The organism is Achromobacter sp. 46006, from assembly GCF_059761975.1.
The window spans coordinates 1-56,404 of sequence record NZ_JCBANN010000029.1 but is presented as its reverse complement, the minus strand read 5'-3'; the positions used below and the strand labels follow the sequence as shown (position 1 = coordinate 56,404).

Annotated in this window: 49 protein-coding genes and 1 pseudogene (1 of these 50 cut by a window edge); 15 read left to right on the top strand and 35 right to left on the bottom strand. The window is 67.6% G+C overall.

Annotated elements, in window-relative coordinates; translation table 11 throughout:
- The 3 genes in view from AC6LKG_RS15415 to AC6LKG_RS15405 are tightly spaced (at most 15 nt apart) and all read left to right on the top strand, a layout consistent with a single transcriptional unit that may run on beyond the window.
- On the top strand, positions 1-165 hold the final stretch of the coding sequence (locus AC6LKG_RS15415) for a glycosyltransferase family 9 protein (protein WP_498165598.1). Its footprint begins 807 nt before the window's first position; the window shows 165 of its 972 coding nt (coding positions 808-972); its start codon lies off the left edge, out of view; it ends in the stop codon at positions 163-165.
- Positions 166-180: 15 nt separating this feature from the next.
- Positions 181-945 (top strand): YdcF family protein, encoded by a 765-nt coding sequence (locus AC6LKG_RS15410; RefSeq protein WP_498165597.1) that lies wholly within the window; start codon positions 181-183, stop codon positions 943-945.
- Positions 936-1,223, top strand: a complete 288-nt coding sequence (locus tag AC6LKG_RS15405; protein ID WP_498165595.1) for a YkgJ family cysteine cluster protein — start codon at positions 936-938, stop codon at positions 1,221-1,223. The genes AC6LKG_RS15410 and AC6LKG_RS15405 overlap by 10 nt, the downstream gene beginning before the upstream one ends.
- 58 nt (positions 1,224-1,281) lie before the next feature.
- On the opposite strand, the gene AC6LKG_RS15400 is transcribed toward AC6LKG_RS15405, so the two are convergent.
- From AC6LKG_RS15400 to dnaE, 7 genes are read right to left on the bottom strand one after another with little or no spacing between them, the layout of a single operon-like run.
- Positions 1,282-2,430, bottom strand: a complete 1,149-nt coding sequence (locus AC6LKG_RS15400) for a glycosyltransferase family 4 protein (protein WP_498165594.1) — start codon at positions 2,428-2,430, stop codon at positions 1,282-1,284.
- Positions 2,405-3,130, bottom strand: a complete 726-nt coding sequence (locus AC6LKG_RS15395) for a polysaccharide deacetylase family protein (RefSeq protein ID WP_498165593.1) — start codon at positions 3,128-3,130, stop codon at positions 2,405-2,407. Before AC6LKG_RS15395 ends, AC6LKG_RS15400 begins: the two co-directional genes overlap by 26 nt.
- Before the next feature lie 18 nt (positions 3,131-3,148).
- A complete protein-coding gene (locus AC6LKG_RS15390) occupies positions 3,149-4,264 on the bottom strand; it encodes a glycosyltransferase family 4 protein (protein WP_498165592.1) in 1,116 nt (371 codons plus the stop codon).
- Positions 4,261-5,016, bottom strand: coding sequence for a glycosyltransferase family 2 protein (locus AC6LKG_RS15385; protein WP_498165590.1), 756 nt, complete (start codon positions 5,014-5,016; stop codon positions 4,261-4,263). The genes AC6LKG_RS15390 and AC6LKG_RS15385 overlap by 4 nt, the downstream gene beginning before the upstream one ends.
- Positions 5,013-5,861, bottom strand: a complete 849-nt coding sequence (locus AC6LKG_RS15380; protein WP_498165588.1) for a polysaccharide deacetylase family protein — start codon at positions 5,859-5,861, stop codon at positions 5,013-5,015. Before AC6LKG_RS15380 ends, AC6LKG_RS15385 begins: the two co-directional genes overlap by 4 nt.
- Complete coding sequence (locus AC6LKG_RS15375; RefSeq protein WP_498165586.1) at positions 5,858-6,949, bottom strand: glycosyltransferase family 4 protein; 1,092 nt, start codon at positions 6,947-6,949, stop codon at positions 5,858-5,860. Before AC6LKG_RS15375 ends, AC6LKG_RS15380 begins: the two co-directional genes overlap by 4 nt.
- Positions 6,949-10,440 (bottom strand): DNA polymerase III subunit alpha, encoded by a 3,492-nt coding sequence (dnaE, locus tag AC6LKG_RS15370; RefSeq protein ID WP_498165585.1) that lies wholly within the window; start codon positions 10,438-10,440, stop codon positions 6,949-6,951. The genes AC6LKG_RS15375 and dnaE overlap by 1 nt, the downstream gene beginning before the upstream one ends.
- A 128-nt stretch (positions 10,441-10,568) precedes the next feature.
- Here dnaE and lpxO point away from each other — a divergent pair, with 128 nt between their 5' ends.
- Positions 10,569-11,468 (top strand): lipid A hydroxylase LpxO, encoded by a 900-nt coding sequence (gene lpxO / locus AC6LKG_RS15365; RefSeq protein ID WP_498165584.1) that lies wholly within the window; start codon positions 10,569-10,571, stop codon positions 11,466-11,468.
- 31 nt (positions 11,469-11,499) lie between these two features.
- Here lpxO and AC6LKG_RS15360 read toward each other — a convergent pair whose 3' ends face one another.
- From AC6LKG_RS15360 to hrpA, 3 genes are all read right to left on the bottom strand, one after another.
- Complete coding sequence (locus AC6LKG_RS15360; protein WP_498165583.1) at positions 11,500-12,795, bottom strand: ABC transporter ATP-binding protein; 1,296 nt, start codon at positions 12,793-12,795, stop codon at positions 11,500-11,502.
- A gap of 8 nt (positions 12,796-12,803) precedes the next feature.
- The gene (locus AC6LKG_RS15355; protein ID WP_498165581.1) at positions 12,804-14,537 is read right to left on the bottom strand and encodes an ABC transporter permease; all 1,734 of its coding nucleotides are present in this window, start codon (positions 14,535-14,537) and stop codon (positions 12,804-12,806) included.
- A 169-nt stretch (positions 14,538-14,706) separates the two neighbouring features.
- Positions 14,707-18,627, bottom strand: a complete 3,921-nt coding sequence (hrpA, locus tag AC6LKG_RS15350) for an ATP-dependent RNA helicase HrpA (protein ID WP_498165580.1) — start codon at positions 18,625-18,627, stop codon at positions 14,707-14,709.
- A 135-nt stretch (positions 18,628-18,762) separates the two neighbouring features.
- Between hrpA and argA the strand changes: the two genes are divergently transcribed.
- The 3 genes from argA to AC6LKG_RS15335 all read left to right on the top strand — a co-directional run bounded on the left by argA (position 18,763) and on the right by AC6LKG_RS15335 (position 22,594).
- The gene (argA, locus tag AC6LKG_RS15345) at positions 18,763-20,121 is read left to right on the top strand and encodes an amino-acid N-acetyltransferase (RefSeq protein WP_498165578.1); all 1,359 of its coding nucleotides are present in this window, start codon (positions 18,763-18,765) and stop codon (positions 20,119-20,121) included.
- Positions 20,122-20,241: 120 nt separating this feature from the next.
- A complete protein-coding gene (locus AC6LKG_RS15340) occupies positions 20,242-20,514 on the top strand; it encodes an oxidative damage protection protein (RefSeq protein WP_006384045.1) in 273 nt (90 codons plus the stop codon).
- Between the two features lie 124 nt (positions 20,515-20,638).
- Positions 20,639-22,594: a phosphocholine-specific phospholipase C gene (locus AC6LKG_RS15335; protein ID WP_498165576.1), complete on the top strand. Its 1,956-nt coding sequence runs from the start codon at positions 20,639-20,641 to the stop codon at positions 22,592-22,594.
- Positions 22,595-22,692: 98 nt separating this feature from the next.
- On the opposite strand, the gene phoU is transcribed toward AC6LKG_RS15335, so the two are convergent.
- The 5 genes from phoU to AC6LKG_RS15310 all read right to left on the bottom strand — a co-directional run bounded on the left by phoU (position 22,693) and on the right by AC6LKG_RS15310 (position 29,045).
- Positions 22,693-23,421 carry a phosphate signaling complex protein PhoU gene (gene phoU, locus AC6LKG_RS15330; protein WP_498165575.1) on the bottom strand — a complete coding sequence of 243 codons (729 nt, stop codon included), beginning with the start codon at positions 23,419-23,421 and terminating at the stop codon, positions 22,693-22,695.
- 163 nt (positions 23,422-23,584) lie between these two features.
- Complete coding sequence (rpiA, locus tag AC6LKG_RS15325; protein WP_498165573.1) at positions 23,585-24,265, bottom strand: ribose-5-phosphate isomerase RpiA; 681 nt, start codon at positions 24,263-24,265, stop codon at positions 23,585-23,587.
- 39 nt (positions 24,266-24,304) lie between these two features.
- A complete protein-coding gene (locus tag AC6LKG_RS15320; RefSeq protein WP_498165572.1) occupies positions 24,305-25,969 on the bottom strand; it encodes an isovaleryl-CoA dehydrogenase in 1,665 nt (554 codons plus the stop codon).
- 54 nt (positions 25,970-26,023) lie between these two features.
- Entirely contained in the window at positions 26,024-27,553 is a 1,530-nt protein-coding gene (locus tag AC6LKG_RS15315) for an amidase (protein WP_498165571.1), read from the bottom strand.
- Positions 27,554-27,662: 109 nt separating this feature from the next.
- Positions 27,663-29,045 (bottom strand): DNA recombination protein RmuC, encoded by a 1,383-nt coding sequence (locus tag AC6LKG_RS15310; RefSeq protein ID WP_498165570.1) that lies wholly within the window; start codon positions 29,043-29,045, stop codon positions 27,663-27,665.
- Between the two features lie 164 nt (positions 29,046-29,209).
- Here AC6LKG_RS15310 and AC6LKG_RS15305 point away from each other — a divergent pair, with 164 nt between their 5' ends.
- Positions 29,210-29,944: a PhoP regulatory network YrbL family protein gene (locus AC6LKG_RS15305; protein WP_498165568.1), complete on the top strand. Its 735-nt coding sequence runs from the start codon at positions 29,210-29,212 to the stop codon at positions 29,942-29,944.
- 4 nt (positions 29,945-29,948) lie between these two features.
- Here AC6LKG_RS15305 and AC6LKG_RS15300 read toward each other — a convergent pair whose 3' ends face one another.
- The 9 genes from AC6LKG_RS15300 to AC6LKG_RS15260 form a co-directional block, all read right to left on the bottom strand.
- On the bottom strand, positions 29,949-30,674 hold the full coding sequence (locus AC6LKG_RS15300) for a DNA-3-methyladenine glycosylase (RefSeq protein ID WP_498165566.1): 726 nt from the start codon (positions 30,672-30,674) through the stop codon (positions 29,949-29,951).
- A gap of 4 nt (positions 30,675-30,678) precedes the next feature.
- Positions 30,679-31,035: a Spx/MgsR family RNA polymerase-binding regulatory protein gene (locus tag AC6LKG_RS15295; protein ID WP_498165564.1), complete on the bottom strand. Its 357-nt coding sequence runs from the start codon at positions 31,033-31,035 to the stop codon at positions 30,679-30,681.
- Positions 31,032-31,841 carry an ABC transporter permease subunit gene (locus AC6LKG_RS15290; RefSeq protein WP_498165562.1) on the bottom strand — a complete coding sequence of 270 codons (810 nt, stop codon included), beginning with the start codon at positions 31,839-31,841 and terminating at the stop codon, positions 31,032-31,034. The genes AC6LKG_RS15295 and AC6LKG_RS15290 overlap by 4 nt, the downstream gene beginning before the upstream one ends.
- The gene (locus AC6LKG_RS15285; protein ID WP_498165560.1) at positions 31,838-32,758 is read right to left on the bottom strand and encodes an ABC transporter permease subunit; all 921 of its coding nucleotides are present in this window, start codon (positions 32,756-32,758) and stop codon (positions 31,838-31,840) included. Before AC6LKG_RS15285 ends, AC6LKG_RS15290 begins: the two co-directional genes overlap by 4 nt.
- A complete protein-coding gene (locus tag AC6LKG_RS15280) occupies positions 32,755-33,882 on the bottom strand; it encodes an ABC transporter ATP-binding protein (RefSeq protein WP_049072627.1) in 1,128 nt (375 codons plus the stop codon). The genes AC6LKG_RS15285 and AC6LKG_RS15280 overlap by 4 nt, the downstream gene beginning before the upstream one ends.
- 5 nt (positions 33,883-33,887) lie before the next feature.
- On the bottom strand, positions 33,888-34,991 hold the full coding sequence (locus AC6LKG_RS15275) for a polyamine ABC transporter substrate-binding protein (protein WP_498165558.1): 1,104 nt from the start codon (positions 34,989-34,991) through the stop codon (positions 33,888-33,890).
- A gap of 150 nt (positions 34,992-35,141) precedes the next feature.
- On the bottom strand, positions 35,142-35,807 hold the full coding sequence (locus AC6LKG_RS15270) for a 3-deoxy-D-manno-octulosonic acid kinase (RefSeq protein WP_498165606.1): 666 nt from the start codon (positions 35,805-35,807) through the stop codon (positions 35,142-35,144).
- 55 nt (positions 35,808-35,862) lie between these two features.
- Positions 35,863-36,288: a group II truncated hemoglobin gene (locus tag AC6LKG_RS15265; protein WP_498165556.1), complete on the bottom strand. Its 426-nt coding sequence runs from the start codon at positions 36,286-36,288 to the stop codon at positions 35,863-35,865.
- On the bottom strand, positions 36,288-38,819 hold the full coding sequence (locus AC6LKG_RS15260; protein ID WP_498165554.1) for an ABC transporter permease: 2,532 nt from the start codon (positions 38,817-38,819) through the stop codon (positions 36,288-36,290). Before AC6LKG_RS15260 ends, AC6LKG_RS15265 begins: the two co-directional genes overlap by 1 nt.
- A gap of 112 nt (positions 38,820-38,931) precedes the next feature.
- Between AC6LKG_RS15260 and AC6LKG_RS15255 the strand changes: the two genes are divergently transcribed.
- The 3 genes from AC6LKG_RS15255 (at position 38,932) to AC6LKG_RS15245 (ending at position 41,893) form a co-directional block, all read left to right on the top strand.
- Positions 38,932-39,906: a TRAP transporter substrate-binding protein gene (locus AC6LKG_RS15255; RefSeq protein WP_498165552.1), complete on the top strand. Its 975-nt coding sequence runs from the start codon at positions 38,932-38,934 to the stop codon at positions 39,904-39,906.
- 177 nt (positions 39,907-40,083) lie between these two features.
- Complete coding sequence (locus AC6LKG_RS15250) at positions 40,084-40,584, top strand: TRAP transporter small permease (RefSeq protein WP_498165551.1); 501 nt, start codon at positions 40,084-40,086, stop codon at positions 40,582-40,584.
- A gap of 31 nt (positions 40,585-40,615) precedes the next feature.
- A complete protein-coding gene (locus tag AC6LKG_RS15245) occupies positions 40,616-41,893 on the top strand; it encodes a TRAP transporter large permease (RefSeq protein ID WP_498165550.1) in 1,278 nt (425 codons plus the stop codon).
- 112 nt (positions 41,894-42,005) lie between these two features.
- Here AC6LKG_RS15245 and AC6LKG_RS15240 read toward each other — a convergent pair whose 3' ends face one another.
- Complete coding sequence (locus AC6LKG_RS15240) at positions 42,006-42,296, bottom strand: DUF3579 domain-containing protein (protein WP_006388526.1); 291 nt, start codon at positions 42,294-42,296, stop codon at positions 42,006-42,008.
- A gap of 147 nt (positions 42,297-42,443) precedes the next feature.
- On the opposite strand from AC6LKG_RS15240, the gene AC6LKG_RS15235 reads away from it, so the two are divergent.
- Together AC6LKG_RS15235 and argF are read left to right on the top strand one after the other, a co-directional pair.
- Positions 42,444-43,625, top strand: a complete 1,182-nt coding sequence (locus AC6LKG_RS15235; protein ID WP_498165549.1) for an aspartate aminotransferase family protein — start codon at positions 42,444-42,446, stop codon at positions 43,623-43,625.
- A gap of 56 nt (positions 43,626-43,681) precedes the next feature.
- Positions 43,682-44,623, top strand: a complete 942-nt coding sequence (gene argF / locus AC6LKG_RS15230) for an ornithine carbamoyltransferase (protein ID WP_498165547.1) — start codon at positions 43,682-43,684, stop codon at positions 44,621-44,623.
- Positions 44,624-44,688: 65 nt separating this feature from the next.
- Here argF and AC6LKG_RS15225 read toward each other — a convergent pair whose 3' ends face one another.
- Genes AC6LKG_RS15225 through AC6LKG_RS15205 form a run of 5 tightly spaced genes read right to left on the bottom strand, consistent with a single transcriptional unit; the run spans position 44,689 to position 48,589 of the window.
- Positions 44,689-45,576 (bottom strand): alpha/beta fold hydrolase, encoded by an 888-nt coding sequence (locus AC6LKG_RS15225; protein ID WP_498165546.1) that lies wholly within the window; start codon positions 45,574-45,576, stop codon positions 44,689-44,691.
- Positions 45,577-45,599: 23 nt separating this feature from the next.
- Positions 45,600-46,163: a hypothetical protein gene (locus AC6LKG_RS15220; RefSeq protein WP_498165544.1), complete on the bottom strand. Its 564-nt coding sequence runs from the start codon at positions 46,161-46,163 to the stop codon at positions 45,600-45,602.
- A gap of 12 nt (positions 46,164-46,175) precedes the next feature.
- Positions 46,176-46,706 (bottom strand): carboxymuconolactone decarboxylase family protein, encoded by a 531-nt coding sequence (locus AC6LKG_RS15215; RefSeq protein ID WP_498165542.1) that lies wholly within the window; start codon positions 46,704-46,706, stop codon positions 46,176-46,178.
- A gap of 2 nt (positions 46,707-46,708) precedes the next feature.
- Positions 46,709-47,665: a Bug family tripartite tricarboxylate transporter substrate binding protein gene (locus AC6LKG_RS15210; protein WP_498165540.1), complete on the bottom strand. Its 957-nt coding sequence runs from the start codon at positions 47,663-47,665 to the stop codon at positions 46,709-46,711.
- Between the two features lie 57 nt (positions 47,666-47,722).
- Entirely contained in the window at positions 47,723-48,589 is an 867-nt protein-coding gene (locus tag AC6LKG_RS15205; RefSeq protein ID WP_498165605.1) for an amidohydrolase family protein, read from the bottom strand.
- 102 nt (positions 48,590-48,691) lie between these two features.
- Between AC6LKG_RS15205 and AC6LKG_RS15200 the strand changes: the two genes are divergently transcribed.
- A complete protein-coding gene (locus tag AC6LKG_RS15200; protein ID WP_498165539.1) occupies positions 48,692-49,621 on the top strand; it encodes a LysR substrate-binding domain-containing protein in 930 nt (309 codons plus the stop codon).
- Positions 49,622-49,690: 69 nt separating this feature from the next.
- Positions 49,691-51,031, top strand: a complete 1,341-nt coding sequence (gene argG, locus AC6LKG_RS15195; protein ID WP_498165538.1) for an argininosuccinate synthase — start codon at positions 49,691-49,693, stop codon at positions 51,029-51,031.
- A 142-nt stretch (positions 51,032-51,173) separates the two neighbouring features.
- Here the strand turns inward: argG and AC6LKG_RS15190 are convergent, their stop codons facing one another.
- The 5 genes and pseudogenes from AC6LKG_RS15190 to AC6LKG_RS15170 form a co-directional block, all read right to left on the bottom strand.
- The gene (locus tag AC6LKG_RS15190; protein WP_498165537.1) at positions 51,174-53,102 is read right to left on the bottom strand and encodes a potassium transporter Kup; all 1,929 of its coding nucleotides are present in this window, start codon (positions 53,100-53,102) and stop codon (positions 51,174-51,176) included.
- Complete coding sequence (locus AC6LKG_RS15185; RefSeq protein ID WP_498165536.1) at positions 53,099-54,124, bottom strand: sensor histidine kinase; 1,026 nt, start codon at positions 54,122-54,124, stop codon at positions 53,099-53,101. The genes AC6LKG_RS15190 and AC6LKG_RS15185 overlap by 4 nt, the downstream gene beginning before the upstream one ends.
- 176 nt (positions 54,125-54,300) lie before the next feature.
- Positions 54,301-54,972 (bottom strand): response regulator transcription factor, encoded by a 672-nt coding sequence (locus tag AC6LKG_RS15180; protein WP_498165535.1) that lies wholly within the window; start codon positions 54,970-54,972, stop codon positions 54,301-54,303.
- Between the two features lie 65 nt (positions 54,973-55,037).
- Positions 55,038-55,517 carry an ExbD/TolR family protein gene (locus AC6LKG_RS15175; RefSeq protein WP_498165534.1) on the bottom strand — a complete coding sequence of 160 codons (480 nt, stop codon included), beginning with the start codon at positions 55,515-55,517 and terminating at the stop codon, positions 55,038-55,040.
- Positions 55,517-56,323, bottom strand: a pseudogene (locus tag AC6LKG_RS15170) (MotA/TolQ/ExbB proton channel family protein); the annotation flags it as partial. The pseudogene AC6LKG_RS15170 and the gene AC6LKG_RS15175, both read right to left, overlap by 1 nt.
- Positions 56,324-56,404 lie beyond the last annotated feature (81 nt).

The following is a 56,404-nucleotide window of genomic DNA, read 5'->3' as shown; positions in this document are numbered from 1 at the left end:
GCCGCGGCGGCAGGCGCCCGGGAGCTGACCTTGTTCGGCGTCACCCGTCCCGGCCGCACCGGCCCATGGTCACCCCGGGCGGTCTGCGTGGGCTCGGAGACGGCGTGGCCGTCCAACGCGCAGGTCGAGCAACAGGCCTGCCAGTTGCTCGACCACTTGCAGTAAACGGATTGTTTTGACATGACCCTTTCGAGCTACCTCACGAACCTGATCATTCCGTTCAACCTGTGCCTGACCCTGGTGGTGCTCGGCCTCGTGCTAGGCCTGTTCCGACTGCGCAAGACCGGCGGCGCGCTGATTGCCGCCGGCCTGCTGTGGGCGCTGGCGTGGTCGCTGCCGGTCACGTCGCTGTGGCTGGGCGGCGTGCTGGAAGGCCGCTATCCGCACCTGCCCCCGGCCGAATCCCCCACCGCCGACGCCATCGTGGTGCTGGGCGGCAACACCGCCAACGGCCGGGCCAACTGGTTCCTGCCCTACGACAAGGACACCGCAGTGGTGCGCGTGGACACGGCCGCACAGCTTTACCTGGCCGGTCGCGCGCCCAAGGTGGTGCTGTCCGGCGGCGCGCTCGAGGGCGACGTCAGCGAGGCCCGCGGCATGGCCCACGCCATCCGCCAGCAAGGCGTGCCGGAATCGGCGCTGATCCTGGAGAACGCCAGCCGCACCACCTACGAAAATGCGGCCCTGACCGAGGACCAGCTCAAGGCTCACGGCATCGGCAAGGTGCTGCTGGTGACCTCGGCCCTGCACATGCCGCGCGCCATGGCGGCGTTTTCCAAACAGGGCGTGGTGGCCATCGCCGCCCCCGCCCCGCCACAGATCGTGCCGCCCGCCGACGGTTCGCTGAACCGCTGGCTGCCCGACCAGCGCACTTTCGACGCCAGCCGTTCCATCATCAAGGAATACGCCGGCCTGTTCGTCTACTGGCTGCGCGGATGGGTCTGAACGTAACGGCGGCGCCGGCCTGCCGGCCCGGTTGCGGCGCCTGTTGCATCGCGCCGTCGATCACCAGGCCGATACCGGGCATGCCGGAGGGCAAGCCCGCGGGCGTCCCCTGTATCCAGTTGCTGCCGGACATGCGCTGTGCCCTCTTCGGACAGCCATCGCGGCCGGATTTCTGCGGCGGGCTGCAGGCCCAGGCCGAGATGTGCGGCACAGACCGGGAATACGCGATCCACTGGCTGGACGCGTTGGAACGGGCCACCGCGCCGACCCCGCATTGAATGCAAACGGGACCTCGCGGTCCCGTTTCTATTCTGCCGGCCCCGAGTGCGGTGCGCCTCAGCCGCGCTCGGCCAGTACCGCCTGGTACAGATCCTCGTAGCGTGCCGCGACGGTTTCCCAGCTCTGATCGCGGGCGATGGCCAGGCCGCGTTCGGACAGCGCCGCGCGCAACTCGGGTTCGTCGCCCAGCCTTTGCAGCGCCTGGGCCAGTTGGGCCCCATCGCGCGGGTCCTGAAGAATCAGCGCATCCTTGCCCGCCGACAGGTACTGGGCGAACCCGCAATAGGCAGGCGAGCTGACCACCACCGGCAGCCCGTGCGACATGGCTTCCAGCGGCGCCATGGCGTAGCTGTCGTTGAGCGTGGGGTGGGCGTAGATGTCGGCGGCCGCGAAATAGCGCGCGACGTCCGGCGTCGGGTCGACCAGCGCGACGCGGCTGGCCACGGCGCCGGCGTTACGCACCCGGTCGCGGGTGGCCTCATCGGCGCCTACCACCAGCAGGCGGTATTGCGTCGGCAGCAGCGCCAGCGCGTCGAGCAGCGCGGGCAGGCCTTTGCGCAGCGGGTTGCGCGCCACCAGCAGGCAGCCTATGGTGCCGGCGTCCCACCCGACCTGCGCCCGGGTGGCGGCGCGGGCCGCGGCGGCTTCGGGCCCGGGCAGCTTGACGCCGGGCGCGATGATGTCGACTGGCAATTGCGGGCCATAGCTGCGATGCAACTGGTCCATGATGAGGCCGGACACCGCCACCACCCGGCGCGCGGGTGCCCGGCGCACGCGGAATTTCTCGAGCAGCAGGTAAGTGGCCAGGCGCGGGCTGAGCCAGGCGAGCACTCGCTTGAGCGGCTTGACCCGCGTCAGGCGGTTGTAGCGCACCGGCGTGACGTGCATGACCTGGATTTCACCGGCCCAGCCGTTCATGTGCGAATGCACGATGTCGAAGCGGCCGCGCGTCAGGCGGTCGGCCCGCCAGGCGAAATACAACACCCGCATCCAGCTCGGCAACCAGCCGGGAAAGCGCACCGGCAGGAAGGGGAACGGCAAATCGCTGTCAAAGTCGCGCGCCACCACGGACACGTCGTGGCGCTGGCCCAGCACGCGCATCAGCTCGACGCCGTAGGCCTCGGCGCCGCCGAAGCGGTTGCCGAAGCGGTCGACCAGCAGTGCGATGCGCAGCCGCCGCTCAGCCGCGCCCGCGTTTGTCTTCATAGCGCGTCAGGCATTTCTGCAGGAAACGGAAGATGCCGGTGGAGCGTGACACCGTCACCCGCGGCAGCCCGAAAGGATCATCGCTGGCGTTGGCCAGGCCGCGCTTGGTGAGCGTGGCGTTGTCATAGCCCGCCTCGCGCGCCATGACCAGGTGTTCCGGGCCATGGTCGCCATAGGGATAGCAGAAGGCGGTGACAGGCGCGCCCAGGGCCTGCTCCAGCACGTCCTTGGACTCGACCATCTGGCGGCGGGCCTCGTCGGGCGTCATCTCGGGCAGGTGGACGTGGTCCAGGGTGTGCGATCCGACTTCGTGGCCGGACGCGGCCCATTGGCGCATTTCGTCGACCGTCATGAGCGGCGAGTGCGGGATGCCGATCTTGGCGTCCCAGACGTTGCCGCCGTCGAACTGGTTGGCCACCAGGTAGTTGGTGGCGGTGAACCCCAACTCGTCGAGCACCGGCATGGCGTTCTGGACCACGTTGCGGTAGCCGTCGTCGAAGGTCACGCCAAACACTTTGCCACGGCGCTCGCCGCGCACATAGGGCATGACGTCGCGCATCGACAGGCCGCGGTAGCCCAGGCGGCGCATCCAGCGCATCTGGCGCGCGAAATCGTCCGGATGCACCGTCAGGCCACGAAACGGCGTGCCCTTGGGATTGGGCTCGCCGATCTGGTGGTACATGAGAATTGGGATAGACATGGCGCGATTATAAGGGGCTCAATGTCCGCCCAATGTACGCTGGTAGACGTCGACCGTGGCTTGTGCGAAACGCGCCAGGTTGAAGTCGCGCTCGGCGGTCTGGCGGGCGTTCGCGCCCATGACGCGGACCTGCGCCGGGTCGTCGAGCATGAGGCGCAGGCGCGCGGTCATGGCGGCCACGTCGCGCACCGGCACGATCCAGCCGTCGACGCCGTCGGTGACGTTCTCGGGCAGGCCGCCGGCGTCGGTCACCAGCGCCGGCAGGCCCAGGCCCATGATCTCGCGGCAGGCGAACGACAGGGCCTCGCGGTACGACAGCACGAAGCCGGCATGGCACGAGGCCAGCGCCGCGCGCACGTCGTCAAGCAGGCCGGGAAAGCGCACCTGGTCGATCATGCCGAGTTCGCGCACGCGCTCGAGCTTGGCCTCGGACGGCGGGTCGCCGGCCACCAGCAACAGCACGCGCTCCCTGTCGCCCGGCGGCAGCGCCGCCACGGCGGCTACCAGGTCGAGCCAGCCCTTGTCGTAGTCGGTGCCGCCGGCGCTGCCCAGCAGCAGTTTGCCGCGCCAGTCCGGGCCGAAGAATATCTCGCGCAGCTTGTCCAGGCTGTCGGGTGGTGGAGGCGCGAAAAAGCGCGTGTCGATGCCGTGGCGGATGGTGGTGATCGGCCGCTTGCGGTAAGGCGAATCGGCCAGCAGGCGATGGATGTAGTCGCTGACCGCGATGCTGTGGTCGGTGGCCAGCGCCACCCGCAGCTTGTGGCCGAAGCTGGAAACCGGGTGGTCGTTGTGCTTGGTGAAGACGATGCGCGGGCGGCGCGCCATCGCCAGCGTGGCCAGCATGACCTGCTTGTGGTCGGCCGAACCATTGGCGTGGATGATGTCGAAGCGGCCCTGCTTGATCAGGCGGCGCAGCCGCGCCCGGTCGCCGAACCAGGATGACGGCCGCGTGGTGTAGCGCATGTCCACCACCGTGACGCCGGGAATCGCCTTGGCGTAGCGGTACAGCCGGCTGCTGGCCGGCGCGGCCACCGTAATCTGGTGCTCGGCGGCAAGCGCGCGGGCCAGGTTGATGATGTAGGTGACGTGCCCCCCGCCATTGTTGGCGTGGAAGTTGGTGTACAGGATTCTCACTTGTTCTTCTCGGCCAGGAACATCAGCTTCGAATAACGGAAGAAACTGCCCGCCGCCGCGGTCACGGCCAGCACCAGGCCATGGCGGCCGTCGAGGAAGCCGCGCCGGATCAGGTAGATACGCACGAAAGTCCAGAAGCTGTGCCCCAGCGCGCCGAAGACGCCGGTGCGCTTGCCCTTGGCGTACATCATGGCGGCGGCGTCGGACGAATAGCGGTTGATCTTGGTGACCAGCGCGTCCAGGTTGTCGTACGGATAATGCTGGAAGTAGCCTTTGAGCTGCAGCGGCGGCTGGCCGTCGGCCGGCACCACGCGTTCGTGCACGGCGGCGTCGTTGAAACGCGCCGTGCCGCGCTTGAACAGGCGCAGCACGTAGTCGGGCCACCAGCCGCTGTGGCGGATGTCGCGGCCGCAGAAATTCGACAGGCGGGCGATTTCGTAGGCGTGCGCGCGCGGAGCGGCCAGGGTGTCCTGGATTTCGCGCGCCAGTTCGGGCGTGACGCGCTCGTCGGCGTCGATCGACAGCACCCATTCGCCGCTGGCCAGATCCAGCGCGCGGTTCTTCTGCGGGCCGAAACCGGGCCAGTCGGCCGTCACCTCGACACGTGCCCCGAGCGCCCGCGCCAGTTCCACCGTGCCGTCCGTGCTGCCCGAATCCACCACGATGAACTCGTCGGCGAAGGCGACCGACTTGAGGCACTCGGCGATATTGGCCGCTTCGTTCTTGGTGATGACTATGACTGATAACTTCATCCGCGATTCCTAAGACGCTTTTTCCAGGCCTTCCAGGCGTGATAGCGCGGCCCCCAGAAGGGATCGCGCGACAGCCAGATGCGCCGGTTCAACCAGGTGCCGCCCTGGTTGCGCACCGCGAAGCGGTAGATGTGGCCGGGGTCGGCGCCGGGGGTGTTCTGGCCGAAAGGGTCGGTAGTGTACAAGTGGCGAAAGCCCGCCTGCCGGGCGGCCTCCACGTAATCGGCGTCGAAATAGCCCTGCGGCCAGCACAGATGATCGCTGACCGCGCCCAGGCGCCGCGCCAGCGTCTCGCGCGAATCGGACAGTTCCTGGGCGATATGAGCCCGCTTGGCGGCAGTGTCGGCGCCGCAGACCTTGTCCCAGCGCGTGTGAGTGTGAGTATGCGAATGGAATTCGAAGGTGCCGGCGGCGCGCATCGCCTCGATTTCGCTCCAGCGCAGCATGACATCGTCGGCGCGGCCCTCGGCGATCAGCTTCTTGCTGGCGTCATGGTCGGGCGTGGCCGGCAGCACCAGGCCCTGTCCCGCATGCGGCCGCACCGGCCCGTCGCCGATCCAGCCAGTGATGGTGAACAGCACGGCACGCATGCCGTGGCGCGCCAGCACCGGATGGGCGTGGACCCAGTTGTTGAGATAGCCATCGTCGAAGGTGATCAGCACCGAACGCTCGGGCGCCGGGGCGCCGGTCAGGTAGGCGGCGAACTGGCTGGCCGACAGCGACTGGTAGCCGGCCCGCGCCAGGCGCGCGATCTGGGCCTCGAACACGTCGGGCATGGCGTTGATCATGCCGCCGGCCGGCGTGACGTGGTGGTACATCAGCACCGGGACGTTGGGCGCGTTCATGCGCGCCGCTCCGCCAGCCAGCGGGTGTAGACCGCCTCGGTGGTCTCGGCCAGGCGGGCGGGCGAGAACACGCCCTCTTCCCAGACCATCTTGCGGCCGGCCTCGCCCATGCGCTGGCGCAGCGCGGCGTCGTCGATCAGCTTTTCGAGCGCGGCGGTGAGTGCTGCCGGGTCCCTGGGCGGCACCAGGATGCCGGTTTCGCCATCGCGGAACATCTCGGACACGCCACCGACGTCGGTGCCGATGACCGGCAGGCCGCTGGCTTGCGCTTCGACATAGACCGTGCCGGACGCTTCCTGCTGGGTCGCCAGCGCGAACAGGTCGCAGCCGGCCAGCAGGTTGGGCACGTCACGGCGCGTGCCCATCAGGTGAATGCGGTCGCCCAGGCCGCGCTCGGCCACGTAGGCCTGGGTCTGCTCGAACACCGGCGAGCCGCCGCCCACGAACACCAGGTGCAGCCTGGGCCGGGCGGCCATCAGCGGCGCGATGGCGTCGATCAGGTCCTTGTGGCCCTTGGTGGCGCGCATCACGGCGACACAGCCGACCACCAGGTCATCGGGCGCCAACCCGAGCTCTCCGCGCAAGGTCGAATGCTCGACCGGCGGCGGCAGCACGATGGGCGAGTATACGGTGGCAATGTGGCTGGCCGGCACGCCACGCGCGATCAGGTGTTCGCGCACATGGTCGCTGACGGTGGTGACGCGATGTGGCAGGCGGGTGTACGACCAGAGCGAGCCGACCTTGTTGGACAGGTGGCGGGTGCGCACGATCAGCGGCGTGCCCGCCAGGCGGCCGGCCGCCGCGGCGATCACCGTATCGCGCCGGCTGTGGGTATTGAGCACGTCGAAACGCCCTTCGCGCAGGATACGGCGGATGGCAATGACGCCCTTGACGTAATTGACCGGACCGTCCATTTCCAGCGTGTGCACGGTGAACCCGGCATCCGACAGGCGCTCGGCCAGTAGCGCGTTCGGCTGGCAGATGGCCTCGAGGTGATGGCCACGCGCGCGCATGGCGTTCATTTCCTTGAAGATGCGGCCTTCCTGGCCGCCGAAGCTGGTGGCCGCTTCCGAGTGGACGATGCGCATCAGTAGGTGACCTCCACGCCGTTCGGCTTGGTCCAGGCGTTCAGGTTCTCGAGCAGCGTGTCGGCCATGCGCACGCGCCATTCCTCGCCCAGCCGCACCGTGCAGAGGAAATTGTTCTTGGTATAGACGATGTCCACCGGCACGCCGGGAATGCCGTTCTCGGGTTCGGCGCGGAACGGATTGAGCATCTGGCGCAGGCGCGCGGCGTCGGCGCTGCCATTGAGTTTGACGCGCAGCGACTTGGCGCGCGCCTCGCGCGCCAGTTGCAGGTCATAGAGCTGCTCGGCCACGATGCGCATGCCGCCGGAATAGTCGTCGTTGCTGACCTTGCCCTGGACGATGACCAACTGGTCTTCGCGCAAACGGCTGCGGTGCTTTTCGTAGAGTTCGTTGAAAACCGAGATCTCGACCTGCGCGGTGCCGTCGTCCAGCACCGCGAACACCATCTTGCCGCGCCGGGTCATCATGACGCGCACGCTGGCCAGCACCCCGCACATCCATTGCAGATCGCGCTGCGGCTCGACCCGCGCCAGTTGCATCGGCACGATCTGGCGCACTTCGTCGCGCCAGGCGTCGAACAGGTGGCCACTGTAGTAGTAGCCCAGCGCCGATTTTTCCTCGGTCAGCTTCTTGTGCAGGTCCCACGGCGCCACCTTGGCCAGTTCGCCGGCCACCACGTCGCTGCTGTCGTCGCCGAACAGCGAGGACTGGTTGGCGCTGCGGGCGGCCTGCTCGGCCGCTTCCATGGCGGTGGGCACCGAGGCCAGCATGGCGGCGCGGTTCGGTTCGATGGTGTCGAACGCGCCGGCCTTGATCAGGGCCTCGATGGTGCGGCGGTTGACCGCGTGCTTGCTGACGCGGCGGCAGAAGTCGAACAGGTTCTGGAAGGGGCCGCCTTCCTTGCGGGCGCGCAGGATATCCTCGACCGCGCCCTGGCCGGTGCCCTTGACCGCGCCCAGGCCGTAGCGCATGGTGCGCGGCGGCTTGCCCTTTTCGGTGTACTTGTCGGCCACCGGCTCGAAGCGGTAGCCCGAGAAGTTGACGTCCGGCGGCAGCACCTCGACGCCGTTGTCCTGGGCGTCGCGGCAGAAGATCTGGACCTTGTCGGTGTCGTCCATGTCGGAGGACATGGTGGCGGCCAGGAATTCGGTCGGGTGGTAGGCCTTGAGCCAGGCGGTCTGGTACGAGATCAGCGCGTACGCGGCCGAGTGCGACTTGTTGAAGCCGTAGCCCGCGAACTTCTCCATCAGGTCGAACAGCTTGACCGCGAGGTCGGGGTCGTGGCCCTTTTCCTTGGCGCCCTTCTCGAACAGTTCGCGGTGCTTGGCCATTTCCTCGGGCTTTTTCTTGCCCATGGCGCGGCGCAGCAGGTCGGCGCCGCCCAGCGAGTAGCCGCCGATGATCTGCGAGATCAGCATCACCTGTTCCTGGTAGACGATGACCCCGTAGGTGCTCTTGAGCGTGCTTTCCAGGTCGTTGTGGAAGTAGTCCACCGCGGCGCGGCCGTGCTTGCGGTTGACGAAGTCGTCCACCATGCCCGATTCCAGCGGCCCCGGACGGTACAGGGCCAGCATGGCGATGATGTCTTCGAAGGTGTTGGGCCGCAGCTTCTTGAGCAGCTCCTTCATGCCACGCGATTCCAGCTGGAATACGGCAGTGGTGTTGGCATCGCACAGGATCTTGTAGGCAGCCGGATCGTCCAGCGCCAGCGCCATGACGTCGAAGTCGCGCTTGTCCGCGTTGAACTGGCGCACGTAGCGCACGGCCCAGTCCAGGATGGTCAGGTTGCGCAGGCCCAGGAAGTCGAACTTGACCAGGCCGGCGGCTTCGACGTCATCCTTGTCGAACTGCGAGACGGCGCTGTTTTCCTGCCCAGGCTGGCAATACAGCGGGCAGAAGTCGGTGAGCTTGCCGGGCGCGATCAGCACGCCGCCGGCGTGCATGCCGATGTTGCGGGTCAGGCCTTCGAGCGGCTTGGCCAGGTCGACCAGCGCGCGCACTTCCTCTTCCTGCTCGTAGCGGTCCTTGAAGGCCGGCTCGTCCTTCAGGGTGCGTTCGAGCGTCCACGGATCCATCGGGTTGAACGGGATCAGCTTGGACAGGCCGTCGCAGAACATGTAGGGCATGTCCAGCACCCGGCCGGCGTCGCGCACCACGGCCTTGGCGCCCAGCGTGCCGAAGGTGGCGATCTGGCTCACGGCGGCGCGGCCGTACTTTTCCTTGACGTAGTCGATGACGCGTTCGCGGTTGTCCTGGCAGAAGTCGATATCGAAGTCGGGCATCGAGACCCGCTCGGGGTTCAGGAAGCGCTCGAACAGCAAGTCGTAACGGATCGGGTCCAGGTCGGTGATGCCAAGCGCGTACGCCACCAGCGAGCCGGCGCCCGAGCCCCGGCCGGGGCCGACCGGCACGCCGTTGTTCTTGCCCCAGTTGATGAAGTCCTGCACGATCAGGAAGTAGCCCGGAAAGCCCATCTGGATGATGGTCTTGCACTCCCAGCGCAGGCGCTCGTAGTACTGCTCGCGCTTGGATTCGCGTTCGGCTTCGTCCGGGAACAGGAAAGCCATGCGCTTTTCCAGGCCCTCTTCGGACAGTTGCACCAGGTAGTCGTCCAGCGACACGCCGTCCGGCGTGGGGAAGTTGGGCAGGCGCGGCTTGCCCAGCACCAGGCTGAGGTTGCAGCGCTTGGCGATCTCGACCGTGTTGGCCAGCGCCGAGGGCACGTCGGCGAAGCGGCGCGCCATTTCCTCGGAACTGAGCAGGTACTGATCCTTGGTGAAGCGGCGCACGCGGCGCGGATTGGCCAGGATCTCGCCTTCGGCGATGCAGACGCGGGCCTCGTGCGCCTGGAATTCGTATTCGTCCAGGAACTGCACCGGGTGCGTGGCCACCACCGGCAGGCCGGCCTCGGCCGCCAGGCGCATGGCGGCCTGGGTGTAGGCTTCGTCGCCATCCATGCCGGCGCGCTGCAGCTCGATGTAGTAGCTGCCCGGAAACATATGCGCCCATTGGCGCGCCAGCGCCAGCGCCGAGACGGCGTTGCCGGCGTCCAGCGCCTGGCCGACGTCGCCGCCGCGGCCGCCCGACAACACGATCAGGCCGTCCTGGCCCTGCAGCCATTCGCGGCGGATTTCGGCGCGGCCCTTGCCCTGGTTGGTCAGGAACGCGCGCGACAGCAGTTCGCACAGGTTCAGGTAACCCTGGTGATTGCGCACCAGCAGCAGCACGCGGAACGGCTTGGCCGGGTCTTCGTCGTTGCTCAGCCAGACGTCGCACCCGGCGATGGGCTTGATGCCGGCGCCGCGCGCGCCCTTGTAGAACTTGATCAGGCCGAACAGGTTCGACAGATCGGTCAGGGCGACGGCCGGCTGGCCGTGCTTGGCGACGCGCTTGATGAGGTCGGGGATGCGCACGATGCCGTCCACCACCGAGAACTCGGAGTGGACGCGCAGGTGGACAAATGGGGACGGGTTTGTTACGGCTTCGGACATAGCGGGAATTGTACCTAGTCGGAGGGCCGAAAAGCGCCGATTGGCCGATTGCGCCAACGCCCGCCGGGCGCCCCTGTGTAACAATAGACGATTGCCCCTGATCACCCGTCGCTGGACGATATTTACGTATGAAATGGCTGATACCCGGGATCTGGCTTGCCGCCATCCTGTTCGCGCACTTCCGCGGCCGCGTCAAGCTGCCGCTGGGCCGGCAATTGCTGGACCATTCGGTGCTGCTCGCGCCGGTCAATGCCTTCATGGTGCTGACTTCGCGGGTGCCGTCGACCCCCTATCTGACCACCAGCGAGATCGCCGAACTCAAGGTGCTCGACGACAACTGGGAGACGATCCGCGACGAGGCCCTGCAGATGGCCGAGCTGCGCCGCATCAAGGCGGCCGACAGCCACAACGACATCGGTTTCAATTCGTTCTTCAAGTACGGCTGGAAGCGCTTCTACCTGAAATGGTATGACGCCCGCCACCCGTCGGCCGAGGAACTGTGCCCCAAGACGGTGGCCATCCTGAAGACGCTGCCCAAGGTCAAGGCCGCCATGTTCGCCGAGCTGCCGCCGGGCGGCAAGCTCAACCCCCACCGCGACCCGTTCGCGGGCTCGCTGCGTTACCACCTGGGGCTGGCCACGCCCAACGACGACCGCTGCCACATCATCGTCGACGGAGAATCCTATAGCTGGCGCGACGGCGAAAGCGTGGTGTTCGACGAGACCTACGTGCACGAGGCCTACAACCACACCGACCAGAACCGCATCATCCTGTTCTGTGACGTCGAGCGGCCGCTCAAGTGGGGCTGGGCCGAAGCCTTCAACCGCTGGTTCGGCCGCGTGGTGATGTCAGCGGCCAGCTCGCCCAACGATGGCGGCGACCAGACCGGCGCCATCAACAAGCTGACCCACGCGCACTGGGTCATCGACCAGAAGCGCAAGGCCTTCAAGGCCTGGAACCGCACCGCCTACAAGGCCACCAAGTACGGGTTGATCATCCTGGTGATCGCGGGCTTCATCGCCCTGTAAGCGCCTGGGCCGGCGGGCGGGCGCCCCCCCTCTAGCCGGCCTCGCGCGGCGGCAGGCTCAGCAGGCCGGTGTGGTAGTCGTAGCCATAGATATCGCCATAGCGCCCCCATTCCACCGCGATCTTCAGCACCCGCTCGGCCTCGTCGGGCTTGAGGAATTCCTCCATCGAGTCCAGGAAGTCCTTCTCCGGCAACGCGCCGGTCGGTTCCTGTTCCAGGCTGTGGCGGATGTGCGCGGCCAGCGGCACGTGCGCCAGCAACTGGCGGCCGAAGATGGCCTGCTTCTGACCCTGGTCGGCCTGCACGTAGCGCTGGCCCAGCGGCGTCAGGAAAATGTCGCCCTTGTCGATCTGCGCCAGTCCGAACAGCCCCAGCGCCTCGCACGCTGGCAGCAGGTCGTCGTCGGCGATCTCGGCCTCCTCGGCCAGCTTGGGCAGATCGGCGCGGCCATGGAATGGCGCCTCGGCCAGCACGTCCAGCACGCCCTCCATGCGTTCGACCTCGGTGTGCGGAAAGCGGTAGCCCAGGCCCTGTTGGCGCGGGGTCGGCATATCGTGCGCCGGCCGCTGCGTCATCAGGGCGTAGACCTCGTCGATCAGTGCCCTCACCTGCGGCGAATCGGGGTTGCGCGGTCGTGGCAGGCCGATCTGGACCTGGCTGCGGATGCGGCCGGGGTCGCTGGAAAAGACGATGATGCGGTCGGCCATCATGACCGCTTCCTCGATGTTGTGCGACACGATCAGGATGCCCTTGGTGGAGATACGGCTCTCGTCCCACAATTCGAGCATGTCGTCGCGCAGCGTTTCGCCCGTCAGCACGTCCAGGGCCGAGAAGGCCTCGTCCATCAGCAGCACGTCGGGGTTCATGACCAGGGCGCGGGCGATGCCGACGCGCTGGCGCATGCCGCCGGACAGTTCGCGCGGCAACGCCCCGCCGAACCCGCCCAGGCCCATCAGGTCCAGCACGGCATCGGCGCGCCTGGCACGTTCGGCCGGCGCCACGCCCTGCGCTTCCAGCCCCAGTTCGACGTTCTGCTGTGCGGTCAGCCAGGGAAACAGCGCGAACGACTGGAACACCATCGTGATGCCGGCGGCCGGGCCATACACCGGCTGGCCGCGGTACGTGACCGTGCCCTGGTCGGCATTGACCAGCCCCGCCATGATGCGCAGCAGGGTCGACTTGCCCGAGCCGGACTTGCCCAGCAGCGCCACGATCTCACCCTCGCGCAGGGTGAAATCGACCTGTTCCAGCACATTGCGCGCGGTGCCATCGGCGGCGCGGAACGACTTGCCGACGCCGTGCAGTTCGATCAGGACATTGGAATGCATGAAGACTCCTACCGGCCGCGGTCTTCGGCCAGCACATACAGTTTGCGCCAGAAAAACCGGTTCAGCAGCATGACAAAGATGCACATGACGCCGATGCCGAGCGCGATGCGGTGGAAATCGCCCTGCTCTGTCATCTGCTTGATGTAGCTGCCCAGGCCGTCGGCCACCAGCGAGGTATTGCCCCAGGATACGTACTCGGCCACGATGCTGGCGTTCCAGGACCCGCCGCTGGCGGTGATGGCGCCTGTGATGAAGCTGGGGAATACCGCCGGCAGGTAAACGCGGCGCCACAGCAGCCAGCCCTTCAGGCCCAGGTTGCCGGCGGCCAGGCGCAATTCGTTGGGGATGGTCGAGGCCCCCGCCACCACATTGAACAGGATGTACCACTGGGTGCCGAAGATGATCAGCGGGCTGAGCCAGATATTGGGGTTGAGTTTCAACGCCACCATCACGAACACCACGGCCGGAAACAGCAGGTTGACCGGAAACGCCGCCAGGAACTGCGCCACCGCCTGCACCCGCTGCGAATACCTGGGTCGCAGACCGATCCAGACCGCGATCGGCACCCAGATCAGCGAGGCCAGCCCGATCAGCACCATCACCCGGACCAGGGTGATGCCGCCCAGGCCGACCACATGCAGCACCTCGCTCCAGCCCACTTCCGCGTGCACGAACACCACCAGCTTGTAGGTGGCCAGCAAAGCGCCGGCGGCCAGCAGCGCATCCCAGACGCGCGTCCAGCGCGGGTCCGGCGGTTTGGCGCGGGCTCGGATCGAGGTGCCGTCATAGGGCACGCTGAACCAGCCCAGCGCGCGCCGCATGCGCGCCCAGAACAGGTTCGACAGAGCCTGCATCCAGCGGCTGCGACGGGTCCAGTCCAGCAGCCAGGACTGCTGCGCCACGTCCGCCTGCGATTCCTCGAAGCGGAACTTGTCGGCCCAGGCCAGCAGCGGCCGGAAGAACAACTGGTCATAGAGCAGGATGCCGGCCATCATGGCGCCGATGGCCCAGGCGATGGCGCGGCCGTTCTCGGCGTCGATGGCCACCGCGATGTAGGAGCCGATGCCGGGCAGCTTGATATCCTGGCCGGCCACCGAGATGGCCTCGGCCGCCACCAGGAAGAACCAGCCGCCGGACATGGACATCATCATGTTCCACAGCAGCCCCGGGGTGGCGTACGGCAGTTCCAGCCGCCAGAAGCGCTGCCAGCCGGAGAGCCGGAACACCCGCGCGGCCTCGTGCAGTTCGGCCGGCACGGTGCGCATCGACTGGTACAGGCTGAACGCCATGTTCCAGGCCTGGGAAGTGAAGATGGCGAAGATCGCCGCGCACTCGACCCCCAGCAGGTTACCGGGAAACAACGCAATGAAGGGCGCGATGGCGATGGCCTGGAAACCCAGGATGGGCACCGATTGCAGGATGTCCAGCATCGGGATCATGGCTTTTTCGGCGGTGCGGAACTTGGCCGCGATGGCCGCGAACACGAAGCTGAACAGCAGCGAAAAGGCCAGCGCCGTGAACATGCGCAGGATGGTGCGCAGCAGGTAGTACGGCAGGTAGATCGGATCCAGCGAGATCGGCAGCGATTCGCCGACGGCGAACGGCCGGCTCATTTGCGATGCGCCATAGGCCATGGCCGCCAGCACCCCCAGCACCAGGGGCAGCAGCGCCCAATCCCAGCGGTTGGGCGCGGAGCGGGACGACGAGGATGGGCGCGTCCGGGTGCTGAAGAGCTCGAACATGTCGGCAATGCTCCAGGGAGCGGGGTGAAGGCCCGCGCATTGGAGCATAACCAGATGACGCATCACTGAACAGAAAACGACTGAAATCTGGCGGTAATACGGGACGGCACGAGCCGTCCCGTATTACCCGGGCGAATCGGCCGTGGCCGGCCGCGTCCAGTCCCGCGAATCAGCGTTGCAGGGACTCCCAGCTTTTCATCAGGCGTTTGACCGACACCGGCATCGGTGTGCGCAATTCCTGCGCGAACAAGGCCACCCGCAGTTCCTCCAGCAGCCAGCGGAACTCGTCCAGGCGGGGGTCGGGCGCCCCTTTCAGGGCCGAGCGGGCCCGCTGGTACTGGGTCAGCAGCGGCGCCATCTCGGCCACCAGCTTGGCGTCGCGGGCCGGATCGGCGCGCAGTTTGTCGATACGCGCCACCGCCGCCTTGAGGTAGCGTGGAAAGTGCGATAACTGGGCGTACGGGGTGTCGCGGATGAACCACTTCGGCACCAGCGCCCCCAATTGCTGCTGCAGGTCGGCGTAGGCCGCGGCGTGCGGCTTGGCCTGCGGCAGCTTGCGCTGCAGGGCCGCGTATTCCGTCAGGATCGTGCCCGCCAGGCGCGCCACTTCCTGGGCCAGCAGACCCAGCCGGCCCTTGCCCTCGGCCCGGCGCGCCTCGAACTGCTGTTCATTGACAGGCCAGGGCTCGGCCAGGCAGGCCTGGCCCAGCGCGCAGTCGATGATCTGGTCGCGCAGTTCCTCCTGCGTGCCCAGTGTCATGTAGAGCATGCTGATCCTGGTCAGGTCGGCCAGGTTCTTTTCCAGGAACTTGACCTGCTCGCGCAGGCCCAGCCGGAACAGCTTGAGCAGGCCGGCGCGATGGGCCTTGCGCGCCTCGTCCGGGTCGTCGAACACGTCCAGGTCGCAATGCGCGCCGCGATCGACCAGCGCCGGGTAACCGATGACCGATTGGCCGCGGCGCTTGATCTCCATGATTTCCGGCAGCGGGCCGAAGGTCCAGGACGTCAGGTTCTCGTGCGCCAGTGCCTGCGCCACCTGGGTGTCGCTGGCGGCCAGTTGCTGGAAGGTGGCCTGGGCCTGCTTGCCGAACTCGGCCCGCAACTGCGCCAGGTTGCGGCCGGCGGCCAGCATGCGGCCGTGCTCGTCGACCACGCGGAAATTCATGAACAGGTGCGCCGGCAACGTCTCCAGCTTGAAGTCGGCGGCGGCCGGACGCACCTGCACCTGGTCCCACATGTCGGCGATCAGGGCGTCCACCAGGCCGGTCTGCGGGTCGCCCAGGCGCTCGAACCAGCGGTCGTAGAAGCCGGCGGCATAGTCGGGCAGCGGCACGCAGTGGCGGCGCAGCTTCTGCGGCAGCGACTTGAGCAGCAGGTGCACCTTTTCCTTGAGCATGCCGGGCACCAGCCATTCGCAGCGCGCCGGATCGATCTGGTTCAGGGCGAACAGCGGCACCGCCAGCGTCACGCCGTCGCGCGGCGAGCCGGGCTCGAAGTGGTAATCGAGCGCCATCGACACGCCCTGCCACTCCACCTTCTTGGGGAAGACGTCGGTGGTGACGCCGGCAGCCTCGTGCCGCATCAGTTCGTCGCGCGTCAGCAGCAGCCTGGCGGCTTCGGCCTTGTCGAGGCCGTTGACCCATTTTTCAAGCGTCGCGGTCTGCGAGATGTCGGCCGGCAGCTGGCGGTCGTAGAAGGCGTAGATCAGCTCGTCGTCGACCAGAATGTCGGGGCGGCGGGTCTGGTGTTCCAGCTTTTCGATGCCGGCGATCAGCTTGCGGTTGTGGGCCACGAAGGCCAGCCGCGTGTCGATCTCGCCCGGCACCAGTGCCTGGCGAATGAACAGTTCGCGCGCCTCGCGCGGATGCACCCGGCCGTACTGGATGCGGCGGCCGCTGTAGATGGTCAGGCCGTATAGCGTAGCGCGTTCGTTGGCCACCACCTGGCCGGCCTTCTTCTCCCAGCGCGGGTCGGACCAGTTCTTGCGGATCAGGTGGGCGCCGACCTTTTCCAGCCAGACCGGGTCGATGCGCGCGACGCAGCGCGCGTACAGCCGGGTGGTCTCGACCAGCTCGGCGGCGACGATCCAGCGGCCGGCCTTCTTCACCAGGCGCGAGCCCGGATGGATGTGGAAGCGGATCTCGCGGGCGCCCTGGTAATGGCCGCCCTCGTCGCTCTTGAAGCCGATGTTGCCCAACAGGCCCGACAGCAGCGCCATGTGCAACTGCTCGTAGGTGGCCTCGACCTGGTTGACGCGCCAGCCCTGCTCGCCGACCAGGGCGGCCAACTGGGTGTGGACGTCGTGCCATTCGCGCAGTCGGATGGGCGACAGGAAGTTCTGCCGCAGCAGGCCCACCAGCTTGCGCTGCGAGGCCTTGTGCTGCACCTGCTCGCCGTACCAGCGCCACAGCTTGAGGAAGGAAATGAATTCGGACTTGTCGTCGGCGAACTTGGCGTGCGCGGCCTCGGCCGCCTCGCGCTCCTGCATGGGGCGGTCGCGCGCGTCCTGCACCGACAGCGCCGAGGCGATGATCAGCATTTCCGCCAGGCACTGGTGCTCGCGCGCGGCCAGGATCATGCGGCCGATGCGCGGGTCCACCGGCAGCTTGGCCAGTTCGTGGCCGGTGCGGGTCAGGACGAACGAGGCGCCGGTGCGGCTGGCGTCGTCGCCGTCGTCGGCCGCGGCCAGCTCGATCGCGCCCAGCTCCTGCAGCAGGTGGTAGCCGTCGGCCACCGCGCGCCCGGGCGGGGCCTCGACGAACGGGAACTGCTCGATGTCGTCCAGCTTGAGCGACTTCATCCGCAGGATCACGGACGCCAGCGAGGAACGCAGCACTTCGGGGTCGGTGAAGGCGGCGCGGGCGTTGAAGTCGGCCTCGTCGTAGAGGCGGATGCAAAGGCCCGGGCCGACGCGGCCGCAACGGCCGGCGCGCTGGTTGGCCGAGGCGCGGCTGACCGGCTCGATGCGCAGTTGCTCGACCTTGTTGCGCCAGGAATAGCGCTTGACGCGCGCCAGGCCGCTGTCGACCACGAAGCGGATGCCGGGCACCGTCAGCGAGGTTTCCGCCACGTTGGTGGCCAGCACGATGCGGCGCGCGTTGCCGCGCGGATGGAAGATCTGTTCCTGCTCGGCCTGCGACAGGCGCGCGTACAGCGGCAGCACCTCGGTGCCGGCCGGGTGGCGCTTGCGCAGCGCCTCGGCCGATTCGCGGATCTCGCGCTCGCCGGGCAGGAACACCAGCACGTCGCCGGGGCCGTGGCGGGCGCACTCGTCGACCGCGTCGACGATGGCGTCGATCAGGTCGCGCTCCTCGTCGCCCGACATGCGTTCGCGCTCGCGGCCCGGCTTGACGGGCGCGGCCTCTTCCTCGGCCTCCTCGCGCACCGGGCGGTAACGCACCTCGACCGGGTACAGCCGGCCCGAGACCTCGATCACCGGCGCCGGCTTGTCCTCGGACGCGGCGAAATGGCGGGCGAAGCGCTCGGCGTCGATGGTGGCCGAGGTGATGATGACCTTCAGATCGGGGCGGCGCGGCAGCAACTGCTTGAGATAACCAAGCAGGAAGTCGATGTTCAGGCTGCGTTCGTGCGCCTCGTCGATGATGATGGTGTCGTAGCGGCGCAGCAGCGGGTCGCGCTGCGACTCGGCCAGCAGGATGCCGTCGGTCATCAGCTTGATCGACGCGTTCGGGCCGGTGCGGTCGTTGAATCGCACCTGGTAACCCACCACCTCGCCCATCGGCGTATTCAGTTCCTCGGCGATGCGCTTGGCCACCGAGGTGGCGGCCAGCCGCCGCGGCTGCGTGTGGCCGATCATCTTCTGGCGGCCGCGGCCCAGTTCCAGGCAGATCTTGGGCAACTGGGTGGTCTTGCCCGAGCCGGTCTCGCCGCTGACGATGACCACCTGATGACCGGCAATGGCGCGCGCGATCTCCTGGCGCCGCGCACTGACGGGCAGGTCTTCGGGGTAGGTCACGACGGGGATGGGCCGTTCGGGGCGGGGCGCCGGGGCGCCGGCGCGCGGTTTGCCGGGGGCCCGGGTCGGCCCGTCGGCCGGCAGGGGCGGCCGCGGGCGGGAGGATTCTGGCATGTACGATTTGTCCGGTTAGCCGCCTATTATATAAACGCCCCGCGGCCATATAATTTCGCCACGCCGTCGCGCGACGGCGCGTTGACGCGGCCCGGCGCCGCGTTGTTGCCACTCTCAGGAATTGCCCCGCCCATCATGCCCGACCTGGAACCAGACACTGTCTCCGCCCTTGAAGCCCCCGAATTCGCCCCAGCCCAGTTCGTCCGATGGTTCCGAGATGTCGCCCCCTATGTGCACGCGTTCCGCGGCAAGACCTTCGTGGTGGCGTTCGGCGGTGAATTGGTACAGGCCGGGGCGCTGAACGCGCTGGTGCAGGATCTGTCGCTGCTGTCCTCGCTGGGCGTGCGGCTGGTGCTGGTGCATGGCTCGCGCCCCCAGGTAAACGAACAACTGCGCCTGAAGGGTTTCACCCAGCAGTTCGACCGCGGCCTGGCCCCGACAGACGCCGCCGCGCTCGAATGCGCCAAGGAGGCCGCCGGCGAGATCCGCCTGGACATCGAGGCCGCGTTCAGCCAGGGCCTGCCGAACACGCCGATGTCGCACGCGCACATCCGCGTCATTTCGGGCAACTTCGTCACCGCGCGCCCCACCGGCGTGCTGGACGGAGTGGACTACAAGCACACCGGCCAGGTGCGCAAGATTGACGTCGACGCGCTCAAATTCGCGATCGAAAAAGGCTCGTCGGTGGTGCTGCTGTCCCCGCTGGGCTTCTCGCCCACGGGCGATGCCTTCAACCTGGCCATGGAAGACCTGGCCACCAGCGTGGCCGTGGCGCTGCGCGCCGAAAAGCTGATCTTCCTGTCCAGCGGCCAGGGCGTGCTGAACGACGACGGCTCGGTCGATACCGAACTGGCGCGGGTGGATGCCGACGCGCTGCTGGCCGCCGGGTCGCTCGACGAGGAGACCGGCGCCTACCTGCAATATGCCTCGCTGGCGGTCAAGCGCGGCGTGGCCCGCGCCCACCTGGTGCCGTTCGCGCTGGATGGCAGCGTGCTGCTGGAGATCTTCACCCACGATGGCGTCGGCACCATGGTGGTGGAAGACACGCTGGACGATCTGCGCCCCGCCACCCTGGACGACGTCGGCGCCATCCTCAGCCTGATCGAACCGCTGGAAGCCGACGGCACGCTGGTGCCGCGCCCGCGCAGCGTGATCGAGCGTGATGTCGAGAATTTCACCGTGCTGGAACACGATGGCGTGATCTACGGCTGCGCCACGCTGCACAACTTCCCCGGCGAAAACATGGCCGAGATGGCCTGCCTGATCGTGCACCCCGAATGGCAGGGTTCGGGCGAAGGCGAGATTCTGCTGCGCCATATGGAATCGCGTGCCCGTGCCTCTGGCGCCAAACGCCTGTTCGTCCTGACCACGCGCACTTCGCACTGGTTCATGAAGCGCGGCTTCGTGCCGGGCGGCATCACCGACCTGCCGCGCGAAAAGCAGAACAACTACAACCGCTCGCGCAACAGCCTGGTATTCATCAAGAAGCTATAGGCCGGCGGCCGGCCCTGCCGCGCCACCGCCCCCTACCCGCAGTGCCCGCAGGGGCTTGGCGGCCTTCCGGCGCCAAGCCCGCTAAAATGACGCATTACCCATTCTTTCCGGCAGCGAACCATGGCCCGTACCGTCAACTGTGTGAAATTGAAGCGTGAAGCCGAAGGGCTGGATTTTCCGCCCTACCCCGGCGAACTCGGCACCCGCATCTGGCAAAGCATTTCCAAGGAAGCTTGGGAAGAGTGGAAGCAGGTGCAGACCCGCCTGGTCAACGAAAACCGCCTGAACCTGGCCGACGCCCGCGCCCGCAAGTACCTGCAGCAGCAAATGGAACGCTTCCTGTTCGAGGACGGCAGCGTCGAAGCCCAGGGCTACGTTCCGCCCTCGGCCTGATCCGCCGCGGCGCGCGGCACGCCTGTGAAGCCCCTCGCCCGCGAGGGGCTTCGCGCTTTCCGGCGGGGCCCGTGCGCCGCGCCCGACTTAAGATTCCGCTATTGCTGGCCGTATTGACGCTGTCATGACAGAAGAACCGAGTTCCGTCTCGTCCACCGACTTTCCCGGAACCATCCGGCGCGCGCTCGCGATCGCCCCCGACCGCAAGCAGGGCACGCTGGACGATGTGCGGCATGTCGTCATCCTGATGCAGGAAAATCGGTCCTTCGACCATTATTTCGGCGCCCTGCCAGGGGTGCGCGGCTTCGCCGATCCACACTGCGTGCCCACCTCGGACGGCGATGTGCTGACCCAGCGCGATGGCAAAACGCGGGTCCGTCCCTATGCGCTGCAAGACGAGTACGCCAGCCATGTCCCGGTGGGCTACATCACGCCACACACCTGGGACGATGCCCAGCGCGCCTGGAACGATGGCCGCATGGACCAGTGGCTGGTGGCCAAGCGCCGCCTGGGCATGGGCGCCTACCGCCCCGCCGAGCTGCCCTTCCAGACGGCGCTGGCCAATGCCTTCACGCTGTGCGAGGCCTATCACTGCTCGATCCAGGCGGGCACCAATCCGAACCGGCTGTTCCTGTGGACCGGCACCAACGACCCGCTCGGACGCGCCGGCGGCCCGGCCCTGGTCAACACCCATGACCGCCTCGGCCCGGCCGACCAGGGTTATGGCTGGACCACCTACCCCGAGCGCCTGCAGGCCGCTGGCATCGACTGGCGCATCTACCAGGACATGGCGGACAACTTCCATGACAATCCGCTCGCCGGCTTTCGCCAGTACCGCCGCCAGCATGGCGCCGGCCACGCCGACGCGCCGCTGCGCGACCGCGCCCTGTCGACCCACACCCTGGACGACCTGGCCCGCGACGTCGACCAGGGCACGCTGCCGCAAGTGTCATGGATCATCGCCCCCGCCGCCGATTCCGAACACCCGGAGGTCTCGTCGCCAAGACAGGGCGGCGCCTATACCGAGCGCGTGCTGGAAATCCTGACCCGCAATCCCTCCGTCTGGAGCGGCTGCGTGTTCCTGGTCACCTATGACGAGAACGACTGCTTCTTCGACCACATGCCCCCACCGGCGCCGCCTGCCCGCGATGCTGCCGGTCGGCCGGGCGGCCTGTCGACCGTGGAGCTGGACGGTGAGTACCACGACACCCGCCACGGCCCCAGCGCCGCCACCCCGGATGATCCGCCCGCCCTGCATGGACGCGGCTTCGGCCTGGGCCCGCGCGTGCCGATGCTGGTGGTCTCGCCCTGGAGCCGCGGCGGCTGGGTCAATTCGCAGGTGTTCGACCACACCTCGGTGATCCGTTTCCTCGAAGCCCGCTTCGGCGTCGTCGAGCCCAACATCAGCGCCTGGCGCCGCGCCGTGGCCGGCGACCTGACTTCCGCCTTCGACTTCGCCGGCGATCGCACCGTGCGGCACGCCGACAGCGTGCGCCACGCCTGCGCCCTGCCCTATGCCCTGGAAGCGGTGGGCCGCATGAGCGCCGACGGCGAACACTACCGCCTCACCTTCCGCAACCCCGGTTCGGTAGGCGCGGTGCTGCATGTGTACGACCGCTTGGCGCTGGACCGCGCGCCGCGCCGCTACACCATCGGCGCGGGCGCGCGGCTGGACGACGGCTGGCGACTGGATGGCGAAGGCGCCTATGACCTGTGGTTGCTGGGTCCGGATGGCTTTCACCGCCAGTTCCGTGGCGACAGGCGCGACGCCGGCCTGCTCGAAACGCAGTTGGTGCCGGTCAGCTCGGGCCTGCGCCTGCGCCTCATCAACCACGGCGATGCGCACCTGTCAGTGCAGATCGAATCGCGCATGGGCGATGGCTGGCGCGCCATGGTGCACGTGCAGGCCGGCGGCGCGCTGGAATTGAAATACGCTGGCTGCGAGGACTGGTACGACCTGGATATCAGCGCGCAGGACCTGCCCGCTTTCGGCCGGCGCCTGGCGGGCCGCATCGGCGCCGGCAAGGCGGGCGTGCCGGACCCCCGGCTGTGCCAGGGCGCCGGCCTGCCGCCGCGCTGACGCCGCCCGGCTCCGAAAACCCCGGGCGCTGCGGCGTCCCGGGATGTCCTGCTGCGCCAGGCCAGGCGCAAACGCCGGCGGTCAGGCCGCCGCGAGGCTCACTCGTCCTGCGAGTCAGGCGTGTCTTCTTCACCGCGCGCCAGGCGCTCGGTGTTCTTGACGCCAGTGTGGCGCACATCGGCACCCTTGACCATGTAGATCACGCGCTCGGACATGTTCTTGGCGTGATCGCCGATGCGCTCGAGCGCGCGGGCGATGAAGATCATGTCGATGGCACGCGAAATGGTGCGCGGGTCTTCGATCATGTAGGTGATCAGGTGGCGCAGCGCCCCCTTCCATTCCTTGTCCACTTCCTTGTCGCTGCGCACCACGGCGGCGGCCAGGATCGGGTCGAGACGGGCGAAGGCATCCAGGGCCTGATGCAGCATGGTGCGCACGTTCGCGGCCATGTGACGCAGCTCGATCACCGGAATGTGGCGCAGTTCCGATTCATGGATGCGGCGCGCCACGGTGGCCACTTTCTCGGCCTCGTCGCCCGAGCGCTCCATGTCGGTCAGCATCTTCGACACCGCCATCAGCATGCGCAGGTCGATGGCAGTGGGCTGGTGGCGCGCCAGGATGCGGCTGATGCTCTCGTCGATCTCCACTTCGTGGCGATTGACTTCCTTTTCGCGCTCGCGCACCTTTTCAACCAGCGTCAGGTCGCCGCTGGCCAGGGCGTCAATGGCCTCCTGGATCATGGCCTCGACCACGCCGCCCATTTGCAAGAACTGCGAACGGACGCTTTCCAGGTCAGCGTCGAACTGCTTGTTTGTGTGCTCCGTCATCCGGGCTCCCTGCGTGGTTGGTCTCATTGCATTGCCCCGATATGAAAGCGTTTCAATCAAGAATGGGCCTGCACAACCCGCAAGGTTATGACCCAAGTGTGACAGGATTATGAATCGCGGCCGGGGGGCCCGCAAGCGCGCGCGCCCCGGCGCCAGCCCGCACTCAGGCGCGGCGATCCAGGCGGCGGATGCCGTTCTGGGTGGCCAGCAGCGCCACGTCGGCGCCGGCGATGGCGAACAGGCCGCAAGTGACCACGCCCGCCAGGTTGTTGACGCGGGCTTCCAGACCCGGCGCGTCGGTGATCGACAGGCCCGACACGTCCAGGATGATATTGCCGTTGTCCGTCACGAAACCGTCGCGCAGGCGCGGCTGGCCGCCCAGCGCCACCATGGCGCGGGCTACCGACTCGCGCGCCATCGGGATGACCTCGATCGGCAGCGGGAACTTGCCCATGACCTCGACCAGCTTGGACTCATCGGCGATGCAGACGAAGCGGTCGGCCACAGAGGCCACGATCTTCTCTCGCGTGAGCGCGCCGCCGCCGCCCTTGATCATGTGCAGGTTGGCGTCGATCTCGTCGGCGCCGTCGACGTAGATCGGCATCGACGCCACGTCGTTCAGATCCAGCACCTTCAGGCCGTGACCGGCCAGGCGCGCCGCGCTGCGCTCGGAACTGGCGACGGTGCCGCCTAGACGCCCCTTGAAACGCGCCAGGCCGTCGATGAAGAGATCGGCCGTGGAACCGGTGCCGACGCCGATGATGACATCGGGTCCGGCAACCTGTTCAACCAGTTCCAGGGCCGCGTCGGCGGCTTGTTGCTTGAGTTCTTGTTGCGAGAGCATGGGGAAAATGCGCAAAAAAGGTGAGTGAAGCCAGGAAATTTAGCACGCGGCCGCTGCGGGCCAGGCCCGCGCCAGCAGCGCCGCCACATCGGTGCCGGCCGCCAGCTCGCCGAACACCCCGCCCGCCCCGTCCAACCGGCTGCCGACGAAGCCCCGCGCCACGGGCTCGGGGGCATGCCGGATCAACAACGCCGCCTGCCACAGCCGCGCCAGCCCGCAGGCGATGCGGCGTGCCTGGAACTCGGCCTGGGCCGGCTCGGCCAACCACGCGCGCCACTGCGCCAGCGCCGCGTCGAACTCGCGATGCTGGCCGCAGGCGGGCGCGAACTCGCTTTCCAACGCCGGCAGCGCCTCGGGCTCGCGCTGCAGGGCCCGCAGCACATCCAGCGCCATGACGTTGCCCGACCCCTCCCAGATGGAATTGACCGGCGTTTCCCGATACAGGCGCGGCATCGGCCCTTCTTCGACATAGCCGTTGCCTCCCCAGACCTCCATGCATTCGGCCACCGCCGCGATCGCGCGCTTGCAGACCCACAGCTTGGCCGCCGGCGTGCCGACCCGTGCCAGCGCGCGCGCGGCGGGGTCGGCGCGCTCATCCACCGCCCGCGCCAGGCGCAGCGCCAGCGCCTGGGCGCTCTCGGCCTCCAGCGCCAGGTCGGCCAGCACATTGCGCATCAGCGGCTGAGCCAGCAGGGGCTTGCCGAAGGCGTGGCGGTGGCCGGCATGGTGCAGCGACTGCACCAGCGCCTGGCGCAGCAGCGCGGCGCTGCCCAGCACGCAATCGAGCCGGGTGGTGGCCGCCATTTCCAGGAGTACCGCCAGGCCGCGGCCGGGTTCGCCCACCATCACGCCCCAGGCATCCTCGAACTCGACTTCCGCGCTGGCGTTGCTGTGATTGCCGAGCTTGTCTTTCAAGCGGCGGATGCGCACGGCATTGCGCGGCCCGCCGGGAATCCAGCGCGGCACGAAGAAGCAACTGAGTCCCTCGTCGGTCTGCGCCAGCACCAGGTGGGCGTCGGCCTGCGGCACCGAGAAGAACCATTTGTGGCCCACCAGTTGATAAGCGCAGCCACGGCCGGCCGCCCCCAGCGGCGTGGCGCGGGTGGTGACCGCGCGCAGGTCGGAACCGCCCTGCTTCTCGGTCAGGCCCATGCCGATCAGCGCGCCGCGCTTGCCGGACAGCGGCGCGTCGGCCCCGTCGAACTCGCGTGAAGACAAGGCCGGCAACCAGTCGCCGGTGTAGTCGATCACGCCTGCCGGCTCGCGTTGCAGCAAGGGCACGGCCGCAAAGGTCATGGTGGTCGGGCACAGCGTGCCCGCCTCGACCTGGCCCTGCATCAGGTAGGCCGCAGCGCGCGCCACCTGCGCGCCCGGCACCGGCTGGACCCAGGCGCGGCTGTGCAGCCCGCGCGCCACAATGCCGCTCATCAGCAATTGCCAGGCGGGATGGAATTCCACATGGTCGATGCGATGGCCGCCACGGTCATACGCAAGCAGCCGTGGCGGGTAGCGGTTGGCATCGGCGCCGGCGGCCAAGGTCTGGGCCCGGCCGAGCCAGGCGCCATGCGCGGCCAGATCGCCGGTCCAGGCGCCGGCACCCTCGCGCCCGACGCCCTCGCGCAACGCCGGATCGGTATCGTAGAGGGAATAATCCTCCAGGGGCGGGACCTGGTTGAGCACGGTGTGAGTCACGAACGACGACATGCTGGCTCCTTCCTCGTTGATGCGCCGCTGGCATCGGCGCGCCCGCCCATGGGCCTATCTGGCGATGGGCGCCACCCGCTGCCAGGGCCGCAGGGCCTCGACCTGGGCGGCCAGTTCCAGCAACCAGGCTTCGCTGCCCAGCGGGCCCATGACCTGGATGCCGATCGGCAAGCCGTCGGCCGACAGGCCAAACGGAATGGAAATGGCCGGCATGCCCGTCAGGTTGGCCAGCGGCGCGAACGGCGAATAGCCGATCACGCCCTTCTTACCCAGGCGATAGGCCAGGTAGTCGGCGTTGTCCATCGCATAGCGGCCGATGGGGGCAGGCGGTTGCGCCAGCACCGGCGACAGGAACAGGTCGTGGCCCTGCGTGCCTTCGCGATGCAGGAAGCGGCCGATGCGGCGCGTGATCTCGTGGCAGGTGTCGACGCAGGCCACGTACTGCGCGCCGGAAATGGCGCGGGCGTACTCGCGCGCTCCCAGCGTGGTCGGCTGCAATTCGTCCGCGGCAAGACGACGATTGCGCGCGCCGACGAAGCTGTCGATGGCATTGGCGGCGGCGCTGGCGATCAGCGGCAGCATCGGCGACAGCACTTCCTCGGAACCCACCGGCGGCGCGGCCACCACCAGTTCGTGGCCCAGGCCGGCGAACAGGCGCGCGGCCTCGTCGACCGCCGCCGCGACCTCGGGATGAATGGCTTCGCCTTCGTAGGTGGTGTTGATATAGGCAATGCGGCGGCGCGGCGACGAGCGCGGATCGGCCGCCACCCGCGCCACGATGTCGCGATAGGATTCGACCGGCCTGGCCGGCGCCGCATAGGGCGCGCCAACGTCGGCGCCGGCGCTGATATCCAGCGCCGCGGCGCAATCGCGCACCGACAGCGTCATCATGTGTTCGGTGGCCAGGCCGCCCCAGCCTTCGCCCTTGAGCGGGCCCAGCGGCATCATGCCGCGCGAGGGCTTCAGGCCCAGCACGCCGCAGCACGAGGCCGGAATGCGGATCGAGCCGCCGCCGTCGCTGCCGTGGGCGATGCGCACCATGCCGCTGGCCAGCGCCGCCCCGGCGCCGCCGCTGGAACCGCCGGCGCTGTAGCCAGCCTTCCAGGGGTTCTGGGTCGGCGCGCCGTAGACGGGCGACTCGCTGGTGGGGCTCAGGCCGAGTTCGGCGCTGGTGCTGCGGCCGAACGGAATCAGGCCGGCGCGGCGGTAGCGCTTGACGATCTCGGCGTCGACGCTCCAGTCGACCTGGCCGTACAGCACCGAGCCCATGGCACTAGGCAAGCCAAGCGCGGCGGTGCCAAGGTCCTTTAGCAGCGTCGGCACGCCCAGGAACGGCCGCTCGCGCAGCAGCGCCAGGCGCTGTTCGGTCGACAACGCCGCCAGCGCATCGTCCTGCGCGCGCGCCAACTCCAGGCCGAGTTCGGCGCGCACGCCACAGGCCGCGTTGATCGACGGATTGCGCGCCGCCACCCGTTCCAGTGCCTGTTCCATGGCGGCCAGCGCCGTCGTGGCTCCCTGGGCGATGTCGGCGCCCAGCGCCATCGCGTCGAAGGAAGAGGAATCAACTCGGTCAGCCGTGGCCATGCTTGCGATGCTCCTGGTATCGACGGCGGAATGCCGCAAGTATGAGGATATCGGCAGAGCGGCCGGGTCACAAGCGGGCCGCGGCGGGCGCCAGCCGCGGCCGTGCCGGTCAGGTAGCGGAACCCGGCTCGGCGGCTGTCTGCGCGCCGCCGGAATCGTCGCCACCCGCCTCGGCCTCGCCGCCCAGCAGCCGCCGCGCCTCGGCCTCGGGCAGCGCCTCCACGCTTTTCAGGTTGCGCAGCATGGCGCGCGTGCGCACCTCGGTCTGGCCGATCTTGCTGCTGGCGGTGTCCAGCGTCTTCTTGACACCGGCGAGCGCGTCACCGAACTTGCCGAACTCAGTCTTGACCGCGCGCAGCACCTGCCAGACCTCGGACGAGCGCTGCTCGATGGCCAGCGTGCGGAATCCCATCTGCAGGCTGTTGAGCAAGGCCGCCAGGTTGCTGGGGCCTGCCACGTTGATGCGCAGGTCATGCAGGCGGTCCAGCAGCCCGGGACGCCGCAGCACTTCCGCGTACAGACTCTCGGTAGGCAGGAACATGATGGCGAAATCGGTTGTGTGCGGCGGCGCGACGTACTTGCCGGCGATCGAGCGGGCCTGCAATTCCACCGCCTTGCCCAGCGCCGCACCGGCCGCCTTCACCCCTTCGGCATCGGCCGCGTCCTGCGCATCCATCAGGCGCTCGTACTCTTCCTTGGGAAACTTGGCGTCGATCGGCAGCCAGACCGGCGCGCCCCCCTCGCCCCGCCCGGGCAGGCGGATGGCGAACTCGACCACCGCATCGCTGCCCGGAACCGGCTTGATATTGCTGGCGTATTGGTCAGGCGTCATGTTGTCTTCGATCAGCCGCGCCAGTTGCACCTCGCCCCAGGTGCCGCGCGACTTGACGTTGGTCAGCACGCGCTTGAGATCGCCCACGCCGGCCGCCAACACCTGCATCTCGCCCAGCCCCTTGTGCACCGCCTCGAGTCGCTCGGACACCTGCTTGAACGACTCGCCCAGGCGCTGTTCGAGGGTGGCGTGCAGCTTCTCATCGACCGTGCGGCGCATGTCGTCGAGCTTGGCACTGTTGTCATTCTGCAACGCTTGCAGGCGCTGGTCGACCGTCGCGCGCACCTCCATCAGGCGTCGCTCGCTGATCTGGATCAGGCCCTGCAACTGGTCGCCGAAGCCGGCCGCAAAGCGCGCCAGCGACTCGGCCGATTCGGCCCGCGCCGCCTGTGCGTCGCGAGTCAGGGCGGCGCGCAGTTCGCCCTGCGACTGGGCCAGTTCCTGACGCAGGCCGCGAGTGGATTCGGCAACTTCGGCGCGCAGGCCGCGCTGGCTCTCGGCCATCTCGGCGCGCAAGGCGCGCTCGGTGCGCTCGAGTCCATCGAGCAGGGCATCCAGGCGTTCATCGCGGCCGGGCCGCGACGACCACGCCAACAGGCACGCCAGGCAGGCCAGCACCGCGCCAGCGGCGGCGATCCACAGCAGAACCTCGTTCGACAAAACCGATCCTCGACGAATAACGCGCCCACGCCGGGCACGCGAAATTATAGGACTGCGTTCCGACCCCTGTATCGATCCGAAACGACTTCCCGGACCCCAACCAAAAACAAAAGCAAGCAACGGCATTAAACTGTTAACGACTTATATAAAAACCTTAAAAACAGTTGAATACGGCTGATTTTCCTTCGCTCTGTCCACCTCCCGTCGCCTTCGGCACCGTCTTCGGTCCCTTGAATCTGAATGACGAGACGCCGGTCGCCATCGGCGGCGATCGCCATATCTTCCAGCACCCCCATGCCCCAGCCCTGCTGGTGAAGGTCATGGACATGCAGGCACGCGCGGTCTACCTGGAAGCGCGCCCGTTCAAGCGCTGGTACAAGCAATACCAGCGCGAAAGCGCCTACCGCGTCTACCTGAACGAAATCACCGAATACGTCACCACCACCACGCGCCCCTCCGGGGTCTGGCAGGTGCCGATGGCGCGCATCCTGGGCGTGGCGCAGACCACGCTGGGCCTGGGCCTGCTGGTCGAGAAGATCACCGACGAGGCCGGCAACATCGCGCCCACCGTCGCCGATCTGGCGCGCCAGGGCAAGATGGACGACACCCTGTCGGCGCAACTGGACGAATTCATCGAAGACCTGGCCGACGCCCACGTGGTGCTGCACGACCTGTCGGCCGCCAACATCGCCTGTGGCCAGAACGCCGATGGCAAGTCGGGACTGTTCCTGATCGACGGTTTCGGCGTGCTGCCGCTGGTCCCGGTATACGCCTGGAGCAAGCGGCTGAACCGCCGGCGCATCCAGCGCAAATACAGCGAAATGCGCGCCGCCATGGCGCGGCGCACCCGCGAGGCGGCACTCAAGGCCGGCCGTGCCGACGGCGGTCCGCCGGCCTGACGCCTCAAGGCACCCGCCGCAGCGGCGCCCCCTGCTGATCGACCCAATGGTAATCGCGCCCCGCCTGCTGGCCGCGGCGCAGGGGATTGCGCGTGCACCACGCGGCATACGCCGGGTCGACGTAGCGGTACTCGAGGTGTTCGTCGCGCCCGGGCGGAATGCCCAGGCGGGCGGTGCTGATCAAGGCTTGCGGCGACTCGCCCACGTCTTCCACGAAAAGCGCCCGTGGATCAAAGCGGCGCGCATCCCAGTCCGGCACCTTCAGCCCCAGCGCGCGGCACAACAGCGTCTGGCCGGCGCACAACCGGGCCGGCGGCCGCGGCCGCCCCTGGGTATCGGGATTCAGAGCCTGCATGCGGGCCAGCGCCTCGGGGCCGGACAGCGCGTCGATCCAGGGGTAGCCTGATTTGATCAGCACGGCGTTGCCGGGGCCGCCCGCGCTGAAATTGAGCGAATCGCCGCCGCGGGCATAGTACATATAGACCACGCCGCCATCCATGAACAGGGCGCGGCGCTTGTGGGTGTAGCCGAGCGAGGCGTGGCTGCCCTTCTCTTCCAGGTAGTAGGCCTCGGTCTCGATGATGCGCGCCGACAGCCACAGGCCGTCGACCCGGTGGCGCACCACCTTGCCCAGCAGTTCGCGCGCCAGCTGGCGCGCATCGCGATTGAAAAAGGCATCGGGCAACGCCTTGCCGGCGCCGCGCGATGCCTTGTCGGCCCTGGCCGCCACGGGATCAGGCGAAGCGTTCGCCGTAGCGCTTTTCGCTGAAACCGACGCCGACCTCGCCGTCCGGCGTCACCGCCACCGGGCGGCGCACCAGCGCCGGGAACTCGGCGATCAGCTTGGTCCACTGGGCGTCGGTGCTGGCCGTCTTGCGCTCGTCCGGCAGATTGCGCCAGGTCATCGAGGCGCGGTTGACCAGCTTTTCCCAGCCGCCGAGCTGGCCGGCCCATTCCTTCAGGGTGGCGGCCGGCACCGGGTGGTCGCGGTAGTCGATGAACTGGTGGTCGACGCCGTGCGCGGTCAGCCACTCGCGCGCCTTGACGCAAGTGCTGCACTTGGCCAGGCCATACAGGGTGGTTTGCTTCATTTGGGTTCGGACTCCTTGCGCCGTTGCATGCGGTTGGCCAGGATGACGCAGGTGCCCACCGCCAGGATGAACAGCGTCGCCAACGCATTGATCTCGGGTTTCAGGCCCAGCCGCACGCGCGAGAAGACTTCCATCGGCAGCGTGCTGGAGCTGGGGCCGGACAGGAACGACGCCAGCACCACGTCGTCCAGCGACAGCGTGAAGGATAGCAGCCAGGCCGAGGCCAGCGCCGGCGCGATCAGCGGCAGCGTAATCCTGAAGAACACGGTGATGGGCGTGGCGCCCAGGTCCAGCGCGGCCTCTTCGAGCGAGCGGTCGAGGTCGCGGATGCGGGTCTGGATCACCACCGCCACGAAGGCCATGCACAGCGTCACGTGGCCGACCCAGATGGTGAAAATGCCGTTCTCGGCCGGCCAGCCGAGGTGGCCGCGCAGTTCCACGAACATCAGCAAGAGCGAAATGCCCAGCACCACTTCGGGGATCACCAGCGGCGCGCTCAGCATGCCGACGTACAGCGCGAAACCGCGGAAGCGCCCCATGCGGGCCAGCACGTAACCGGCCCAGGTGCCGATGATGACGGCCGCGGTGGCGGTCATGGCGGCGATGCGGAACGACAGCCAGGCCGCGCGCAACAGCGCGTCGTCATTGAACAGCGAGTGGTACCAGCGCAGCGAGAAACCGGTCCAGGAAGTGACGGCGGGCGATTCATTGAACGAGAACACCATCAGGCTGATGATGGGCACGTACAGGAAGAAGTAGCCCAGCCCCAGCACCACGGCGCGCAAGGTCTTGTTGGGACCGTTCATTTGCGCCCTCCGCTGGCCAGTTCCTGCTGCTTGACCTGGTTGTACTGGAACAGCGCCAGCGGCACCAGCAACAGCAGCACCATCACGCAGGTCACCGCCGAGGCCATCGGCCAATCGGTATTGTTGAAGAACTCGTTCCACATGACCCGGCCCATCATCAGCGTGTTGGCGCCGCCCAGCATTTCGGGAATGACGTATTCGCCGACCGCCGGGATGAACACCAGCATGGCGCCGGCGATCACGCCCTGGCGCGACAGCGGCACGGTGATCTGCCAGAACGCCTGCCAGGGCTTGGCGCCCAGGTCGTAGGCGGCCTCCAGCAGGCGCAGGTCCATCTTCACCAGCGTGGCGTACAGCGGCAAAATGAAGAACGGCAGGTAGGCATAGACCATGCCGATGTAAACGGCCAGGTCGGTGCGGTAGATCTCCAGCGGGCTGGAGATGATGCCGAGCCATTGCAGGAAGTTGTTCAGGAGCCCATCGTTGCGCAGGATGCCGACCCAGGCGTACACGCGCAGCAGCAGCGAGGTCCAGAACGGCAGGATCACGCCCAGCAGCAGCAGGTTGCGCACGCGCGGCGACGACCGCGCGATGTAGTACGCCATGGGATAGCCGATCAGCACGCAGGCCAGCGTGGTGATGGCGGCGATCTTGACCGAGCTGAGATAGGTGGCGACGTACAGGCTGTCGGTGAACAGCAGGATGTAGCCGCGCAGGTGCAGGCTGAACTGCACCGCCTCGTCCTTGAATTCGGCCAGCGAGGTGTATGGCGGAATGCCGAACTTGAGTTCGGCGAAGCTGATCTTGAACACCAGCAGGAACGGCACCAGCAGGAACAGCACCAGCCAGGCGAACGGCGGCACCACCGCCAGCGCCCGGCCCGAGGGCAGCCAGTCGCGGGGCGAGAAGCGGCTCATGACGCCAGCACCGTCGCGCTGTCGGCGTCCCAGCTGACGAAGATGTCTTCGTCGATGCCCGGGGCGTCCAGTTGGGCCAGTTGCAGGCTGGGCACGCTGGCCTCGACCATGGCGCCGGAGTCCAGGCGGATCTGGTACAGCGCGTAGCTGCCCATCCAGGCCATGTGGCTGACCATGCCGTGGGCCCAGTTGTAGTCGCCCGTCGGCTGTTCGCGCGACACCACCATGCGCTCGGGGCGGATGGAGACGTGCACGTCCATGCCCAGCGGCTCGCTGACGCCGTGGCTGACGTACAGCGGACGGCTCAGCTCGGGGCTTTCGATGGCGACGTGGTCCGGCTCGTCGACCACGATGGTGCCGGTGAACATGTTGGTCGAGCCAATGAAGCTGGCGACGAAGCGCGAGTTCGGGAAGGCGTAGACATCCTGCGGCGTGCCGCACTGGACGATCTGGCCCTCGGTCATGACCGCCAGGCGGTGCGCCATGGTCATGGCCTCTTCCTGGTCGTGGGTGACCATGATGCAGGTCACGCCGACCTGCTCCAGGATCTTGACCAGCTCGATCTGGGTCTTCTGGCGGATCTGCTTGTCCAGCGCCGACATCGGCTCGTCCAGCAGCAGCAGCTTGGGCCGCTTGACCAGGCTGCGCGCCAGCGCCACGCGCTGCTGCTGGCCGCCGGAGAGCTGATTGGGCTTGCGGCGCGAATAGCCCGCCATCTGCACCAGGTCCAGGGCTTCGAACACACGGTCGTGGATCTCGGCGCGGTCCACGCCTTCCTGCTTCAGGCCGAAGGCCACGTTGGCCTCGACCGTCATGTGCGGGAACAGCGCGTACGACTGGAACATCATGTTGACCGGCCGCCGGTACGGCGGCACGCTGGTGATGTCCTCGCCATCGAGCAGGATCTGGCCCGACGTGGCTTCCTCGAAACCGGCCAGCATGCGCAGCAGCGTCGACTTGCCGCTGCCTGAACTGCCCAGCAGCGCGAAGATCTCGTTGCGCTTGACCGAGAGATTGACGGAACGGACGGCGACCACGTCGCCGAAGATCTTGACCACATCGGCCACCCGGACGAACTCGTCCGGATCGGCCGCATGCTGCGCCGAGTAACGGCTATCGCTCATGATGACTAGCGCCCCGACTTCAGCTCGGCCCACATGCGCGTCTGCAGGCGCTGGATGTTCAAGGGCTGCGCCTTGATGACATACAAAGTCTTGGAGACTTCGGGCGACGGGTAGATCATGGGATTGTCGGCCACGTCCTTGACCACGTACTTGCGCGCCTCTTTGTTGGCGTTCGGGTAGAACATGGTGTTGGTGATGGCGGCGTGCACCTGCGGCGTCTCAATGTAGTTGATGAACGCCAGCGCCTCTTCCGGATGCGGCGCATCCTTTGGAATGACCATCAGGTCGAACCAGGCCGGGGCGCCGCCCTTGGGAATGAAGTAATTCACTTCATACGGCTTCTTGGCCTCCTGGGCGCGCTTGCGGGCGATCATGACGTCGCCCGAGAAGCCATAGACCATGCACAGGTCGCCCACGGCCAGCTCGTCGATGTAGCCCGAGGAGCTGAACTGGCGAATGTACGGACGGATCTGCTTGAGCACGTCCAGGGCGGCCTTGTAGTCGTCCGGGTTGGCGCTGTTGGGATCCTTACCAAGGTACTTGAGCACCGCCGGGAACACCTGCGCGGCCTCATCCAGCATCGAGATGCCGCATTCCTTGAGCTTGGCGGCGTTCTCGGGCTTGAAGATCATGTCCCAATTGGCCAGGTCGACGTTATCGCCCATGATCTGCTTGACCTTGGTGACGTTGTAGCCCAGGCCGTTGGTGCCATAGCCCCAGGGAATGGCGTATTCGTTGCCGGGATCGACTGCGGCGACCAGCGCCATGACGTCGGGGTCCAGGTACTTCCAGTTCGGGATCTTGGACTTGTCCAGCTTCTGGAACAGCCCGGCCTCGATCTGGCGCGAGGCGTAGTGCGTGGACGGGACAACGACGTCGTAACCCGACTTGCCGGCCAGCAGCTTGGCCTGCAACGTGTCGTTATTGTCGTAGACGTCGTAACGGACCTTGATGCCGGTTTCCTTCTCGAAACCCGGGATCGTGTCCGGAGCCGTGTATTCAGCCCAGTTGTAGACGTTGACGACCTTGTTCTGCGCCATCGCCGCCGACGTGGCTGCCGCGACCAGCATCGTCCCCAGCGCCCAGCGCATTCCCGCCCGTAGTTTCATTACCAGCCCCCCAGCGATATGCCGTAAGTTACAGGAGTACCAAAAGGCGGAATCATAAAGCCTTTTAGCGCCGGCTTGCCCAACTTTGCCGGCCGAATTCACGTAATTTGCCGCTATCGGGCCCGGTTCGGCCTGTATCCACGGCCACGCTCAGGGCTGCACGCCGATGCCCCAGGCGGTCCAGTAGCTGTCGCGCAATTTGAGCCAGAAGCGCTCGCCTTCCGCCCCCGCCACCTTCACCAGGGACCGGCGCAGCCGTTCCAGGTTGCCCTGGCGCTGGCGGTCCGACAGGCCGCCCTGGGTGCCGCGGTCGAAGTCGATCAACCAGACCCGGCCATCGGACCCGATCAGGATGTTGAAGGCGTTCAGGTCGGCGTGCCAGACGCCGGCCCGGTGCATGCGCACGATGGCCTCGGCCACCGCTTGCCACAACGGCTCGGCCAGGCACTGCGCCAGCGGCTTCACGCCGGGGATGCGCTCGACCACGATGGCGGCGCGATAGGTCGGGCCCTGGCGCCAGTAGGCCGCCGCCAGCGGCGCCGGCACCGGCAAGCCTTGCGCGCGCAGGGCGGCCAGCAGGCGGAATTCACGGAAGCTGCGCGTGCGGTCCGCGCCCGCCCACAGGTAGGTATCGCGGCTGACCCGGGCGATCAGGCCGCCACGCCGGTAACGACGCAGCACCCCCTGCCAGCCCTGCCCCTGCACGAACCAGGCCGCCTGGCGGCCGCCGGCGTCCACCGGCCGGGCGCGGTCGCCATAGTGGGCCGGATTGAACAGCTCGGGGCCGGCATCGCCCAGGCGCGGGTCGGCCAGCATGGCGCCGGCCAGCGGCGCCGGCCAGCCATGGCGCCGGGCGCCGGAAGGGTCCCGCTCAGCCTTCACGGTTGCGCATCCAGTCGGCCACGCCGAAGAACGATTGCAGCAGGCGCTCGACCAGGCCGGGGTCGATACCCTCGTCTTCCATGGCGCGGCCCATGCAGGCGACCCACTGGTCGCGCTCGATCTCGCCGATCGAGAACGGCAGGTGCCGCGCCCGCAGCCGCGGGTGTCCGAAGCGCTCTATGTAGTGGTCGGGGCCGCCAAAATAGCCGCACAGGAACCAGAACAGCTTGTCGCGGGCCTGGTCCAGGCTCGGGCCGTGCGCGGCGCGCAGTTCCTTCAGGTCCGGCTCGATGTCCATCAGATCGTAGAAGCGGTCGACCAGGGCGCGCACGCCAGGCTCGCCCCCCAGCAGATCGAAAATACTGCGGGAGGCTTGCACGGGTTCGGTAGGGGTTTGGACGGGGGACGTCGTCATCAGGTTTCTCTCAGGGTGACCAGCGGCGGGGTGCGCAACACGCCGCGCAGCGCCAGCGCGCCGCCGGCCCAGGCGCCGAGCATACCCGCGCCGATCCCCGCCAGCCAGGGCCAAAGACTGAGGGTAATCGTGAAATCGAACACCTGGGTTGATAAAACCCAAGCGATCGCGCTGGCGCCGGCCGCCGCCAGCAGGCCGGCCAGGCCGCCCACCGCCCACAATTCGATGCGCTGCGAACGCGCCAACTGGCGACGGGTAGCGCCCAGCGCGCGCAGCACCGCGGCCTCGCGCATGCGTTCGTCGCGGGTCGCGGTCAGCGCGGCCGACAGCACCAGCACGCCGGCCGCCAGCGTGAACAGGAACAGCAGTTGCACCGCGCGGCCGACCTCATTGAGCACCGACTGCAACTGTTGCAGGATGGCGCCCACGTCGAACACCGTCAGGTTCGGAAACTGCCGCACCAGCGCGGGCAGCGCCTGGGCCTTTTCCGGCGGCAGGTAGAAGGACGTGATCCAGCTTTGCGGCATGTCGGCCAGGGTGGAGGGCGTCAGGATGGCGAAAAAGTTGACGCGCATCGTATCCCAGTCCACCCGCCGCGTGCTGGTCACGGCCACCTCGACCGGCTGGCCGGCCACGTCGAAAGTCATCTTGTCGCCCAGCTTGATGCCCAGCGTCTTGGCCAGGCCCGACTCCAGCGACACTTCGGCCGCCCCCGGCCTGAGCCAGCGGCCTTCCTCGATGCGATTGGAGGACGGCATTTCCTCGCCATAGGACAGGTTGAACTCGCGGTCCACCAGGCGCTTGGCGCGCGGCTCCTCGTAGTCGTCCGGCCCCACCGGCTTGCCGTTGATGGCGATCAGGCGGCCGCGCACCATCGGCGACAGCACGATCCGGCCCAGCCCCTCGCGCGTCAGCGCGTCGGTCACGGCCTGGCGCTGGTCGGGCTGTACGTTGATGAGGAAGCGGTTGGGCGCGTCCGGCGGCAGCGTGCGCTGCCAGCCCTGGATCAGGTCGGTGCGGGTCATGGCCAGCAACAACAGGGCCATCAGGCCCACCGCCAGCGCGCACACCTGGGTGATGGTGGCGGCGCGCCGCCGCACCACTCCGGCCAGCGCGAACCGCAGCGCCGGCAGGCCGGCGGCCAGGCCACGCAGCCGCGCCAGGGCCAGGATGCAGAGCCAGGCCACCAGCGCGAACAGCGCGAACGCCCCGAGGAAACCGCCCGCCACCACCCCGCCCAGCTTCGCGTCGCCGGCGAACCACCAGATCAGCAGGGCGAAGCCGACCGCGCCGACGCCGTAGCCGAGCGCGCTGCGGGCGCTGATGACATCGGCATCCCGCCGCAGCACCCGCGCCGGCGGCACATGGCGCAACTGCGCCAGGGCCGGCAGGGCGAAGCCCAGCAACAGCAGCAGGCCGGTCAACAGCCCCTGCAAGGCCGGAATGGCCGAGGGCGCGGGCAAGGCCGTGTCGATCAGTGAGCCCAGCACCATCACCAGCACCTGGTGCACGGCATACCCCAGCAGGCAGCCGGCGGCAGAGGCGAACAGGCCCACCAGCGCGAATTCCAGGGTCAGCATGCGCGAGACCTGCGATTGCACCGCCCCCAGGCAGCGCATCACGGCGATGCCGTCACGGTGCCGAGTCATGTAGCGGCCTGCCGCCAACGCCACCGCGACCGCCGAGATCAGTACCGCCAGCAGCGCCACCAGAGACAGGAAGCGCTGGGCCCGGTCGAGCGTGCGGCGCACTTCGGGGCGGCCGGACTCCAGCGTGGCGACCTTCTGGCCGCGCTTGAGGTTCTGGCCAAGCCAGGCCGAATAGCCGGCCACGGCGTCCGGCTGCCCGGCCACCAGCAGGGCGTAGCCAATGCGGCTGCCGGGCGCGATCAGCCCGGTGGCCGGCAGGTCGCTGGCGCGCAGCATCACCCGCGGGGCCACATTGACGAATTGCATGCCGCGGTCCGGTTCGTAGGTGATGACCCGGTCGATGCGCAGGTGGGCATCGCCCACGTTCAGGGTGTCGCCCACCTTCAGGCCCAGCAGCGCCAGCAGTTGGCCATCCACCCACACCGCGCCCTCGGGCGGGATGTCGCGGGTGGGCGCATCGGGCTGGAATGGCGCGTCGGTCACCCGCAGGGCGCCGCGCAGCGGATAGCCGGGTTCGACCGCCTTGAGGGCAGCCAGTTGGGCGCCCTCGCCAGCGCTGACCATTGACGGGAACTGCCAGGTGCTGGACACCGCCAGGCCGCGCTCGCGCGCCTGGTCCAGGAAGGCCGGCGGCACCGGCTCGTCGGCGTCCAGCACCAGATCGGCGCCCAGCATCTGCCCGGCGTCGCGCTCCAGCGCCCGCCCGACACGATCGGCCAGGAAGCCGACGCTGGTGACGGCGGCCACCGCCACCACCAGGGCCAGCACCAGCAAGCGCAGCTCGCCGGCGCGGGCATCGCGCATCATCATGCGGGCGCCCAACGCCAGGGTGTTCCAGAAGCCGGGGCGCCTGGCCCGGGAGACATCAGGGAAATCCATCATCTGCCAATGTTAACCAACGGCCGGAATGGGGGCCGAATCCCGCTATCATGCGCGAAGCGCCCCGTGGCGCCTCACACCTGCTGAAAAAAATACTGATCCCCTGGAGAAGACAATGCGTAAATCCTGGCTCGCGGCCACGATGCTTGCCGCATGCGCGGTCGCCGCGCCCCTGGCCGCCTCGGCCCAGGCCCCCCTCAAGATGGCCTATGCCCTGTCCACGTCGTCGCATTATGGCGCCGGCGCCGACGCTTTCGCCAAATCCATCGAAACCGCCAGCAACGGCAAATTCAAAGTCCAGCAATTCGCCAACAGCGCGCTGGGCGGCGAACGCGAAGTGATCGAGGGCCTGCAGATCGGCACCATCGACCTGGCGATCGTCTCGACCGGCGCCACACTGAACTTCGTGCCGGAAACGGGCGTTTTCGATATCCCCTTCCTGCTGCGCGACCTGCAACATGCCCGCAAAGTGCTCGACAGCAAGATCGGACAGGATATGCTGGCAAAGTTCCCCAGCCGCGGCATCATCGCGCTGGCCTGGGGCGAACAGGGCTTCCGCCACCTGACCAACAACGTGCGGCCGGTCAAGACCCCGGCGGACGCCAAGGGCCTGAAGATCCGCACCACGGAAAACCCGATCCACATCACCGCCTTCCGCCAGATCGGCATCCTGCCGACGCCGATGGCCTGGCCGGAAGTGGCCACCGCCCTGCAACAGGGCACCATTGACGGCCAGGAAAACCCGCTGTCGGTCATCACCTCGGCCAAGCTGTCGCAAATGCAGAAGTACCTGTCGCTGACCGGCCACGTCTACGGCCCGGCGCTGGTGCTGATGTCGGCCAACGTCTATGACAGCCTGTCGGCCGAGGACAAGGCCAAGTTCGACAAGGCCGGCAAGGAATCGGCGCAGGCCATGCGCGCCTACGTCGACAATATCGAGAAGACGGGCGTCGAGCAGCTCAAGAAGGAAGGCATGCAGGTCACCGAAGTCGACCGCGCCGCCTTTGCCGCCGCCGTCGAGCCGGCCTACCCCGAGTACTACAAGAAGTTCGACAAGAAGCTGATCGAATCGATCCGCGACACCAAGTAAGTGCAAGGCCGGCGCGGCCGGACGCGCCGGGATGACGAAAACGGTTTTCGTCCCCGGCCGCTCCGCCCGCGCCAGGCGCCTGTCCGGAATCGCGTTCCGCTCCCGGCCGCCGCCACCAGCGGCGCCGGGCGCCGCCTACCGGTCTGCCGCGTCCTGTTACCCGCCCCTGGAACCCTCATGCGTCTGCTCTGCGCCTTCGACCGCCTCCTGTTCAAACTGGTGTCGGTCATCGCCCAACTCCTGCTGGTGGCCGCCGCGGCTGCCGCCTTCTACCAGGTCATCGCCCGCTTCGTGCTGCATGCGCCCGCCGACTGGAGCGAGGTGCTGACCCGCGCCCTGCTGATCTGGACCGTGCTGCTGGGCGTGGCCCTGGCCTTCCGCCACGGCGCCATGATCAGCGTCGAATTGCTGCGCAACCTGCTGGGCGGCATGCGCCGCCGCGTGCTGGAGGCCGTGATCGGCCTGATCTGCGCCGGCTTTCTCGGTTTCATCGCCTGGATCGGCGGCCAGATGACCTACCGCGTGCGTTTCCAGAACGTGCCCAGCCTGGACATCTCGATTTCCTGGATCTACCTGGCAATCCCGGTGGGCGCGACGCTCGCCGCCATCGCCGTGCTGGCGCGCTGCTGCGCCGGCCAGGAAGAAGACACTCCCGTGCGCAACGACGCGCAGGGTTGAGCCCCGCCCCGAACAAGCAGCCGATATCGCCATGTCCCAATTAATGATTGTCTCGATGCTGATTTTCTTCGGGCTGTCCGTGCCGGTCGCCGTGTCGATCGGACTGGCCAGCCTGGCGGGAGTCGGCGCCGCCAACCTGCCCTGGCTGGTGGTGGCCCAGCAGTTGTACGCCGCGCTGGACAAGTACCCCCTGGTCGCGATCCCGTTCTTCATCCTGGCCGGCAACCTGATGGAAGCCGGCGGCATTTCCGAACGCATGGTCGAGTTCGCCAAAAGCGTGGTCGGCGGCATCCAGGGCGGCCTGGCCTGCACTTGCGTGCTGACCTGCATGATCTTCGCCGCCGTGGCCGGCTCCAGCGTGGCCACCACGTTCGCGGTCGGCGCCATCCTGATCCCGGCGATGGTCCGCCATGGCTATCCCGCCCCCTTTGCCGCCTCGCTGCAGGCCAGCGCGGCCGAACTGGGCGTGATCATCCCGCCGTCGATTCCGATGATTCTGTTCGCGGTGTCCACCGACACCTCGACCGGCGAGCTGTTCATTGCCGGCGTGCTGCCCGGCATCCTGATCGGCGCGGCGCTGATGTTCTACGTCTGGTTCTACGCCAAGCGCAACCACCTGGGCAAGCGCGACGGCGAAGGCCGCCTGCCGCTCTGGCCGGCCTTCAAGCGCGCCTGGCTGGCCCTGATGATGCCGGTGATCATCCTGGGCGGCATCTACGGCGGCATCTTCACCCCGACCGAGGCCTCGGTGGTGGCGGTGGTGTACGCGGTGGTGGTGGGCAAGTTCATCTACCGCCGCCTGACCTTCAGGCAATTGTCGGGCACCCTGCACAAATCCGTCGTCTCCACCGCCGTGATCATGTTCGTGATCGCCAACGCCGGGGTCTTCAGTTTCCTGCTCAACCGCGCCGGCATTCCGGATGCCCTGGGCGTCTGGCTGGCGCAACTGTTCGACACCCAGATCACTTTCCTGATGGGTGTGAACCTGGCGCTGTTCCTGATCGGCATGTTCATCGAGACCTCGGCGTCGATCGTGGTGCTCGCCCCGCTGTTGTTGCCGGTCGCCGTGAAATTCGGGCTGGACCCGGTGCACTTCGGCATCATCATGGTCGTGAACCTGGCGCTCGGCATGATTACGCCCCCATTCGGGGTGAACCTGTTCGCCGCCAGCGCAGTGGCCAAGGTACCGCTGGAACGCCTCATCAAGCCGCTGATCCCGTTCGTCGGCGTGGTGGTCGCCTGCCTGATCGTGATTACGTATTGGCCGGCCCTGTCGCTGGGCCTGCGCGACCTGGTGTACGCGAAATAGAGGCGCGCCGGCCGCGGACAGGCGGCGCGCGCCGGCCGATGCCGGAGCGCGCCTGCGATGGGCCCGAAACGGAAAAGCGCCCGGTGCGGGCGCTTTTTCGGTTTTGGCGGGGCTAGATTTCGCGTTCTTCCGTCTTGAGGTGGTTGTCGCGGGCGAAATCCACCACGAACTTGTACGCCAGCGGTTCGAGATCGCGCAAGCGCTGGTCGACCACGATGCCGCGCACCCCGTCGATGACGACGGGAAGCACGTAGGGCGAATAGGTGAGGTGGTTACCCGCACAGCCGGCCGGCCGGAACTGTGCCATTACGCCGGCGAGCCGTTCCGCCCAGTCGCTGGGGCGAAAGCGGCTACCGCTCTCGGTAACGCCATGAATTACGAATTGTCTGACGCGAGTTGCCATGGATTCTTCACTACGGAACGCCCATCACGAAGCCGGATCGTCGGCGTGATCAAACATGCGCCCCGCGCCGCGAATTGTATATGATTGATCCTTTGCCCTGTCCCGAAAGGCGCTTCGCCCCAGGAAAAAAGCCCAGGAGGACCCGCGATGACCTCGCCTCTGGCCAATATCTACGCCCGGCTGCCGGTCGCGTTCACGCACGGCCAGGGCGTCTGGTTGTGGGATGCCGGGGGCCGCAGGTACCTGGACGCGCTGGCGGGCATCGGCGTCTCCTGTCTGGGCCACGCCCATCCGCGCCTGGTCGCCGCCATCAGCGAGCAGGCCGCCCGTGTCATCCACACCTCCAACATCTACGAAATCCCGCAGCAGACTGAGCTGGCCGCGCGCCTGGCGCGGCTGTCCGGCATGCGGGAAGTGGTCTTCAACAACAGCGGCTCCGAGGCCAACGAGGCCGCCATCAAGCTGGCGCGCTACTACGCCTGCCAGCGCGGCAACACTCACGCCCACATCATCACCATGGATTCGTCCTGGCACGGGCGCACCCTGGCCACGCTGGCGGCCACCGGCAGCGACAAGGCGCGCAAGGGCTTCGAGCCCCTGCCCTCCGGGTTCATCCAGGTGCCATACAACGACGCCGCCGCGATCCGCGCCGCGGGCGACGCCGAGCCGCGCGTGGCTGCCGTGCTGCTCGAAGCCCTGCAGGGCGAAGGCGGCATCCGCCCCTCCGATGCCGCCTTCCTGCGAGAGGTACGACAACTGTGCACCGAGCGCGGCTGGCTGCTGATGATCGACGAGGTCCAGTCGGGCATCGGCCGCACCGGCAAATGGTTCGCCCACCAGTGGGCCGATATCGTGCCGGACGTCATGACCCTGGCCAAGGGCCTGGCCGGCGGCGTGCCGATCGGCGCGATGCTGGCCGCCGGCCCCGCGGCGGGCGTGTTCACCCCCGGCAGCCACGGCACCACCTTCGGCGGCGGCCCGCTGGTCTGCGCGGCCGGCCTGGCGGTGCTGGACACGCTGGAATCGGACCACCTGCTGGACAATGCCCACGCCGTCGGCGAGCACCTGAAGGCGAAGCTGGCGGCCGAGCTGGCCGGCCTGCCCGGCGTGACGCAGGTGCGCGGGCGCGGCCTGATGTTGGGCATCGAGCTGGCCCGTCCCTGTGGCGTGCTGGCGCTGCGCGCCCTGGAGGCCGGCCTCTTGATCAACGTCACCCGCGACCGCGTCATCCGCCTGCTGCCGCCCCTGGTCCTGTCGCGCGCCGAGGCTGACCAGATCGTCGGCATCCTGGCGCCGCTGATTCGACAGTTCCTGGCCGAACATCCATAATCAACCTCCCGCCCGGGCCACGAGCCCGTCCGGGCCCAATGACCTGCGACATCACCATGACTCCTCCCACGACTCAAAACGGCCCCTTGCGGCACTTCCTGCAGTTCAAGGACTTCTCGTCCGCCGAGATCGCCTACGTGCTGGACCGCGCGCGGCTGATCAAGGAAAAATTCAAGCGTTACGAACCCCACATGCCGCTGCACGACCGCACGCTGGCGATGGTGTTCGAAAAGGCCAGCACCCGTACCCGCGTCTCGTTCGAGGCCGGCATGTACCAGATGGGCGGCTCGGTCATCAACCTGACCTCCAACGATTCCCAACTGGGCCGCTCCGAGCCCATCGAAGACACCGCGCGCGTCATCTCGCGCATGGTCGACATCGTCATGATCCGCACGTTCGAGCAGACCCGCATCGAGCGCTTCGCCTCGCATTCGCGCGTGCCCGTGATCAACGGCCTGACCAACGAATTCCACCCCTGCCAGATCCTGGCCGACATCTTCACCTACATCGAGCACCGCGGCCCCATCGCCGGCAAGACGGTCGCCTGGGTCGGCGACGCCAACAACATGGCCTACACCTGGCTGCAAGCCGCCGAAATGCTCGGCTTCACGCTGCACGTGTCGACCCCGGCCGGCTACGAGCTCGAAGCCGCCCGTATCGGCAAGCCGTCCGACAAGGTGCTGCGCCAGTTCAAGGACCCGATGCAGGCCTGCCAGGGCGCGCACCTGGTCACCACCGACGTCTGGACCAGCATGGGCTACGAGGCCGAGAACGAAGAGCGCCGCGCCGCCTTCGCCGACTGGTGCGTGGACGCCGAGATGATGGCCGCCGCCGATCCCCAGGCCGTGTTCATGCACTGCCTGCCCGCCCACCGCGGCGAGGAAGTGACCGGCGAAGTCATCGACGGCCCGCAGAGCGTGGTCTGGGATGAAGCCGAGAACCGCCTGCACGTGCAGAAGGCGCTGATGGAATTCCTGCTGCTGGGCCAGCTCAAATAAGCTGCGCGCCCATGAAAAAAGCAGCCCCGTGGGGCTGCTTTTTTGTGTCCACCCCGCGTGGACGCTCAGGGCTTGAGCGACTTTTCCCAGCGCACGATGGCGTCGGCCACCGCCTGCGGCGCTTCCGGCACCAGCGCATGGCCGGCGCCCGGAATCACCACCACCGACACGCGCTCGCCGAATTCGTCGCGGATCTCGTTGCGGGTCGATTCCGGCTTGAACAGGTCGGCGCCCGCCTGTAGGTCGAGCAGCGGCTTGCTGCCGCCCGACCACCAGTCCGCCTGGCGCGTAGCCTTGCCGGCCAGGCGCTGGCTCTTGCTGACCTCGGGATACCAGCCATTGAGCCAGACGCTCGCGTCATGGCCCGGGGCGAAGAACACGTGCTGGATCGATTTCAGGCGTTCCGCGTCGGGCAGCGACAGATCGGCACTGCGGTCGACGTGTTCGCTCAGGCCGGCAGGGTACTTCTTGGCCGCGGCCGCCACGATCACCACGCCGCGCACCAGCTCGGGGTGGTCCACGCCCGTGGTGCGCGCCACCCAGTTGCCGAATGCGTGTCCGATCATCACCACCGGCTGCCTGGCCACGTCGCGGATCACCGCCGCCATGTCATTGCCGAAGTCATGCAGCGTAATGTCCTTCATCGGCCCGCTGCTGCCGCCGATGCCGCGCGGCTCGGGCCGCAGCACACGGTAGCCGGCCCGAGCCAGGCGCGCCGCCAGGTCATCGAAATCCTCCTGGCCGCGGCCACGCGATGGCAGCAGTACCAGGGCCGGGCCCTGGCCTTGCACCAGCACCTCGATGCGCGCGCCGTTGCCCGGCAACACTGTCACCCGCTCGACCTGGTCGGCGGCCGTCGCGGCCGCTGGCGTTGGCGCGGCCTGCACGGCCATGGACCCCCCCGCAGCGCTCAACGCGCCCCACAAGGCCACCTTCGCCCATCGTTTGTTCATCGTTGTCTCCCCGTTCTTATGGTTCAAAGAATCTTCTGGAACATGGTGCGGCGCGTGTTGCGAAACGACGGCCGCACCCGGCTGCTCCAGTCGGTGGCGCGCACCGCCAGCCACGGCGGGCTGCCGAAGGTCTCGCGCGTCTCCAGGTCATAGCAGGCCAGGTAGCGCGGCCCCTGGTCGCGGCATTCATAGCGCTGCGCGCGCACGGTGCCGGGCACCGAGGCCAGCCCCGGCAGGTGCTCCTGGTCGTACCAGGCATTCAGGTCCGCCTCGGCCTCGGGCAGCACATCGGTCTCGACGACGTAGTGCCAGGGCGCCTCCAAACCGGCCGAGGCGCCGGCCAGGTCCAGGGTCCGGTGCAGCACGCGCGCCTGCGCCCCCGGGAACAGCTCGGCCAGACGCGCCTGCACTTCCGGCTGGCCGCCGGCATCGCCATCGATGTACACGTAGGTGTCGTCCTCCTCGACCGCGGCGAAGGCGCGCAGCCGCACGCCGTCCAGCCCCTCGGTCAGGCGTTGCGCCAGATCGGCCGCGCGCGCCGCGTCGAAACGCTCGCCCAGCGACACCAGCAATACCGTCTTGTCCATGCAAAGCTCCTTTCAGTGCCCGACGCGCAGCGCCACCAGGAAGCGCGACACCATGTTGTAGGCCGCCACCGTCGCCGCCAGCTCGACCAGCTCCTGGTCGTTGTAGCGCGCGCGCAGCGGCGCGAACAAGGCATCCGGCACCTCGATATCACGGGTCATGGCGTCGGTCAGGGCCAGCACGTCGGCCTCGCCCTCTTCCAGCCCCGGCACCGCGTCCGCGCGCGGACCGCCACGCAACTGCTCCACCACTGCCTGCGGCATGCCCGCGGCAAGCGCATGCGGCACATGCGCGTCGAATTCATAGGGCGCGTTGTTCAGGGTCGCCACGCGCAGGATGATCAGCTCACGCACCCGCGGCGACAGCGAGGTATTCAGGCGGATCGCGGTCAGCATCGCCTCCCAGCCCTGCACCACCGCAGGACTGTTCAGCAGTACCTGGTACAGGGGCGAGATACGGCCGCGCGCGGCCGCGATGCGCGATTCGATATCGGCCAGGGCCGGACGCGTGCCCGGCGCCACCGGAGAAACACGGCAATCGTTCATGCTCACTCCGGACGGATGTTCTTGCGCTGGATCAGCGCGCCCCACTTCTCGCGGTCGGAGGCGATCAGCGCCGCCAGCTCCTGCGGCGAACTGGGCGCAGCCTGGGCGCCGAACTTCTCCAGCTTTGTGCGCACAGCATCATTGCTTAGCGCGGCGCGCACTGCCTGGTTCAGCTTTTCCACCGTAGCTGGCGGCGTGGCCGCCGGCGCCACGATGCCATACCAGTTGTTCGACTCGACCCCGGCGATGCCCTGCTCGGCCAACGTCTTGACCTGCGGCAACAGCGGATGGCGCGTTGGCGCGGCAATGCCCAGTGCCTTGAGCTTGCCCCCCTGGATATGGCCGATCAGCCCGGGCACGTCGCCAAAGAAACCGGCCACCTGATTGCCCAGCACGTCGTTGATCACGGGCGCGGCGCCCTTGTACGGCACGTGCAGCACCTTGGCCTTGCTGGCGTCGGCGAACATCTCCAGCGTCAGGTGCGGAATACTGCCGATGCCCGACGAACCGATCGCCACCGATTGCGAAGCCGCTTGCGAGCGCTTGACGAAGTCCGCCGCGTCCGTCGCCGGATTGGACGGGTTCACCACGAATACCGTGGCATTGTTGACCACGCGCGAGACCGGCGCAAAATCACGCGCCGGATCGTACGGCAGGTCCTTGTAAAGCGCCGGACTGATGGCCACCGCGCCCACACTCGTCAGGAACAGCACCGAACCGTCGGCGGGCGCCTTGGCCACGTAGGCGGCCGCGATATTGCCATTGGCGCCAGCCTTGTTCTCGACGATGACCTGCTGCTTGAGTTCCTTGCCCAGTTGATCGGCCAGGACACGGCCCACCAGATCCACCGGACCGCCGGGCGGGAAGGCGATGACCAACCGCACCGGCCCTTCGGCATGTGCCGCGGCGCCCAGGCAGGCCAGCCCCAGCAGGCCGGCAAATGCGAATTTCTTGAACATGGATTGTCTCCTCCGATATGTCGTCTTGTTCGCGCCCGTCCCCGGGCGATGGCGCGGCTACGGAAAGCCGTAGAGACGCGCCGGGTTGTCCACCAGGACTTGCCGGCGCGTCTCGGCGTCCGGGCAAGCCAGGAAAAATGCATCGGCCAATTCACCGTCGTCGGGCATGTCGCCCGCCACGTTCGGGTGTGGCCAGTCGGTGCCCCACAACGTACGCTCGGGCAGCGCCTCCACCAGCGCGCGCACGAACGGAATGCCTTCGGCAAAGGGACGCTTGCCGGCGGCGATGCGGTCGATGCCGGATACCTTGACCCAGGCGCGCGGCTCGCGCGCCAGGTCCAGCAGTGCCCGGAACGCGGGCGCATCCACGCCTTCGGCGGCCTTCACACGGCCCATGTGGTCGATCACGAAAGGCACCGGCAGCGCCCGCAGGCGCGGCAGCAACTCGGGCAGCATGGCGCCGTCCAGATGCAGGCAGACGTGCCAGCCCAACGGTGCAATCAGCCCGATGACGTGATCGAACACCGCCGGATCGGGCGCGCCGCCCAGGTGCGGCACGAAATTGAAGCGCGCGCCGCGCACGCCGCCATCATGCAGCCGGCGCACGCTGGCCGGCGTAGCGTCCGCACCCAGTAGCGCCACGCCCCGATAGCGGCCCTGGCTTTGCGCCAGCGCGTCAAGCAGGGCGGCGTGGTCGCTGCCATGGCAATTGGCCTGCACCACCACCGCGCGCTGCACGCCCAGGTGCGCATGCAATGCCGCCATCTTGGCGTAGGGCGCGTCGGGCGGCGTATAGGAACGTCCCTCGGCATAGGGAAACCGTTCGGCCGGACCGAACACATGGCAGTGCGTGTCGCAGGCCCCGGCCGGCAGCGCGTGACGGGGTCGGGAAGGCGTGGCAAGCGGGGGACGGCAGTCGGGCACGGCGGGTTCCAGCGGGGAAAACGCCATCCTCGCGGATTGCGCCCTGCCGAACAATGCTATATCTTTGATTTCAGATATAGAAAATGTAAATATCAGTCCCGAATGGACCTTAAACAAATCGAGTACTTCGTGCGCGTCGCCGAGCGGCGCAGCTTCTCCCGCGCCGCCGAAATGCTCGACGTGGCCCAGCCTACGCTGAGCCGCCAGGTGCGCCTGCTGGAACTGGAACTGGGTCAGCACCTGCTCTATCGCAACGGTCGCGGCGCCGAGCCGACCGAGGCCGGCCTGCGCTTCCTGGACCATGCACGCGCCCTGCTGGCGCTGGCCGACCGCGCCAAACAGGACCTGCAGACCCTGCGCGAAACGCCCACCGGCAAGGTCGTGGTGGGCTTGCCGCCCCGTATCGCGCGGGTCCTCACGCCCCCCCTGGTGCAGGCTTTCCGTCGCCGCTTTCCTGACGCCTCGATCGCAGTGGCCGAAGGCCTGAGCGCGCAGATGCGCGAATGGCTGCTGGCCGGCCGGGTCGATCTGGCATTGCTGTACGACCCGGCGCCGTCGCCGCAATTGGGTTACGAGTCGCTGTTCCGCGAAAACCTGGTGCTGGTAGCGGCGGCCGACCACCAGCCGCCCTTGCCCGCGCGCGTGGCGGTGGCCGGGCTGGGCGCCTATCCGCTGGTGCTGCCCAGCCTGCCCAACGCCATCCGCACCCTGGTCGAAAGCATCTGTCGCGCCCAGGGCGTGCGCCTGCAGGTTGCAGCCGAGGTCGATGCGGTGCAGACCATCGTCGAACTGGCGGCGCAGGGCGACGCCTATGCCATCCTGCCGCGGTCGGCCGCGCGCGGGCCGGCGGCCGAACACGCGTTGTCGCTCAGCGAAATCGTCTCACCCGGCATCACCAACAACCTGGTGCTGGCCAGTGCCCGCCATCGACCCGCCACCCGGCTGGCCACCGCCACCGGCGACCTGATCCGCCAGTTGAACCTGGCGGCCCTGTTCGAGCCCGCGCCCCGGGTGCCAGCCCAAAAGAGTTAAAATAGCCCGCAAATTTCTTGTTTGGCGGCTCGTTGCTGTCAAAGTCCCGTTGGCGTCTCACCTCAAACAATGACCACTATCCTCCCGAACCTTCCCACCGGCCAGAAGGTCGGCATCGCCTTTTCCGGCGGCCTCGACACCAGCGCGGCGCTGCTCTGGATGCGCAATAACGGCGCCATCCCCTACGCCTACACCGCGAACCTGGGCCAGCCCGACGAATCCGACTACGACGAGATCCCGCGCAAGGCCATGGCCTACGGCGCCGAGAACGCCCGCCTGATCGACTGCCGCGCGCAGCTCGTGGCCGAAGGCATCGCCGCCCTGCAGGCTGGCGCCTTCCACATCTCGACCGCCGGCATCACCTACTTCAACACCACGCCCATCGGCCGCGCCGTCACCGGCACCATGCTGGTGGCCGCCATGAAGGAAGACGACGTCAACATCTGGGGCGACGGCAGCACCTTCAAGGGCAACGACATCGAGCGTTTCTACCGCTACGGCCTGCTGACCAACCCCGACCTCAAGATCTACAAGCCCTGGCTCGACCAGCAATTCATCGACCAGCTCGGTGGCCGCTCGGAAATGTCCGAATACATGCGCCAGGCCGGTTTCGACTACAAGATGTCGGCGGAAAAGGCCTACTCCACCGACTCCAACCTGCTCGGCGCCACCCACGAAGCCAAGGACCTGGAACACCTGAACTCCGGCATCCGCATCGTCAAGCCCATCATGGGCGTGGCGTTCTGGCGCGACGACGTGGCCGTCAAGGCCGAGGAAGTCACCGTCCGCTTCGAGGAAGGCCAGCCGGTCGCCCTGAACGGCGTGGAATACAGCGACCCGGTCGAGCTGCTGCTCGAAGCCAACCGCATCGGCGGCCGCCACGGCCTGGGCATGAGCGACCAGATCGAGAACCGCATCATCGAAGCCAAGAGCCGCGGCATCTACGAAGCCCCGGGCCTGGCCCTGCTGTTCATCGCCTACGAGCGCCTGGTCACCGGCATCCACAACGAAGACACCATCGAGCAGTACCGCGAAAGCGGCCGCAAGCTCGGCCGCCTGCTGTACCAGGGCCGCTGGTTCGACCCGCAAGCCATCATGCTGCGCGAAACCGCCCAGCGCTGGGTGGCCCGCGCCATCACCGGTGAAGTCACCATCGAACTGCGCCGCGGCAACGACTACTCGCTGCTCAACACCGAATCGCCCAACCTGACCTACGCCCCCGAGCGCCTGTCGATGGAAAAGGTCGAGAACGCCCCCTTCACCCCCGCCGACCGCATCGGCCAGCTGACCATGCGCAACCTCGACATCGTCGACACCCGCGCCAAGCTGTTCACCTACACGCAAACCGGCCTGCTCTCCGCCTCCGGCACCTCGCTGCCGCAACTGAAGGACGAGGCCAAGAAGAAGTAATTCTTCCCGCCCAACGAAAAGCCCCTCGACAACACCGAGGGGCTTTTTTTATTGCGCAAACACCGACAATGCCACGCCCGTCAGTCAGGCACACCGGGCATCTCTAGAACCCGACTCGTCCCAGACCAGCAAAAAACCAGGCCTAAAGTTCGACCTGCATACCCATCTCGACAACCCGATTCGCCGGAATCTTGAAGAACTTCGTGCTCCGCGTCGAATTGCGCGCCATGAACGAAAACACCACCCGCCGCCAGCGCCACAACGCCGGCTTCTTCGCCGCCACCACAGTCTGCCGCGACAGGAAATAAGACGTCCGCATCGGTTCCAGGTCCAGCTCCGGGTAGGCTTCGGCCACTTGCCGCAGCGCGTCCGGCACATCCGGGTCTTCCTTGAAGCCGTAATTGATCGTCGCAGCCCAACTCGACGCGCTCATCTTCTGCAGCGAGAAACGCTCGTCTTCAGACACATACGGCACATCGGCCACCCGGATGGTCAGGAACAGCACGTGGTCGTGCAGCACCTTGTTGTGCTTCAGGTTGTGCAGCAACGCCGGAGGCACGTTGCCCGAGTTCATCGTCATGAAAATCGCCGTACCCGGCACCCGCGACGGCGGATAGGCTTCCAGTTGCTCCATGAATTCCTTGAGCGGCTGGCGGTCGCGCTGCTGCATGTCGGACAGCAGCCGGCGGCCACGGCGCCAGGTCATCATCAGCGTGAACACCACGATCGCCACCACCAGCGGCAACCAGCCACCCTCGTGGATCTTGAACACATTGGCCGAGAACAGCAGCACATCGAACAACAACAACAGGCCCAGCACCGCGAACCAGAGCAGGCGCTTGGCGCCGGTGCTGCCACGCGGCAGCACCGCGAAGGCCAGCACCGAAGTCGTCAGCATGGTGCCGGTCACCGCGAACCCATAGGCCGCGGCGAGATTGTCGGAATTGCGGAACACCAGCACCAGCACCAGCACTGCGCACAACAGCAGCGCGTTGACCTGCGGCAGGTAGATCTGGCCCTTCTCAACCGCCGAAGTATGCAGGATCTGCATGCGCGGCCAGAAGCCCAGTTGCACCGCCTGGCGCGTCACCGAGTACGCGCCCGAGATCACCGCCTGCGATGCCACGATGGTGGCCACCGTCGCCAGCGCCACCAACGGCACCAGGCCCCAGTCCGGCGCCATCATGAAGAACGGATTGCGGATCGCGCTGGGATCACGTAGCAGCAGTGCGCCCTGGCCGAAGTAACACAGCGTCAGCGCCGGCAGCACCATGCTGAACCAGGCGCTGCGGATCGCCGGACGGCCAAAGTGGCCCATGTCGGCGTACAACGCCTCGGCGCCGGTCAACGCCAGCACCACCGCGCCCAGCAGCACGAAACTGATCCAGGGAAACTCGACGATGAAACGCAGCCCCCACATCGGATTGAGCGCGGCCAGCACCTCGGGGGTCTGCCACACCTGCCAGGCGCCCAGCGCCGCCAGCGTGCCAAACCACAGCAGCATCACCGGCCCGAACAGCTTGCCCATGGCCCCCGTGCCGTGCGATTGGATCGCAAACAGCGCCACCAGCACCACCAGCGCCAGTGGCACCACCCAGTGATCCAGGGTGTGTGACACGATGCCAATGCCCTCCAGGGCCGACAACACGGAAATCGCCGGCGTGATCATGCTGTCGCCGTAGAACAGCGCGGCGCCGAATATGCCCAGCACGATCAGGATCCAGCGCAACTTGCCCTCGCGGCCGCGCACCGCCAGCTCCAGCAGCGCCAGCGTGCCGCCTTCGCCGCGGTTGTCGGCGCGCAGGACCAGCGTCACATACTTGAACGACACCACCAGCATCAGCATCCAGAACAGGATGGACAGCACGCCCAGCAGATGGGCCGGCTCCAGGTCGGTGTGCACACTCAACCCCGTCAGGCACGCCCGCAGCGTATAGAGGGGACTGGTACCGATATCGCCATACACCACCCCGAGCGCCCCCAGGATGAGCGCCGCGCGCGACGACGGCGCATGGCTGGCATGCGCCTGGCCGTTGGATGAAGAAGAAACGCTGACCGGGCCCTGGCTCATGATGTGGGTTCTTGCCGTGTAAGTTGGGCCCCCTTGCGAGGACCGGGAAACACGACCGACAGGCGTGTTCCGGAAAAATCGGGCCGGCTGGTGAGCTTCCACCAGGCGCCGTGCGCATGCGCGATCTCGCGCACGATGGCCAGCCCCAGGCCCGAGCCGCCGGCAGTGGCCGATGGCGAACGATAGAAAGCCTCGAAGACGCGGTCGCGCTCTTCGGGCGGAATGCCAGGACCATCATCCTCGACCGTCAGCGACGGTGGATTGGCGCCGACGATCAAGGTGATCTTGCCGGTGGCGTTGCCGTAGCGCAGCGCGTTGTCGATCAGGTTGCCCAGCAGTTCGGCCAGCAGCAACGGATCGGCGTCGATCCAGATCGGCGCGTCAGGCGCCACCAGATCCAGTTCATAGCGCGCCTCGCGCACCCGCGGAAACCATTCGGCGCCATGCGCCCGTACCCATTCGCACAGATCGATGCGCACAAAGCTGTCCTGCGGCCGGGCATTGGGATCGGCGCGCGCCAGCACCAGCAATTGCTGGCCCAGCCGGATCATGCGGTCGCTGACCGCCTTGATGCGCTCGGCGCGCGCGCGCACGTCGTCGGGCAAGGGCCGCGCCAGCATCAGTTCGGACTCCAGCCTCAGGCCGGACAACGGCGTGCGCAATTGGTGCGCGGCATGCCCGATGAAGCGGCGCTGCGCCGCCAGCGAGGCATCGAGCCGCAGCAACAGATCGTTGGTATGGGTGACCAGCGGCTCGATTTCGACCGGCACGCCTGCCACCTCCAGTGGCTGCATGTCGTCGATGGAGCGCTGGCGGATCTCTTCGGACAAGTGATTGACCGAGCGCAGGCCGGAGCGCACGCCCTGCATCACCACCCAGGTGAACAGCCCGATCAGCATCACCTGCCCCACCACCATCAGCCAGAAGAAGTCTTCCAGCATCCAGAGCGACATGTCGATCTTGTGGGTAATGACCCAGGTGGCGGCCAGGTCCAGCAGCACCAGCAACAGGATCGGCGGCATCAGGCGAATGACCAGATGCCGCGCAAGCGAGCGGGACGGGAGCAAGGGACGGGGGGCTGCGGGAGCGGATGGCGTGCGATCTGGCGTCATGACGCGGAATCCTCGCTCAGGAGGACGTGGGGTGGGGCCGCCACGGGCGGGCAGGGCCAGCCGGCATCCGGCGGCCGGGCGGGCCGTCAGGCCGTTTCCACATCCAGCATGTAGCCGAAGCCGCGCACCGTCTGGATGCTGGCGCCCGTGCCTTCAAGGCGCTTGCGCAGGCGGTACACATAGACTTCCACGGCATTCTCGCTGAAATCGGCATCCCAGGCCGACAGCGAATTGACGATCTGGCGCTTGGTGACCACGCGGCCGACACGCGCCATCAGCATTTCCAGCACGGACAATTCGCGCACCGACAGCGCCAGGCGCTGGCCGTTGGCTCGGACTTCCCGGCCAACGGTGTCGAACACCAAGGGGCCGACCTCGATCAGCGGTTGCGCCTGTCCGGCCCGCCGGCGGCCGAAAGCCCGCACGCGGGCGGCCAGCTCGGGCAGTTCGAAAGGCTTGGTGACGTAGTCGTCGGCTCCGGCGTCCAGGCCAGCGACGCGGTCTTCGATACCGTCGCGGGCCGTCAGGATCAGGACCGGAACCTGGCTGCCGTCCTGGCGCAACTGACGCAGCACGTCCAGGCCGCTCATGCCGGGCAGATTGAGGTCGAGCAGCATCAGGTCGTAGGGCTGGCCGGCCAGCGCGCCCAGGACGCGGTCGCCATCGGTCAGCCAGTCGACCGCATAACCCTGATCGGCCAGAAATTCCTGGAGCGCATGGCCCAGGGTGGTGTCGTCTTCGATTACCAGAACTCGCATGCCGCGATTCTAGCGCGATCCCGGAAAAAACGGGGCGCGAAATGCGCCCCGTTGTTGGGAATCGTTCAACGCGCGGACTGCGCCGGGGGAGCGCCACTGGCCGGCGGCGCTTCCGCCGCCGCCCCGCCCGAAGGCGGCGTGGTGACGAAACCGATGCGCGTCATGCCCGAGCGACGGGCCGAGGCCATGACCTTGGCCAAGGTCTCGTAGCGGGTGCTCTGGTCGGCGCGGATGCGGATTTCGGGCTGCGGCTTGTCGCCGGCGATCGACTTGAAGCGGTTGGGCAGGTCATCGATATTGACCGGCTTTTCGTCCCAGAACAGCGCGCCCCCGGCATCGATGGCCAGATCCACGGTCTTGGGTTCTTCCTCGATCTGCTCGGCGGCCACCTGGGGCATGTTGATCTTGATCGAATGCGCCAGTAGCGGCGCCGTGATGATGAAGATCACCAGCAGCACCAGCATGACGTCGATCAGCGGCACCATGTTGATCTCGGAAACCGTGTGGGTTCCGGACCCCTTGCCCTCGAAGCTGCCAAAAGCCATTATGCGCTCCCGCGTTGGGCCGCGGCGCCGTTACCGTGCTGGCGGCGCAGGGCACGCACCTTGCTGTCGGACAGCGCCACCTGCTGGCCGGTCGTCAGGAAGGCGAACAGGTCATGCGCGAACGCGTCCAGGCGCGACAGGTACACGCGGTTGTTGCGCACAAAGGTGTTGTAGGCCAGCACTGCCGGAATGGCAACCGCCAGGCCCAGGCCGGTCATGATCAGGGCTTCGCCCACCGGGCCGGCGATGCGGTTGATGGTGACGCCATCGGACAGGCCGATGCCGACCAGGGCATGGTACACCCCCCACACCGTGCCGAACAGGCCGACGAACGGCGCCGTCGACCCCACCGAGGCCAGCACCGTCAGGCCGTTCTCGAGCTTGGCGGTTTCCTCGTCGATCACCTTGCGCATCGTGCGGGTGACGAAATCGCCGTTGGAGCCGGCCTCCTCCAGCTTGGTGGCGCCGAACTTGTTATGGTGCGCCTGCGCGTACATGGCGTGGCTGGCCAGGTGCGAGAACGGATCGCGCGCGCCGTGCGTCACGATTTCGTTTTCCACCTGCTCCAGCGAGCTGGCGTTCCAGAACTTGTTCAGGAAGTCGGCCGAACGGCGGCGCATGCTGATGTTGCTGCCGACCTTGACCAGGATCAGGTACCAGGTCACGAGCGACATCAGGATCAGGATGATGAACAGGCTCTTGCCGACGACGTCGCTTTGGGCAACGAAGTGCAGGAAACCCATGTCGGGCACGGGCGCGGGTGCCGGCGCCGGCGCCGGCGCGACCGCGGGCAGCGTGGCGGCGGCGCTGTGCAGCGCATCCGCGGACTGCTGGATCGCGCCGGTGGCCTGCCGGGGGAGACCGCCCTCGGTTCTTATTCACCTCAT

What these genes read in the sequence shown, in the direction of transcription:
- AC6LKG_RS15410 (WP_498165597.1), top strand. Translation starts at nt 181, where the DNA reads ATGACCCTTTCGAGCTACCTCACGAACCTGATCATTCCGTTCAACCTG.
- AC6LKG_RS15405 (WP_498165595.1), top strand. Translation starts at nt 936, where the DNA reads ATGGGTCTGAACGTAACGGCGGCGCCGGCCTGCCGGCCCGGTTGCGGC.
- AC6LKG_RS15400 (WP_498165594.1), bottom strand. Translation starts at nt 2,430, where the DNA reads ATGAAGACAAACGCGGGCGCGGCTGAGCGGCGGCTGCGCATCGCACTG.
- AC6LKG_RS15395 (WP_498165593.1), bottom strand. Translation starts at nt 3,130, where the DNA reads ATGTCTATCCCAATTCTCATGTACCACCAGATCGGCGAGCCCAATCCC.
- AC6LKG_RS15385 (WP_498165590.1), bottom strand. Translation starts at nt 5,016, where the DNA reads ATGAAGTTATCAGTCATAGTCATCACCAAGAACGAAGCGGCCAATATC.
- AC6LKG_RS15380 (WP_498165588.1), bottom strand. Translation starts at nt 5,861, where the DNA reads ATGAACGCGCCCAACGTCCCGGTGCTGATGTACCACCACGTCACGCCG.
- AC6LKG_RS15375 (WP_498165586.1), bottom strand. Translation starts at nt 6,949, where the DNA reads ATGCGCATCGTCCACTCGGAAGCGGCCACCAGCTTCGGCGGCCAGGAA.
- dnaE (WP_498165585.1), bottom strand. Translation starts at nt 10,440, where the DNA reads ATGTCCGAAGCCGTAACAAACCCGTCCCCATTTGTCCACCTGCGCGTC.
- lpxO (WP_498165584.1), top strand. Translation starts at nt 10,569, where the DNA reads ATGAAATGGCTGATACCCGGGATCTGGCTTGCCGCCATCCTGTTCGCG.
- AC6LKG_RS15360 (WP_498165583.1), bottom strand. Translation starts at nt 12,795, where the DNA reads ATGCATTCCAATGTCCTGATCGAACTGCACGGCGTCGGCAAGTCGTTC.
- AC6LKG_RS15355 (WP_498165581.1), bottom strand. Translation starts at nt 14,537, where the DNA reads ATGTTCGAGCTCTTCAGCACCCGGACGCGCCCATCCTCGTCGTCCCGC.
- hrpA (WP_498165580.1), bottom strand. Translation starts at nt 18,627, where the DNA reads ATGCCAGAATCCTCCCGCCCGCGGCCGCCCCTGCCGGCCGACGGGCCG.
- argA (WP_498165578.1), top strand. Translation starts at nt 18,763, where the DNA reads ATGCCCGACCTGGAACCAGACACTGTCTCCGCCCTTGAAGCCCCCGAA.
- AC6LKG_RS15340 (WP_006384045.1), top strand. Translation starts at nt 20,242, where the DNA reads ATGGCCCGTACCGTCAACTGTGTGAAATTGAAGCGTGAAGCCGAAGGG.
- AC6LKG_RS15335 (WP_498165576.1), top strand. Translation starts at nt 20,639, where the DNA reads ATGACAGAAGAACCGAGTTCCGTCTCGTCCACCGACTTTCCCGGAACC.
- phoU (WP_498165575.1), bottom strand. Translation starts at nt 23,421, where the DNA reads ATGACGGAGCACACAAACAAGCAGTTCGACGCTGACCTGGAAAGCGTC.
- rpiA (WP_498165573.1), bottom strand. Translation starts at nt 24,265, where the DNA reads ATGCTCTCGCAACAAGAACTCAAGCAACAAGCCGCCGACGCGGCCCTG.
- AC6LKG_RS15320 (WP_498165572.1), bottom strand. Translation starts at nt 25,969, where the DNA reads ATGTCGTCGTTCGTGACTCACACCGTGCTCAACCAGGTCCCGCCCCTG.
- AC6LKG_RS15315 (WP_498165571.1), bottom strand. Translation starts at nt 27,553, where the DNA reads ATGGCCACGGCTGACCGAGTTGATTCCTCTTCCTTCGACGCGATGGCG.
- AC6LKG_RS15295 (WP_498165564.1), bottom strand. Translation starts at nt 31,035, where the DNA reads ATGAAGCAAACCACCCTGTATGGCCTGGCCAAGTGCAGCACTTGCGTC.
- AC6LKG_RS15290 (WP_498165562.1), bottom strand. Translation starts at nt 31,841, where the DNA reads ATGAACGGTCCCAACAAGACCTTGCGCGCCGTGGTGCTGGGGCTGGGC.
- AC6LKG_RS15285 (WP_498165560.1), bottom strand. Translation starts at nt 32,758, where the DNA reads ATGAGCCGCTTCTCGCCCCGCGACTGGCTGCCCTCGGGCCGGGCGCTG.
- AC6LKG_RS15280 (WP_049072627.1), bottom strand. Translation starts at nt 33,882, where the DNA reads ATGAGCGATAGCCGTTACTCGGCGCAGCATGCGGCCGATCCGGACGAG.
- AC6LKG_RS15275 (WP_498165558.1), bottom strand. Translation starts at nt 34,991, where the DNA reads ATGAAACTACGGGCGGGAATGCGCTGGGCGCTGGGGACGATGCTGGTC.
- AC6LKG_RS15270 (WP_498165606.1), bottom strand. Translation starts at nt 35,807, where the DNA reads ATGCTGGCCGACCCGCGCCTGGGCGATGCCGGCCCCGAGCTGTTCAAT.
- AC6LKG_RS15265 (WP_498165556.1), bottom strand. Translation starts at nt 36,288, where the DNA reads ATGACGACGTCCCCCGTCCAAACCCCTACCGAACCCGTGCAAGCCTCC.
- AC6LKG_RS15260 (WP_498165554.1), bottom strand. Translation starts at nt 38,819, where the DNA reads ATGATGGATTTCCCTGATGTCTCCCGGGCCAGGCGCCCCGGCTTCTGG.
- AC6LKG_RS15255 (WP_498165552.1), top strand. Translation starts at nt 38,932, where the DNA reads ATGCGTAAATCCTGGCTCGCGGCCACGATGCTTGCCGCATGCGCGGTC.
- AC6LKG_RS15250 (WP_498165551.1), top strand. Translation starts at nt 40,084, where the DNA reads ATGCGTCTGCTCTGCGCCTTCGACCGCCTCCTGTTCAAACTGGTGTCG.
- AC6LKG_RS15245 (WP_498165550.1), top strand. Translation starts at nt 40,616, where the DNA reads ATGTCCCAATTAATGATTGTCTCGATGCTGATTTTCTTCGGGCTGTCC.
- AC6LKG_RS15240 (WP_006388526.1), bottom strand. Translation starts at nt 42,296, where the DNA reads ATGGCAACTCGCGTCAGACAATTCGTAATTCATGGCGTTACCGAGAGC.
- AC6LKG_RS15235 (WP_498165549.1), top strand. Translation starts at nt 42,444, where the DNA reads ATGACCTCGCCTCTGGCCAATATCTACGCCCGGCTGCCGGTCGCGTTC.
- argF (WP_498165547.1), top strand. Translation starts at nt 43,682, where the DNA reads ATGACTCCTCCCACGACTCAAAACGGCCCCTTGCGGCACTTCCTGCAG.
- AC6LKG_RS15225 (WP_498165546.1), bottom strand. Translation starts at nt 45,576, where the DNA reads ATGAACAAACGATGGGCGAAGGTGGCCTTGTGGGGCGCGTTGAGCGCT.
- AC6LKG_RS15220 (WP_498165544.1), bottom strand. Translation starts at nt 46,163, where the DNA reads ATGGACAAGACGGTATTGCTGGTGTCGCTGGGCGAGCGTTTCGACGCG.
- AC6LKG_RS15215 (WP_498165542.1), bottom strand. Translation starts at nt 46,706, where the DNA reads ATGAACGATTGCCGTGTTTCTCCGGTGGCGCCGGGCACGCGTCCGGCC.
- AC6LKG_RS15210 (WP_498165540.1), bottom strand. Translation starts at nt 47,665, where the DNA reads ATGTTCAAGAAATTCGCATTTGCCGGCCTGCTGGGGCTGGCCTGCCTG.
- AC6LKG_RS15200 (WP_498165539.1), top strand. Translation starts at nt 48,692, where the DNA reads ATGGACCTTAAACAAATCGAGTACTTCGTGCGCGTCGCCGAGCGGCGC.
- argG (WP_498165538.1), top strand. Translation starts at nt 49,691, where the DNA reads ATGACCACTATCCTCCCGAACCTTCCCACCGGCCAGAAGGTCGGCATC.
- AC6LKG_RS15190 (WP_498165537.1), bottom strand. Translation starts at nt 53,102, where the DNA reads ATGAGCCAGGGCCCGGTCAGCGTTTCTTCTTCATCCAACGGCCAGGCG.
- AC6LKG_RS15185 (WP_498165536.1), bottom strand. Translation starts at nt 54,124, where the DNA reads ATGCCGCCGATCCTGTTGCTGGTGCTGCTGGACCTGGCCGCCACCTGG.
- AC6LKG_RS15180 (WP_498165535.1), bottom strand. Translation starts at nt 54,972, where the DNA reads ATGCGAGTTCTGGTAATCGAAGACGACACCACCCTGGGCCATGCGCTC.
- AC6LKG_RS15175 (WP_498165534.1), bottom strand. Translation starts at nt 55,517, where the DNA reads ATGGCTTTTGGCAGCTTCGAGGGCAAGGGGTCCGGAACCCACACGGTT.